Genomic DNA, 57,671 nt, shown 5'->3' on the forward strand with positions numbered 1-57,671 from the left:
CGGTCCTTCTCGCCACCGCCTTGCTGCTGGCGTTGGTGTTGTCCGACCTCCTGCTGGCCGCGTCCCCGGCCAAAATCGCCCTTCAACGCAAGGATCCCGGGAATGTCACCCTGCACGCGGACACGGAGTCCGTTCTGACGCTGGAAAACGGCAATCGGCGTAGATTCCGCGGAGTGGTGCGTGACGCGTGGCAACCCTCCGCGGGGACGGTCGCCCCGGTCCAGCGTGTTGAAATCCCTGCTGGTGAGCGGCGTCGGATGTCGGTGGCTCTGAAGCCAACACGGCGCGGGGACCTGTCGGCACCGCACGTAACGCTCCGTTCCTTCGGCCCGCTCGGCCTGGCTGCCAGGCAACGCACCGTGACCCTTCCCGGCCGTCTTCGCGTTCTGCCGCCGTTCCATTCCAAGCGGCATTTGCCGTCCAAGCTGCGAAAACTCCGGGAGCTCGACGGCAAAGCGGCCGTGCAGATCCGCGGGGCCGGCACGGAATTCGATTCCCTCCGCGATTACGTCCGGGGCGACGACGTGCGCTCCATCGACTGGCGGGCAACCGCCCGGCGCACCGCCGTCGTCGTCCGGACCTGGCGACCCGAACGGGACCGCCGCGTCGTCATCATGCTCGATACCTCGCGCACGGCAGCAGCCCGAATCGACGACGAGCCCCGCCTGGACACCGGGATGGAAGCGGCTCTCCTGCTTGCGGTGCTGGCAGAGCGGGGCGGAGACCGCGTGGACTTCTTCGCTTTCGACAGGCGCGTCCGCGGGCGCGTCGATTCAGCGGCCAAAGGCAATCTGCTCGGCTCCTTGGTCCAGGCCATGGCTCCGCTGGAGGCGGAACTGATCGAGATGGACTGGGCCCAGATCCCGGCGCAAGTACGGGCCATTTCGGCGCACCGTTCCCTTGTGGTCCTGTTGACCTCGCTCGACAGCGGCGCACCCGAAGAAGGACTCATTCCTTTGGTGGCGCAACTCGTACGGCAGCACGTCGTGCTGCTTGGATCGGTGCGGGACCCCTTGCTGGGCCGAATGAAGGAAGAACGCACGACGGCGAGCCAGGTCTTCCGAGCCTCCGCCGCCGAACGTGCCCTGCTGGACCGTGAGGCCGTCAGCGCCCAATTGCGCCAGCTTGGGGCGGAGGTAGTCGACGCCGAGCCGTTGGAACTGCCGCCGCTCCTGGCGGATGCCTACATTCGGCTGAAGGCCGCGGGACGCTTATAGCCTTGCCAGGCGCCCAGTCCAGATATCAACAACCCGGAATCCGAGGAAAGCACATGAGCACACCCATCTACGAGTTGGCGCTGGGCGCTAAGTTCCGGCAATTGCAGCCCGAACTCCAGGACTACTTTTCCCTGGCCCCGGGCTCCGGATCTTACGGAATCGGCGAGGGCGTGTTCGACGTGGTCGGTTGCAGGCAGAAGTGGCTCCGCCCACTCCTTGCCACGGTTGCCGGCGAAGAGGCCTTCTTCCCCGAGTACGGCGAGCGCATCCCGTTCCGCATCGAAAATCATGCGCACCTTGATCCCTTCGGACGGTCCAGCCTCACGGCCCGGCGTGAAATATTCTTTCCCGGGCACACCCGCTTGTTCCATGACACCACTGTCGCGGAGGCCGCCCACGACGGTGGCACCCGCTTGGTCGACTATTTGGGCCGATACCGCAGGCTGGCCACGGCGTTGGACCTGGATGTCACCGCGGAAGGGCGTCTTCGCGGTGTCTCGGGTGCATCACGCCTGTTCCTGGGTCCGCTGAGGCTCAGCTTGCCGGCTTCCCTCGACGCAAAAGCCTACGCAGAGCAGTGGTGGGATGCGGCAGAAGGAAAGCATCAAATCCAGGTGAAGGTGCTGCAGCCGCAGGTCGGACTGGTGCTGGTCTATGCCGGCTCCTTCGACTACCGTTTGGCGCCCTCGCTGCCCGCGAACGATGGTGCAGTTGCCAAGCGTTCCGCCACTGCCGCCGTCGGGCTCCCCCGTTACGCCGAGCCGGACCGTTGGGAACGGCGCGTCTAGAAGGGCCCGGACGGCAGGCTAACCGAGCGCGATCTGGTTGAGCCCATCCGCAATCTGGGTCAAGCGGTTAAGAACCTCTTTAGCCCCCGACGGCGAGAATCCGGCCAGACCGTCCGACGGCGTGACCCGCACGGCACCCAGGCTCGACGCCGGCAGACCGAGTTGACGCCAAGGTTGCCAGACGGTGTCCACGAGCTCGGCGGTGCGTGGCAGGGTTGCCCGTGGATTCCCTACGGGCAAGACGCCGGCCCACAGGCGTTTGCCCGCTTCCACCGCAGTGGCAATCTGTTCCCACTGACGCGTGGTGAGTGCCTTGAGTGGTAGCGCGACGCCGTCAGCTCCGGAGGAGAGGATCTGCTGGATCGGGGCTTCGATTTCCGGAACGGAAACCACGGTCTCGGCCACTCCTGCGGCCCGCAGCGCGTCGATCACCAACCGCCAGGCTCCCGTGACTTCCTCGCCCGGGATGGATCGCAGGGTGCGGTAGCCACTCGCCGTCGGGATGGTGCCGGCCAGCACGGAGGAGATGTCCGGTTCGTCGAGCTGGACCACGATCGCGGCGCCGGGCACGGCAGCGCGGACTTTGGATACGTGCTCGGCGACACCGGCGGCCAAGGACTCCGCAATGTCCCTGCGGGCGCCGTAGTCAAGAAGGGCACGCTCCCCGTTATGCAAGTAAAGGCCCGCGGCTAGGCTCAAGGGGCCGCGCAGCTGAATCTTGAGTTCGTCGGCGGAGGATTCTTCCGAGCCGGCAACGTCGGCCAGGATATTGATGTCGGTGGCAAGGGCGGACTTCGCACGCCGCAGGTCTTTCCCCGGGCGGTCAACCAGGCGCCAGCCGTGCGGCTGCACATCGATTGCCAGCTCGACCAGGAGCGATGCCGTCCGGCCGAGGGCATCCGAGCCCACGCCACGATCCGGAAGCTCGGCCAGGAACGGCAGGTGCGGGCTGCCTAGTTCGCCGCGGATGATCCGGGCTGCCTCAGCAGGATCCGTTCCGGGCCAAGGACCCAATGCCGTGGCGCTGACCTGGTTCTGCGCGGTTTCGGCTTTCTGCGCGGTCTCGGCGGCCACGTGTTCAGGCCTGCGCGATGGAAGCCTGGTGGCCTTCGGCGATTGCCTCGTGGTGCCGGATGACCTCACTGATGATGAAATTCAGGAACTTCTCCGCGAAGGCAGGATCGAGGTGCGCTTCTTCGGCGAGCCGGCGGAGCCGCGCGATCTGGGCGGACTCGCGTCCCGGGTCCCCGGCGGGAAGCTTGTGCGTCGCCTTCAGGACTCCCACTTTCTGGGTGGCTTTGAACCGCTCCGCGAGGAGGAAGACGAGGGTGGCATCGATGTTGTCGATGCTGGAGCGGATGGAGAGCAACTCGTCCATGACGGCCTGGTCCACGCGGCCGGCGAGGGAGCTGGCGGGAGGATCGAAGGAGTCGGCGTCGGGGAGGGCGTGGTTCTGCTCGGTCATTCCTCCAGTCTAGGGTGTGCGGGCCGGCCCTTGAGGGGCAGAATGGGCATGTCCGCGCCGATGATAAGGAGAGCACGCATGAAAATCGCAGTTCTTGGCACCGGAATGGTGGGGCATACCCTGGCCGACAAATTGGTGGCGGTAGGCCACGAGGTCATGATGGGTTCCCGGGAAGCCGGCAATCCCAAGGGGACGGAGTGGGCGGCGCAGGCGGGTCCGGGGGCAAGCTCCGGTTCCTTCGCGCAGGCGGCAGCCATGGCCGAGCTCGTGGTCAACGCAACCCCGGGCATGGTCTCGCTCGCGGCGTTGAGCGAAGCCGGGGCTGCGAACCTGGCGGGCAAGGTCCTGGTGGATGTGTCCAATCCGCTGGATTTTTCCGCCGGCTTCCCGCCGTCGCTCTCCGTCTGCAATACCGACAGCATTGCCGAAACCATCCAGCGCTCCTTCCCCGCGGCGCGTGTGGTCAAGGCCCTCAACACCTTGACTGCTCCCCTGATGGTTGATCCGCTCAGGCTCGCCGATGGTGCCCATGACGTCTTCGTGGCGGGGAACGACGACGACGCGAAAACCACCGTCGTCGCGCTCCTGCGGGAGTTCGGCTGGCTTCCGGAACACATCCACGACCTGGGCGGCCTCGACGTTGCCCGTGGCCTTGAAATGTGGATGCCGCTGTGGCTCCGGATCTTCGTGCGCCAACCGAAGGACAAGCTCTTCAACATCAGCATCGTGTCCGAATAGCCGCGCAGAACGGACATGCCCGCCCTTCGTGGAGAAGGGCGGGCATGTCCGTTCTTGCGGATCGCCGCTTGGATGGAGGGCTAGATGCCCAGCAGCGCGCGGTTCTCTTCCCGGCGTCGGGCCTGTTCGTCAGGATCCGGCACCGGCAGCGAGGCAATGAGCTTGCGGGTGTAGTCGTGCTGGGGATTGCCCATGATCTGGCTGCCGATCCCTTGCTCCACGAGCTTGCCCTTGTACAACACGCCCACCCAGTGGGAGAGAATATCCACCACGGCGAGATCGTGGCTGATGAACAGCGCAGCAAAACCGAACTCTTCCTGGATGTCCTTGAACAGTTCCAGGACCTTTGCCTGCACGGAAACGTCGAGGGCCGAGGTGGGCTCATCGGCGATCAGGAGGCGCGGGTTGAGCGCGAGCGAACGCGCCAGCGAAGCGCGCTGGCGCTGCCCGCCCGAGAGCTCATGCGGAAAGCGTTCAGCGTACGACGCCGGCAATTGGACCGATTCGAGCAACTGCGCCACGCGCAGGCGTGCTTGGGCCGGGCTCGGGTGGGTATGGATCAGCAGCGGTTCCGCGACGCACTCGCCGATGGTCAGGTGAGGGTTGAACGAGGCAGCCGGGTCCTGGAAGACGAAGCCGATGTCCTTGCGCAGCGGCTTGAACGTGTGCTCCTTGAATCCCAGCATTTCGTAGCCAAGGACCTTGAGGCTGCCGCCGGTTGCCCTGTTGAGGCCTGCTATGGCGCGACCGATGGTGGACTTGCCCGAACCGGACTCGCCGACCAGGCCGAAGACCTCGTTCTCGGAGACCGTGAAGCTGACGTTGTCCACGGCCTTGAACCCTGGCTTGCCGAGGCGGCCCGGATACTCGATGGTGAGGTTCTTGGCCTCGACCAGGATCTTCCCGGTCTGGTGCAACCGTTCGGTGGCCCCCTCGGACGCTGAGTTGCGGCCAAGGTGCGGCACAGCGGCCAGCAGCTTCTTGGTGTAGTCCTGCTTCGGCTCGGCGAAAAGGACCCTCGCGGTGGCCTCTTCGACGACGTCGCCTTGGTACATGACAACGACGCGGTCGGCCAGGTCGGCAACGACACCCATGTTGTGCGTAATGAGCACAATCGAGGTGCCGTACTTGTCCCGCAAGTCCCGGAGCAACTGAAGGATCTCGGCCTGGACAGTGACATCCAGCGCCGTCGTCGGTTCGTCCGCCACGATCAAACCGGGGTTCAAGGCAAGCGCGGCCGCGATGACGACGCGCTGCTTCTGGCCTCCGGAAAGCTGGTGCGGATAGTAGTTGACGCGGGTTTCGGGATCGGGGATGCCCACCTTCCGCAGGGCTTCGGTGGCCCGTTTCTTGGCCTCCTTGGCCGAGATGCGGTGTCCGTCCGAGGCGTGTGCCCGGATGCCTTCGGCGATTTGCCAGCCAACCGTGAACACCGGGTTCAGGGCCGTTGAGGGCTCCTGGAAGACCATGGCCACGTCGCGGCCACGGATCTTGCGCAGTTTGGACGCGCTCACGCTGATGACGTTGTTGCCGTTGATCAGCACAGCCCCGGAGCTGATGGCCGTTTCAGGGAGGAGGCCGAGAATGGTCTTGGCCGTGACGGTCTTGCCGGAACCTGACTCCCCTACGATCGCCAGCACTTCGCCGGCTTTGACCTCGAGGCTGACGTCCTTGACCGCGTAGACGTCGCCGCTGTCGGTGGCAAAGGTGACTTTGAGCCGTTCGATGTCCAGGACGGGCTGCCCGGATGTCAGAGGCTGGTCCGAAATGTTGCCGATGTTGGTGGTCATGCCTTACCTGCTTCTGGTTCAGGAGCGGTGGTGGCCCCTGTGTTCGTGCCGTCGGTTCCAACTGCGGCCTTGGAGCGGGAGGCCTTGCCCCCAGCACGCTTGCGGCCGCGTAGGCGGGGATCGTTGAGATCGTTGATGCTTTCGCCGACCAACGTCAGCCCCAGCACGGTCAGGACGATCGCGATACCGGGGAAGACGCCGGTCCACCAAATGCCGGAGGACGCGTCCGCCATGGCCTTGTTGAGGTCGAAGCCCCATTCGGCGGCCGAGGACGGTTCAATGCCGAAGCCCAGGAAGCCAAGGCCCGCAAGGGTCAGGATCGCTTCGGAGGCGTTCAGGGTGAACATCAATGGAAGCGTCCTGGTGGCGTTCTTGAAGATGTGCCGGGTGATGATCCGGAGGCTGGACGCGCCCAGGACCATGGCCGATTCCACGAATGGCTCGGCCTTGAGCCGGATGGTTTCGGCCCGGATCACGCGGAAATACTGCGGAACGAACACCACGGTGATCGAGAAGGAACAGGCGAGGATGCCGCCCCAGAAGCTCGACTGGCCACGGCTGATGACGATCGACATGACGATCGCCAGGAGCAGGGAAGGAAAGGCATAAATGGCATCGGCGATGACTACCAGCACCCGGTCCAGCCAGCCACCGAAGTAACCACTGAGGAGGCCCAGCGCCACGCCGAGGAAGATGGACATCACGACGGCGACGACGATCACGGTCACCGCGGTCTGTGAACCCCACAGGACGCGGGAGAGGACGTCATAGCCGCCGACTGTGGTGCCGAGCAGGTGCTTGCCGCCGGGAGCCTCCTGGGTGGGGAACGAGCCTGTTGCGTCACTCAGCTGGGAATAGCCGTACGGCGCGATGAACGGCGCGAGCACGGTCGAAAGAAGGAAGAGCCCGGTCAGCACAAGCCCGGTGATGAGCATGCCCCGCTGGAGGCCGACGCTCTTTTTGACGTGGGAGATGACAGGAAGTCCGGACAGGAAGGACCTCTTCCGTCCTGAAATTGTTGCGGTGCTCATGTCAGTACCTCACTCGCGGGTCGATCAGCGCGGCGACGACGTCCACGACGAAGTTGGTAAATGCGACGATGACGGCCAGCAGCACCACGATGCCCTGGACCGCTACGAAGTCCCTCGCGTTCAGGTATTGGACCAACTGGTAGCCAAGGCCCTTCCATTCGAAGGTGGTCTCGGTGAGTACGGCTCCGCCGAGCATCAGGGCGATCTGCAAGCCCATGACGGTGATGATGGGGATAAGCGCCGGCTTGTAGGCGTGCTTCGTCACGAGTCGGAACTCGCTGACGCCGCGGGAACGGCCGGCCTCGACGTAATCCTTGCCCAGGGTCCCGATGACGTTGGTCCGGACGAGTCGCAGGAAAACACCCGCGGTCAGGAGGCCCAACGCGATAGCGGGCAAAACGGCGTGGGACACGACGTCGCCGAGTGCCGTGAGATTGCCGCTGCGCAGGGCGTCGAGCCAGTAAATGCCGGTGGGAGCGGCAAGTTGGCCCATGGTCAGCTCAGTGCGGGTGGATACGCGACCGGCCACTGGGAGCCACCCGAGCCAAACGGAGAACGTCAGCTTCAGTAGGAGTCCGGAGAAGAAGACCGGAGTGGCGTAGCAGAGGATGGCAAAGCAGCGAAGGAAAGCGTCAGACGCCTTGTCGCGCCGTTGCGCGGCGATCATGCCTAGCGGGATGCCGACCGCGAGCGCCACGATGAGCGCGTTGATCGAGAGCTCAAGGGTGGCTGCACCGAAGGTCGACAGCATTTCGACGACGGGCCGCCGGTCCGTGATGGTGGTGCCGAAGTTACCGGTGATCAACTGGCCCAGGTATTCGAAGTACTGGATGATGATCGGCCGGTCGTAACCGGCGTCGTGGATTCGCTGCGACAGGACATCCGGGGGAAGCCGGCCGCCCTGGGCTGCGGTGATGGGGTCTCCGATGACCCGCATGAGGAAGAAGACCAGAGTGACGAGGATGAAGATCGTGGGAATGATCAGGAAGAACCTGACCACGATGTACCTGCCGAGACCCCCGCCCGCTGATTTACTCTTGGGAGCGACCGCGTCCGGTTCGACGTCGGGCACCTCTATAAGTGTTGTCATTGCTACCTAAAGTTCATTGCCCGCGGATCGCGCGGGGTTTTGCTCAAAATGTGAGGCAATCAGCAATAAGGGGAGGCAAAGCACCTGTTGGCACCCGCCTCCCCCTACCGGCTGCTTACTTTGAAATAGTTCCCAGTCGGAACTTGAAGGAAGCGTCAAGCGTCTTGTCGACGCCGTTCACGCCCTTCGCCGAGATGGCAACCTGGGCACCCTGGAGCAGCGGCAAAGTGGAAATGTCCTTTGCCAGAGCGTTCTGGGCGTCCTTGATGGTGGATTCGCGAGCCGACTTGTCCGTGGTGGTCAGCTGCTTGTTGATCAGGTCGGTCACGGCCTGGTCGTTGAAGTGGTTCTTCAGGAAGCCGCCGTTCGGGAAGAACGGGGTCAGGTAGTTGTCGGGGTCGCTGAAGTCGGGGAACCAACCGAACTGGAAGAGCGGGTACTCGTCGGCGCGGCTGGCCTTGCTGTAGGTCACCCATTCGGTGGACTGCAGGTTCACCTTGAAGAGGCCCGACTTCTCGAGCTGGTCCTTGATCATGGCGTACTCGTCGCCCGAGGACTTGCCGTAGTGGTCCGGGTTGTACTGGAGGTTCAGCGTGACGACGTCCTTGACCCCGGCATCGGAAAGAACCTTCTTGGCTTTGTCCAAGCTCGGCTTTCCGTTGTCGCCGTAGGCATCCTTGAACGACTCGTTGGCGCCCAGGAAACCGCTGGGGACGTTGGAGTACAGCGGCAGGTAGGTGCCCTTGTAGACCTGGTCGGCGATTGCCTGGCGGTCAACGAGGTTGGCGATCGCCTGGCGCACGGCAAGTGCCTTGGCCGGGTCTGCACCGGTTGCCTTGGCGCCGAACGGCATGGTGTTGAAGTTGAACGTGATGTAGCGGATCTCGCCGCCGGGACCAACGTTGACCTTGACCTTGGAGTCCTTCTTGAGGTCGTCGACGTCGGTGGCGCTGAGGCTTCGGTTCGCAACGTCGATGTTGCCCTGCTGGATGTCCAGCTTCATGTTGGTCGGCTCGGCGTAGTACTTGATCGTTGCGGCGTCGTTGGCCGGCTTGCCCAGGACACCCTGGTAGTCAGGGTAGGCCTTGAGGCTGATGAGCTCGTTCTTCTTGTAGCTGTCGATCGTGTACTGGCCGTAGAACGCCTTGGCCTTGATGATGTCGTCATCCGAAAGGAGCTTGTCGGCAGGGAAGACCTGGTGGTCCACGATCGGCGCGGCCGGGCTGCTGAGGATCTGCGGGAAGGTCTGGTCGTTGGCGAGCTTCAGCTTGAAAACGGCCGTGTTGGCGTCCGGGGTGGTGACGCTGTCCAGGTTTTCGAGCAGGCTTGCCGGACCAGCGGGGTCGTTGATCTTGAGCTGGCGGTCGAAGGAAAACTTGACGTCGGTGGAGTCCAGCGTGTGGCCGTTGGCCCACTTGAGTCCGGGCTTCAGCTTGACGGTGTACTCGGTGGGCGACGTGAACGACGCCGACGCTGCCAGGTCCGGAACGGGGTCGGCGCTTCCTGGCTTCGAGTTGAGGAGGAAGGAATAGACCTGGTTCATCACCATGAAGGAACCGTTGTCGTACGAGCCTGCGGGATCGAGTGCGGTCACCTTATCGGTGGTGCCATAAGCGATCGGACCGCTGGCAGCTGAGGAAGCTGAACCGCCGCCGCCCGCCGGGCCCGTGCAGGCCGTCAAAGCGAATACGGAGATGCCCGCGAACGCGATAGCGCTTCGCAAGGCTTTTTTGTTCAATGCCATCAGTGAACTTTCTGTTCGATGGATACGGCGAACCGCCGTCGGTAATTTCTTAGGAGCGCATACTCCTGACTCCACGATTCAATCAGAAGCTTTTCTGGTGAAACGTTTGATTTTGTGAGTTGAGACACAAAATTTACTTTTCTTTTGGCGCATACTCGGCTAGGGGAAAGCGGCAGGCCGCACTGGACGCTGATGAAACAGGCCCGTTAGCGCTAACAGTCTTGCGAGCGCGGATTCACCCGCTGCGGCGAGTGGCCGGGCTTAGAGTTCCGCGCGCTGAAGCGACCGGGCGACGTCGATAGTTGCCTGGCCGAGGACACGGGTGCCTTGGTAGAGCACGATGGTCTGACCGGGGGCCACTCCGCGGAGGGGATCGACGAGGGTCACCACGAGGCCCTCGCGCTCGATGCCGGCGTCGTCGACATGCCGCTCGACCGAGGCCTTCGCGGGAACCGGATCGCCGTGGGCGCGCACCTGCGCATAGCAATCGAACTCGGCGCCGGTAGCCACCTCGGCGATGGGCAGGCCCGCCCAGGACACCTTGATCCCGCGGATCTCGTCGATGGCCAACAGGGCTTCGGGCCCGACGACCACCTTGTTTTCCTTGGGCCGGATTTCCAGCACGAAGCGCGGCTTGCCGTCAGCGGCGGGGGTACCCAGCTTGAGGCCGCGGCGCTGGCCTACGGTGAAGGCGTTGGCTCCGGGGTGCTCCCCTACCTTGGTTCCGGCCTCGTCCACGATGTCGCCGGTGGTCATCTCGATCTTCTCGGCGAGCCAGCCGGCCGTATCGCCGTCCGGGATGAAGCAGATGTCGTGGCTGTCCGGCTTGTTCGCCACGGACAGGCCGCGGCGTTCGGCCTCTGCGCGGACCTCGGCCTTGGAGGGAGTCTCCGCCAGCGGGAACATGGAGTGCTTGAGCTGTTCGTGGGTGAGGACCCCCAGCACGTAGCTTTGGTCCTTGGCCCAGTCTGCGGCGCGGTGGAGTTCGGGGTTGCCGTCCGCGTCCTGGATGACCTTGGCGTAGTGGCCGGTGCAGACCGCGTCGAAGCCCAGGGCGATGGCCTTCTCCAGCAGGGCGGCGAACTTGATCCGCTCGTTGCAGCGCATGCAGGGATTGGGAGTGCGGCCGGCCGCGTATTCATCGATGAAGTCCTGGACTACGTCTTCCTTGAAGCGCTCCGAGAAGTCCCAGACATAGTAGGGAATCCCCAGCACGTCGCAGGCACGCCAGGCGTCGCGGGAGTCTTCGATGGTGCAGCACCCGCGGCTGCCCGTGCGCAACGTTCCGGGCATGCGGGACAGCGCCAAGTGGACGCCGACGACGTCGTGCCCGGCCTCGACGGCGCGGGCGGCGGCAACAGCGGAGTCGACTCCGCCGCTCATGGCTGCAAGAACTCGCATGCTGGCTTTCTGTTGATGGTGGGGGGAAGAATTGCGGCTGAAGAGAGTAAGCGCGCCCAACTATTCTAGCGCCCGCGGGAATCCGCCCCAAAAATGCCTTGACCAGCATCCCGGACGATTCTAAAGTCAAAACTAACAGTTTTAGATCGCGGCTGCGCGCGCGTTGACGCACACGCAGACCGCGCATGCGAACCGCCAACGCCCCGCGAATCGAGTCACCATGGACACCGAACACATCCTGATTGCAGGCGGCGGACTGGCCGGCGCCACGGCTGCCAAGACACTGCGCTCCGAAGGATTCCAGGGCCGGATCACCGTGGTCTGCGCCGAGAATGAACAGCCCTACTTGCGCCCTCCACTCTCGAAGGAGTTCCTCCTGGGCAAGGCCGGCGAGGATACCGTCCCGGTGCTGGCGGCCGGCTGGTACGGGGAGAACGACGTCGAACTCCTCCTTGGCGAGGCGGTCGCGGCTGCCGATCCTGCCGCCCACACGGTGCATCTGCGATCAGGATCCGAGCTTCCGTTCAGCAAGCTCCTGATCGCCACGGGGGCGCAGCCGCGCCGGATTCCGCTCCCCGGTTCGGATCTTGCCGGTGTCATGACGTTCCGCACCTTCAATGATTCCCGCAGGCTCAAGGAAGAACTGTCCGGAGGAGGCCGGAATGTGGTGATGATCGGCTCGGGTTGGATCGGCATGGAGCTTGCCGCGGCCGCGAGCAGCTACGGAAACGCCGTGACCTTGCTGGGACTGGAAGACGTCCCGCTCGGCGTCGCCATCGGACCCGAACTGGGAGGCTTCTTCCGCAGCCTGCACGAAAAGCACGGCGTCCAGTTCCGGCTCCCCGCGAGCGCCGCGGAAATCACCGGCGTCGGGGGCAAGGCGAGCGCCGTTGTCACGAACTCCGGCGAGGTCCTCCCTGCCGACCTCGTGGTGATGGCCGTCGGGGTCGTTCCGGATACGGCCCTGGCCGAAGCAGCCGGCTTGGAGATCCGCAACGGAATCGTGGTGGATGCTTCGCTCCGGACCAGCAGTCCGGACGTGTTCGCAGCCGGAGACGTTGCCAATGCATTGCATCCCTTCACGGGCGAGCACCACCGCAGCGAGCACTGGTCCAACGCCCTCAACGGCGGCAAGGTCGCCGCCAAAGCGATGCTGGGACAGGACGCGATGCTGGACGTGGTCCCGTATTTCTATACGGACCAGTTCGACGTCTCGATGGAGTACTGGGGATATCCCACGCTCACGGCAGGTTCCGTGCCCGTCATCCGCGGCGCGTTGGAGGAAAACACCTTCCTCGCGTTCTGGCTACGGGATGGCGCCGTCGTGGCAGGCATGAGCGTCAACCAGCAACGGGTACAAAAGCCCGTCAAGGCACTCATTTCGGGGCGTATCCCGGTGGATGTGGACCGCCTGGCTGATCCTGCCGTTCCGCTGGATCAGTTGTTGCCGGCGAGCTGATTGCCGGCCTGACCGGCGGAGCCGCTACCGTGGCCGCGGGCCGCTGTTCCTGCGGTCTGGATGCTGGACTCGTGGCCGGCCATTCCGGCGAGCTTTGCCCTGGCATACGCGTCAGGCAGGGCCTTGAGCAGGGCGTCGACGTCGGCGTCGTTCGAAGAGTGCCCTAGGCTGAACCGCTGTGCCCCGCGGGCGGTGTCCTCGTCCAACCCCATGGCAAGCAGGACGTGCGAGGGCCTGGGGACTCCTGCCGTGCAGGCGGATCCGGTGGATGATTCGATGCCCGCGAGGTCCAGGAGGAACAGCAGGGAATCGCCTTCACAGCCGGGGAACGTGAAGTGGGCGTTGCCGGGCAGCCGGGCGTCTCCGGGCGCGCCGCGCAGCACTGCTTCGGGAATCGCGGCCCGGACCCCGTCGATGATCCGGTCCCGCAAGGCGCTGATCCGCTCGCGCTCTGCCACGAGGTTTTGGGCCGCCCACTCCGCTGCGGCGGCGAATGCCGCGATCGACGCCGTGTCCAACGTTCCCGAGCGGACGTCGCGCTCCTGCCCTCCCCCGTGCTGGACAGGGGTGACCTTGGTGGACCGCCCCAGGAACAGGGCACCCACGCCCACGGGGCCGCCGATTTTGTGGCTTGAGACCGACATCGCGGCGAGCCCGGATTCGCGGAAGCCCAGCGGAATCGAGCCGAAAGCCTGGACTGCGTCCGAGTGCACGGGGATGCCGTGGGCGGCCGCGATTTCCGCGATCTCCTTGACAGGCTGGATGCTGCCCACCTCGTTATTCGCCCACATGACGGTGACCAGGGCTACCGATCCCGGATCGCGCTCGATCTCCGCCCGTACAGCGTCCAGCCGCACGACGCCCTGGGAATCGACAGGAAGCCACACTGCTTCGGCCCCTTCGTGCCGTTCCAGCCATTCGACGGTGTCCTGCACCGCGTGATGCTCGACGGCGGAGCAAAGGATCCGCTTGCGGCGGCCGTCTTCGTCGTGGCGGGACCAATACATCCCCTTGACGGCGAGATTGTCTGCCTCGGTGCCGCCGGACGTGAAGATGAGCTCGGAAGGATGCGCCCCGGCCGCAGCCGCAATAGCTTCCCGCGCCTCTTCGACGGATCGCCGGGCACGCCGTCCGGAAGCGTGCAACGATGACGGGTTGCCGGTCCGTGCCAGCTCGCGGGTCATGGCGGTGAGGGCGACGGCGGCAAGGGGCGTGGTGGCGGCATGGTCCAGGTAAACAGGCACTACCCAAGTCTATCGAGACAGGCGGATCCGGGCTTCGGCGGCGGAAGACGCCTTTACGGGCCGCTTCTCCGATCGGGACTAGTCCGCCGGACTGATCAGGATGCCGGACGGATTTTGGCGCAGCAATGGCCTTCGCGGTTGTCGTCGGCGATCCGCTCCTCGGCAATTCCGCAGACGGCCGCCGCTCCGCTGAGGAAGGCGCCGTTCATGGCGCAGACGACGCTCGTGTGGCTTTCGGCCAGCCGGTGGAACGGGCAATTGACCAGGGAGTACCCGCCGTCGTCGTCAGGTTCCGGCCTGTAACCGTAGCTTGCCAGGACATCTTCGAAATGCGGCTCCGCACTGCCGGCCTCGCGGCCGCGGGCGTAGGCGGTTTCGAGGAGCACTTCGCGGGGGGAACCACCCTTCGCCATCAGGTTCTGGATGGCAGAAGCCATCACTTCACCGGCGAGGTCATAGTGGCGCTCCGGAACCGAGGCGCCGATCTCTTCAACGACAGGTGAATACAGCTTCGCCGGGCGCCCGGAACCCGGACCGACCTTGCCGCCGAGCTTGCGGAACTCAACACTCAGGAGTCCGTCGCGGACCAGCCGGTCCAGATGGAAGGAGGCCGTGCTGCGGGGAAGCCCGAGGGCCATCGCGGCGTCGTCCCGGCTGACGGCGTCGCGTGCCCCGCAGACGTGCTCGTACAGGCGGCGGCGGTTGCCGTCGTCGAGGGATGCCAAAGCGGAGAGTCGACGCAGCCAGGGAAGTCCGGTCATGCATCAAGCTTAACTCTAAAATCAACACTCATTGCTTAATTCCCTTGGACTTTCTAAAATCAAAGTATCCAGTTTTAGAAAGAAGGCATCATGAACACTGCATCATCCCCGGCCCAGGCGAAAACCGGATCGCTCATGTCCATGGATCCCCAGCGGCAGGCATTCCTGCTCCTCCGGACCGTGTTCACCGTGGCGCCGATCATTTTCGGCCTGGACAAGTTCACCAACGTGCTCACCCACTGGACGATCTACCTGGCGCCCGTGGCCACCTCCGTCATTCCCGTCCCGGCCCAGACCTTCATGTACATCGTGGGAGTCGTGGAGATTGTGGCCGGCATTGCGGTGGCGGTCCGGCCACGCTTTGGCTCGCTCCTGGTGGCGGTCTGGCTTCTGGGCATCATCGTGAACCTGCTGGTGCTGGGCAACTTCTTCGACGTCGCCCTCCGCGACTTCGGCCTGCTTGTGGGCGCACTCGCGCTCAACCGCCTGGCCGTCGCCTCGCAAGCTGACGGCCAGGCTTAGGCCAATACCCGCAGGGCGCCCGGAACCACGTCGATGTCCAAGGGAAGATGGCCGATCCGCTCACCATCGGCGTAGGCCACCACATTCTCGGCGGCAAGCCGCACTGAACGCACCCGGCGGATTTCCACCGCCGGGTGCGAGGTATGCCGGCCGGAGAAGACCCTGGGGAAGACAGCGAGGAGGGCCAGCCGGGATAACGGCTTGACGATAAACAGATCCAACAAACCGTCGTCGGGCGCGGCATCCGGAACGATCCGCATGCCGCCGCCGATCGATGGGGCGTTGGCCACCGAAATCAGCATGGCGCCTTCCTTCGTTTCCGCGCCGTCGGCAGTCACGGTGTAGTTGATGGCCCGGAACGATCCAAGCTCCCGGAGCATCGCCAGGGTGTAGCGGAGTGCACCGCGGGGCCACCTCCAGGAGTTTGCCCGTTCATTGACGGCAGCGTCGAATCCCGCCGATACAGCTCCCGCAAACCACACGGTCCGTCCGCCGGTGGTGATGCGGCCGGCGTCGAGCACCCGGCCGCCGTCGGCGAGCGCCGAAATCACGCGGGCACAGGAGCCCTCGACATCCTGCAGAGGCAGCCCAAGCATCCGGGCTACGTCGTTTCCCGTACCCACGGGAACAATCCCGAGCGGCAACCCGGTCCCGCTCAGTGAGTTGACGCCCAGATGGACCATGCCGTCGCCGCCCACCACCACCAAGGCTTCGGCGCCTGTGCGAAGCGCTTCGTCCACCGCTTCCCGCAGGGCGTCCATGCTGTCGCGCCGAAGTACGACGACGTCGAGACCCGCCTCGTGGAGGCAGCGGGCGGCCTCGTCCCCGGCAAGGGCGTGCCGTCCAAACGCTGCGGTTGGATTGACCGCCAGCACGATCCTTCGGCGGAGAGATCCGTTCAGTCCGTGAGGGCCGGTACTTGGCAGGTGAATAGGATGATCGGGGCCGGCCGGGGAGTTCACAGCATGAATCATCCCACCGGTAGGGGCGTGATCCGGGGAACTAAAGCCCGGGCCGCCGTCGTTCTCATGGTGGGCTGGCTAGACTTGCCAAGATCGCCGCTCCGCACCGGGACGGCGGGAAACTTCAGAATCCCAGAGAAAGGCCCGTGGTTGGCTCAGGGCAGCAGTTCCCACTATCAGATCCTCCGGGTTCCCGTCACCGCGACGGACAAGGAGATCAAAGTGGCCTACAGGAAGGCCGCGAGGAACGCCCATCCGGACCATGGCGGGGATCCTGAGGTCTTTCGGCAGGTCACGCTCGCGTACGAGACCCTGATCGACCCCAAGCGACGCGCAGAGTACGACCGGCGGTACGCCAGCGGCACTTCCGGCAGGGCGAACCCTTTCCCGGCGCAAAGGCCGGATTACGCCGGGACCGGCGCTCCAGGGCCGGAAACCCGCACCGGCGTCCACAGGCCGAACACCCCGCGCAACACGGCCGGCGACGCCCCCGTCTATGTCCCGCCCTTCGATGATCCCCACGAGGTGCCCCTGCTCTCCAAGGGCGAGGCCGCCTTGCAGATCCACGGGATTCCCCGGAAGCGTGGAATCTTCGGGGCCGAAGCCCGCATTCAGCGCGAAATGCGGACAGTCCAGCTCATCAGCCGCCAGATCCTGCCTGCCATCCCGTCGGCCCGGCTCGTCAACGGGCTCCGCTCCCCCTCGGACGACAGCCACATCGACCACGCCCTCCTCGCCGGCTACCGCCTGGCGCTCATCGGTTCCATGCTGCTGCCCAAGGGCGCCTATGCCTGGGACGGGGTGGCGCTCAAGCACGGCGGACGTTCGGTGCCACCGCCCCAGCTCGAGCTGATCGTTCGCCACATGCAGGAGATCTTCCCCGAACTGAATGTAACGGGTTGGGTAGTCGTCCACAGCCCGGACGGCAACCCCCACGAGCCGGTCATCGACCACTACCGGCGCCAGGACGGGGACTTCGGTTCGGTGCAAATCGTCAACGCCTCCGGTTTGGCCCGCGGCCTCAAGCAGTTCCTGAGTTCGGGCCCCGTGCCCAACACCGTGGTTGTCCCGGTTCTTGCCCGGTTGCTCCGCGGCATGCACTGAGCCCGCAGGAGCCACCCCGTATTTTCGCTGGCTAGGATTGATACGTGTTCCGCATCCTCTTCCACACCCCTGAAATCCCGGGCAACACGGGAAACGCCATCCGGCTCGCCGCCATCACCGGCGCAGAGCTCCACCTCGTGGAGCCGTTGGGCTTCGACTTCTCCGACGCGAAGCTGCGCCGAGCAGGACTCGACTACCACGACCTGGCGGTGGTCACGGTGCACAAGGACATCGAGGCCGCATGGGCGGCTTTGCAGCCCGAGCGCGTCTTCGCGTTCACGTCCGACGGCGAATCCTCCTATACGGACATCGCTTACGAGGAGGGCGATGTCCTGATGTTCGGACCCGAGTCCGTCGGGCTTCCGGACTGGCTGAAGCAGGACCCGCACGTCACGGCCCGCGTCCGGCTCCCCATGCTGCCGTCCCTGCGCTCGCTGAACCTTGCCAACGCTGCCTCTATCGCGGTGTATGAAGCCTGGCGCCAACACGGTTTTGCGGGCGCGAAGCTCTAGCGGGCCTGCTCGTCCGCCCGGACATCCACTAGGTCACCTCCGCGGGTCACCCATCCAAAGCTCCCCCTGCGCCGAATACCCTATGCAGGCCAACAGCCTGGGCAGGCAGCTGGCCTGCGAAGCAGGGCCGGTGGGCGACGGCCGCGGAAGGGGCACAGGTGACTACTCTCAAGACCCGCAGTGCTTCTGGTACTGCCAGGGTCACGAGCAACCTATGCTGGACGGTGATGGATACACCGAATGTGGGAGGCCCCGAGGCCCCCGGCCTGATTGCCGGCTCGAATGCGCAGCTTGCGGAGTTGCTGGGGTTGATGGCCGACGGCGACCGGGTCGCCTTCAGCGAGTTCTACCGCCTCACTGCGCGGCGGGTCTTCGGCATGGCCAAGCGAGTGCTGGTGGATGCCGGCCTGAGCGAAGATACCACCCAGGAAGTGTTCATCCAGGTCTGGCAGAACGCGGCCAAGTTCGATCCCGAGGCCGGCAGCCCGCTCGCGTGGCTCATGACCATCACCCACCGGCGCGCTATCGACCGCGTCCGCTCGGCCCAGTCCGCCACGGACCGGGAAGCGAAATACGGCGCCGCGAGCCAACTCCTTGACCACGATTCAGTGGAAGAAGAAGCCAGCAGCCGGCTTGAAGCCGAGGCCGTCACCCGTTGCCTCGGCACCCTGACGGAAACGCAATTGGAATCCGTACAGCTCGCCTACTATGGCGGGCTCACCTACCGGGAGGTCGCCGAACAACTCGGTGCCGCGATTCCGACCATCAAGTCCCGCATCCGCGATGGACTTCTCCGACTCAAGACTTGCCTGGGGGTGAGCTGACATGACCGAACACGATGACAACAAACGGAACTTCGGGAAGGAAGGCCTCCGCAGGATGTTTGCCAACGATATAGCCACGGACCTTGCCGAAGGCCGCGCCTTGGAGCTTGCCGAGATCTATGCCCTCGACGCCTTGAGCGACGCCGAGCGTGCTGAAATCGACAATTACATTGCCACGGCGCCTGAACGCTCGGCGTTCCTCGAACGGGTCCGGCAGTCACGCGAAGCCCTCACCGCTTCCTTCGCCGACGAGGCCGAACCGCGGCCCGGGCTCTTGCAGGACATCCTGCGGCAACTCCCGGAACAACCACGAACTACACAAACCGGCACAGCGTCCGCGCCGTCGTCGGTTCCCGAAGTACCGACTGGACCCGCAACGCACGTTGCCCCCGACGTCGTGGACCTCGCCGCCGAACGGAACCGACGGGATCGCCGACGCTTCGGAGGCGTCCGTGGTTGGGTGGCAGCCGCTGCGGCTGCCGCGGTGATTGCGCTTGGCGGCGTGGGCGTCGGCGTCTACGTAGCCGGTCAGAACGATCCCGTGAACCAAGTGCTGCAGGCCGGCGATGTCCGTCAAGCCACCGTCGACGTCAACGGTGGCGGTACCGCCACCGTGTCCATCTCCAGCTCGAAGAACGCCGTGGTAGTCCGCATGAACGGAGTTCCCGCTCCCCCGGCCGGCAAGGTCTATCAGATGTGGCTCATTCCCAAGGACGGCTCCGACCCTGTATCCCAGGGCCTTATGGATGCCCAGGCATTGAGCCATCCGGCGGTTGTCTCCGGCATTTCCAGCGCGGCGTCCATCGGCATCACGGTTGAACCCGTGGGTGGCTCCAAGAAACCGACCCTCCCCACTGTCGCTGCAGCACCTCTCACCTAGAGCGAGAGGCCCTGCCCGCCGTTGGCTCTTGCGGCAGGGCTTGACCTTGACGTTACGTCAACTTCTACGCTGGATACATGAAGCAGGACAAGGCAGGTACCTGGACCATTTCCGAGCTGGCCAAGGCCAGCAAGGTCTCCTCGCGGACTTTGCGCCACTATGGCCACCTCGGGCTGTTGGAGCCTGCCCACACAGGATCCAACGGCTACCGGTATTACGGTCAGCCTGAGCTGCTGCGACTGCAGCGGATCCTTCTGCTTCGTGAACTTGGCCTTGGGCTCGAGACCATCGGCGAAGTTCTGGATGGCCAGGCCGACCCTGTGGAGGCACTTGCCGTGCACAGGGATTGGCTGCTGGCCGAGCGCGACCGACTGGACCGGATGTCCCGGACGGTCGACGCCACTATCGCAGCACTACGTCAAGGAGAAACCATGACCGCGGAGAACATCTTCAAGGATTTCGACAACAACCCCTACGAGGCCGAGGCTCGCGAGCGCTGGGGCGATCGTGCCGTCGACGAGAGCAACGCCCGGCACTCGGCGATGACCACAGCCCAAAAGCAGGCGTTCATGGAAGAGTACGCGGCGCTGAACCAGGATCTTGCCCACTGCTTCGACGCCGCCCTTCCGGCGGACCACCCGGACGTCCAGGCCGCCGTCGGCCGGCATTACAAGTGGATCTGCGCGAGTTGGACGCCAAACGCCGAATCCTACGTAGGCCTGGGACAGATGTACGTGGACGACCCCCGGTTCACTGCAAATTACGACAAGGTCCGGGTAGGCCTGGCGCCCTACCTGCTCGAAGGCATCAAGGTCTACGCAGCGCAAAAGCTCAGTTAAGGCACTCTTGCCGAAAAGCGCGACGGCGGCCCGTCCCCATTGGAAACACAGGGGACGGGCCGCCGTCGTACCGGCTGCTAAGCAGCCCCGCTAAATGATCAGCGAGAGCACCATGATGAAGCCGAAGCCGACCACCGAGATGAGTGTCTCCATCACCGACCAGGTCTTGAACGTCTGCCCGACCGTCAGGCCGAACAGTTCCTTCACGAGCCAGAACCCGGCGTCGTTGACGTGGGACAGGAAGAGCGAACCGGCACCGATGGCCAAGGCAAGGAGTGCCGCGTGGGTCGGGCTCAGGCTGCTTGCCAACGGAGCCACGATGCCCGCAGCCGTGACAGTGGCAACTGTCGCCGAGCCCGTGGCCAGGCGAAGCGCCACGGCCACCAGGAACCCCAGGACCAGCACGGACATGTTGGCGCCTTCGGCCCATTTCTTGACTGCGTCACCGACTCCGGCACCGATGAGGGTCTGCTTGAAACCGCCGCCCGCGCCCACGATCAGCAGGATCGCGGCGATCGGTCCGAGGCTGCTGCTGAGCTTGGAGGTGATCTTGCTACCGGTGAAACCGACCGCGTAGCCGAAGGTCACCATGGCGGCGAGCACGGCCAGGGTCATCGCAACGAGGGGCTGGCCAATGAAGTCCAGGACGGTGCGGATCATGGGTGCCGTCTTGGGATCGGCCCAGACGATGTCCGCGACGGCCTTCAACAGCATGAGCACCACCGGGAAAATGATGGTCAGCAGGGTGACCAGGAAGCTGGGCTGACGCTTCACTTCGCTGAGGTCGACGGCGTGCTTGGTGTCGACGCCGCCGGCCACCGCAGGAGCATCAACTGGGACCCAGCGCGCGGCCAAGCGGGAAAACAGCGGTCCACAAATGATCACGGTGGGAACGGCCACCAGGAGCCCAAGAGCCAGGGTGGTGCCCAGTTCAGCCTTCACCGCGCTGATGGCGATGAGTGGGCCCGGGTGCGGCGGGACCAGTCCGTGCAACACGGACAAACCCGCGAGGGCCGGAATGGCAATGCGCATGAGCTTCATCTGCGAGCGCTGGGTGACCAGGACGATCACCGGAAGCAGCAGGACGAGGCCGATCTCAAAGAACATCGGGAGGCCGATGATGACCGCAACCAAAGTGATCATCCAGACCACTTTGTTGCCGCTGGCTTTCTCCAACAAGGTGTCCACCACGCGGTTTGCGCCGCCGGAGTCCGCCAGGAGCTTGCCGAGCATGGCGCCGAGGGCAATCAGGAGGCCGACCTCTTTAAGGACGCCGCCCACGCCGTCTTCGAAGTTGCTGACCACTTTATCGAGGCCGACTCCCGATGCCAGGCCGACGAAGGCCGAACCTAGCACGAGGGACAAGAACGGATGGACCTTGAATTTCGCGATCAGCAGGACGATCAGCGCGATGCCGATAGCCGCGACCAACAGGAGTTGGGTATCGTGCCCGGTCCAGTTCACGCTGCATCTCCGGTTGTGTGTGCCGGCTGTGCCTCAAGGCCGAGCCGTTCGATGATTTCGTCTGCCTCTTCGGCAGGAGAAGCGGAGACGCACAGCGAGATGTGGTTCTCGTCCTCGGTGGGCGCTTCCAGCGCATCGAATTGGGATTCCAGCAGCGAAGCAGGCATGAAGTGCCCGTGGCGCGAAGCCAGCCTGTCGGAAATCTTGTCCTTGCTCCCCTGGAGGAAGACGAACACAACGCCCTCGCCGCGCAAGACGTCCCGGTAGCGCTTCTTCAAGGCCGAGCACGTGATGATGCCCGGCTTTCCAGCTGCCGTACGCTCCTTGATCCAATCGGCAATGATGTCCAGCCACGGCCAACGGTCCTCATCACTGAGTGCGTGCCCCGCCTGCATCTTTGCCACGTTCGCTTCCGGGTGCAGGTCGTCGCCTTCGGCGAGGTCCCAGCCCAGACGTCCGGCCAATACGCCGGCCACTGTCGATTTACCGGAACCGGAGACGCCCATGATCACCAATACCGGTTGTTGTGCAGTCTTCGCCATCAAAGTCTGCCTCTCTCAATTAAATATGATTTAAACGAGACTAAGCATATGACACAGGTTACACATCAGCAATTTCAGAAACCGGCGATGGTTTGGGACCCGTTGACTTCCACCACATGGAACGCTTCGGCGCTGCGCCCGCCGGGCATTCCGGCGCGCGAGGCATTGTGCCGGAGCATGCCCCGCACGGCCCGTTCCATGCCTTCCAGATCGGGGTGCTGGCTCGCGTGGATCCGGATGGCAGCCAGTTTCGCGTCCACGTGGTCGGTGACGTCCACGAAATAGTTCTCACGGGTTTCGGGACCGGCGAAGAGCCACAGCCATGGCAATTTGAAGGCCTCGAGGCCCGCTTCGGCCAGTTCCGGGTACGCGAAGGGATTCTCAAGCGCGGGGTACACGGCCCGCGTCACGATCTCCCCCACTGCGAGGTGGTCGGGGTGGCTCTTCTGGATCCGGTCCCAATTGCGTTCCGGGTGCATGGCAAGAACGATGTCCGGGCGGATCTCGCGGATGAGTTTCACCACTTGCTTGATGACCCCATGCGTCGGTTCCAGGTAACCATCGCGCTCATGGAGGTAGTGCACGTCCGTCACGCCGACGAGGGCAGCGGCCTGTCGCTGCTCCTCTGCGCGCATGGAGATGATCTCTTCGCGGTGTGCAGGATCAAAACCTCCGGCATCGCCGTCTGTCATGACGCAATAGCTGACCTCGACGCCGGCAGCGGTCCAGGCAGCGATGGTTCCGGCCGCGCCAAAGTCGACGTCGTCCGGGTGGGCGGTAAAACAAAGCACCCGCTCAACGCGCTCTGTGGAGGCGTTGAACGGGCTCTTTGCTGACGTAGCGTCAGAAGACAAAGGGATCAGCCTTTCCGCTTTTTGATCTCTTCGGTGGCCTGTGGAACAACCTTGAAGAGGTCACCGATGATGCCGAAGTCCGCGATCTCGAAGATCGGCGACTCAGCATCCTTATTGATCGCGACGATGACCTTGGAGGTCTGCATCCCGGCCTTTTGCTGGATCGCCCCGGAGATGCCCGCCGAGATGTAGAGCTGCGGAGACACCGTCTTGCCCGTCTGGCCAACCTGGTAGTCATGACCGATCCAGCCCGCATCCGTGGCGGCACGGGAAGCCCCGAGCGCGCCGCCCAGTGCGTCGGCCAGTTCTTCCAAGGGACCGAAGTCGCCGTCGACGCCGCGTCCACCGGCAACCACGATCCGGGCTTCGGTGAGCTCGGGACGGCCGCTGGCAGGCTTTTCCGCACGCCCGGTGACCCGTGCGGCATTCGCGGTGGCATCAGCCGGGACGTCGATGGTGACAGCCTCGGGCGTGCCTGACGCGGCCGGGGCCTCGACGTCGACGCTGTTCGGCTTGACGGTGAGCACGGCGACGGCGGTGCGCGCCTTGGCCGTGGTGGTGTACGAGCCGGCGAGGACCGATTTGTGGGCCGTGCCGTCGGCGTCGACCCCCACAACATCGGTGATGACGCCGGCGTTGAGCTTCACGCCAAGACGGGCTGCGATTTCCTTGCCGTCGGCGGTGTTCTCCAGCAGGACGGTCCCGGCTCCGGAGGCCTCTACGGCCGCGGCCAGATAGGCGGCTTTCGGCCCAACCAGGTAGTCGTCCAGGTCCGTTGCGGATGGGCGGTAAAGAACCGAGGCTCCGTGCGCACCCAAGGCGGCTGCGACGTCGTCGTGCAGTTCGCCGTTGACGGCGACCACAGCTTCCCCGAGCGAACGCGCGATCGTCAGGAGTTCCAGGCTGCTCTTCTTGAGCGCTGTGCCCGGGTTGTCAATGAATACAAGTGCTTTTGCCATGTGTCGGAATCCTCTTAGAGCAGCTTCTGGGCGGCCAGGAACTCAACCAGCTTGATGCCGGCGTCGCCTTCGTCGGTGATGATGGTGCCGGCAGTGCGCGGCGGCCGCGCCTCCGCGGTCTCGACGGCGGTCAGGGAACCCGCGGCGCCCACCTGCGCGGCATCGACGCCGATATCGGCCAGGGTGAGTGCCGTGATCTTCTTCTTCTTGGCTGCAAGGATGCCTTTGAAGTTGGGGTATCGCGGTTCGTTGATCTGGTCCGTCACGGAGACCAGCGCGGGCAAGGTTGCCTCCACGGTGTCCGCGTGGGCGTCACCGTCACGGCGCGCTACGATGCGTTCGCCGTTGACCTCCAGGGACGAAGCAAAAGTGACTTGCGGGAGTCCGAGCCGCTCGGCGAGCTGTGCCGGAACCAAGGACGTTTCGCCGTCGGTCGACGCCATGCCCGTCAGGACGAGGTCAACGGGCGAGTCTGCACCGAGATACCGGATCGCCGCGGCAAGGGCCAGCGAAGTGGCTGCGGCATCGGAGCCGGCCAAGGCGTCGTCGCTCAAATGCGCTCCCGAGGAGGCACCGATCTGCAGGGACTTCTTGACCGCGTTCACGGCACCGGCTGGACCCATGCTCAAGGCGATGACCTCGTTGCCGGCCTTGGCACCGCCGCGGGCTTCGCTGAGCTGCAGCGCGGCTTCGAGTGCATACTCGTCCAGTTCGGACAGGATGCTCTCGTCGCGGTCCGTGGTGTTGCCTGGGCCGGTGAGGTGTCGGTCGAACTGCGCGTCCGGGACGTGCTTGACCAGAACAACAATCTTCAATGTATCTCCCACTGTGTTCGAGGCAGCCTTCCATACTCGGGGATGGCCAGCAACTAGGCGCATGGCCAAGAGTGCCCGGCATACGGGCTCGTCCTAGCTAAGCATATTGCGGGACAAGTCGGACAACGGCGCCGCGTTAACTCCTGTTTCGTGGATCGCCACCGCCACGGCGGCAAGAGCACACGACGACGGCGGGCCGCACCGGTGGTGCCGCCCGCCGTCGTCGACGTGCTAGTCAGTTCGCGTGCTGGAATCCGCTGCTACGGCGTAGCTGTTACGGAGCAGCGTCCAAGGTCACGTCGAGCTCCTGCGACTGGCCGCTACGCTGGACGGTCACCTTGACCGTTGCGCCTGCCGGCTGCTCCCGGACAGCCGCAGTGAGCTGCTCCGGGTCGGTGATGTCTATACCGGCGAACTTGGTCACGACGTCGCCCACCTTGAGCCCGGCCTTCTCAGCTGCGGAGCCCTTGGTCACGGCCGCGACCTGCGCGCCGATCGAGAACCCGGAGCTGCTGCCTGTTGCCGACTTAGGCTGAACGCTGACGCCGAACTGCCCGTGGGTTGCCTTGCCGTTCTTGATGAGTTCCTGCGCAATACGCTTCGCGTTGTTGATCGGGATGCTGAAGCCAACACCAATGTTGCCGCTGGACGAAGACGAAGAACTGCTGCTGCCGGCAGAAGCGATTGCCACGTTGACGCCGATGATCTCGCCCTTGGTGTTGACGAGCGCTCCACCGGAGTTACCCGGGTTGATCGGCGCGTCGGTCTGGATCACGTTGAGCGAAACGGTGCCCTGGCCCGCACTGCTCTGGCTCTGGCCACCGCCTGGAGGGGCGAATTGGAATCCGCCCTGGCCGCCGTTTTGCGAATTGTCCGAGCCGCCGTTGGGAACAGCCGACGACGCCACGCTGATGGTGCGGTTGAGCGTGGACACGATGCCGTCGGTGACCGTGCCGGGCAAGCCGAGCGGAGCACCGATGGCGATTGCGTTGTCTCCGACGTTGATCTTGCTGGAATCACCCAGGGTGGCCGGCACGAGGCCGGAAGCGTTGTCCACCTTGATGATGGCGAGATCCGACAGCGGGTCCGTACCCACTACCGTCGCCTTCAGCACGCGTCCGTCGCTCAACCGCACTTCAATGGCGGCGTTCGCGCTGGCACCGTCAAGGGTCACCACGTGGGTGTTCGTCAGGATGTGGCCTTGGTCGTCGAGGATGATGCCCGAACCGGTGCCGCCCTGGCTCCCGCTTGAAGCCATGATGGTCACGACGCTCGGAGTAGCCTTGGCCGCGGCTGCTGTGATGGCGTTGACGTTGTCCGTGTTGTTGACAATCACGGTTCCCGCCTGGCCGCTGCCGGCCGCCACCGGGGTCCGGCTGTTCAACAATTGATCGCTGGCGGCCACCACGCCTCCACCCACGAGACCGGCTGCCAGGATGCAGGCCACCAAGGTCCCGACGCCGAAGACCGGCTTGCGCTTCGGACTAGCCGCCGGACCTCCCGGGTGGGCGGGGAACTGCTGAGTGGGATAGTGCTGCGCAGGGTTCGGTCCGCCATAGAAAGGCTGGTGCTGCGGGTAGGCGTGCTGCTGTCCCGCGCTGTGCTGGGAAGCTCCGTGTTGGGGCGCTCCGTTCTGGGGAGCGCTGTGCTGAGCGTGGATCTGCTCGGTGGCGTTTTCGGCCGGGCCTTGGGCCCATGGTGCCGGGGCTACCGGGGTCTGTGCTGTATGCGCCGGCTGCGCTGAGTAATCGGGCTGCGCCGGGTAATCGGGCTTCGCAGTGAAATCCTGACCCGGCTGGTATGCCGGCAGCGGGGCCGTAGGCTGGGAATTGGCTTGCTTGTCCGCTTCCGCCTTGCCGGTGCTCTCAGGACCATGGATCTCGGGGCCATTGTTCTCAGGCTCGGCGCCCTGTGCTGGGTTCTCCGTCATGGGACTTCCTTTCTTCCTCGTCCCCTTAACTATCGTCGCTCTTGCTGGATCAAGAGTCGACGTTCGCTGGGAGCTTGCTGAACGCCGTCATCGGATTGGCCCTATGCCGTCGAATGGCGCCGACTAGCCCCTCAACGTTGGAGAAGGAAGGATTTCTCCCCGTTTCGCTGGCGGCATATTTACCGCTGTGGACGCTCCAAAAGGTGCACCATAGTATCAAGTGGAATTGCCACAGCGACCTGCCGCTTGACAACCATGCGTGGGGGCGCTGATGCATTCTGTTTCGATTGCTCCGGCCCGGACCAGTCGCAGACGTGCTGAAGGGTTGCACATGCGGTCAATGTTGAAACGTGTACTCGCCGTCATCGGCCTGGCCGGACTGCTGGTCCTCCCGGCCACCGCAGCCTGGGCCGAGGGTCCGGTGACCATCCCCTCCGGCCAGAACATCGTGGACAACGCGAATGTCCTGGGCAACCGCAAGGGCGAGGTCCAGGATGCCATCCAGAAGCTCCTGAAGGACCACAAATACAACTTGTATGTGGTCACGGTGAATTCCTTCGACAACCCCTCATCGCCCGCAGACTGGGCCACGGCAGTGGCCACCAAGAAGGGTATGGGCAAGGCTGACGTCATTCTGGCCATCTCCACGGCCGGTCAGTATTATTTCGCACCCAATTCGGCCAGTGCGATCTATTCCAAGAGGTCAACCATTTCGTCCAATGCCATCGCGGCCAACCTGGGCGCAGGCAAGCGTGACTTTGCCCAGGCAGCCATCGACACTGCGGCCGCCGTCGGCGACGCCGCCGGCGGGGGCAGCGGCACGGTTCCTAGCGGCAACTCGGGTGCGGTCGTTTTGATCGGTGCCGGCGTTGTCGCGGCCGGCGGTGTGGGCACGTACTTGTACTTCCGTAACCGCCGCAAGAAGGGCCAGGCATCCGCAACGAGCTACGGCCCGCAGGGCGAACAGCTCGATCCCCTCGCCTCCTTGAGCATCCCGGACTTGCGGCGCAAGGCCGGGTCCCTGCTTATCGAAGCGGACGACACCATCAAATCCAGCGAGCAGGAACTCGGCTTCGCCCAAGCGCAATACGGCGATGCCGCCGTCGGGAACTTCACCAAGGCCTTGCTGGAAGCAAAGAACCATATGACCGAGTCGTTCAAGCTCCAGCAACAGCTCGATGACCACATCCCGGATACCGAAGTGCAGCAGCGCAGTTGGCTTGGCGAAATCATCCGGCGCTCGGACGCGGCCCTCGAGTCGCTGCGGGAGCAGAAGGCCGATTTCGACTCCCTGCGCGAGCTGGAGAAGAACGCGCCGCAGGCTTTGGCCACTGTTGCCGCCGGCGCGAACGAAGCCGAGGCAAAGATCAGCAGCGCGGAGCAATCGCTCAATGGGCTGCGCGAGAAGTACGCAGACAGCGCACTTGGCCACGTGAGCGACAACATCACCCAGGCCAAGGACCGGCTTGCCTTCGTTCACAACGCAACAACGACGGCGCAGGAAAAGCTCGCCGCAGGTGAGAGCAGCCTCGCCGCTGTGGCCGTCCGCGCCGCGGAAGAAGGCCTGCACCAGACCAACGTCCTGATCGACGCGATCTCCAAGGTGGCGGGCAACCTCGACGAAGCCCGGAATTCGCTGGAGGGCGCCGTGGTGGAGACCAGCCAGGACCTGGCCCAGGCCAAAGCGATGATCCAGTCCGGCGAACACCCGGAGCTGGCCGGTCCGGTGGCGGGCGTCGAAGCCGCACTGGCGCAGGTCAAGGCCGAAATCCAGGGCGGAAAGATCGATCCCATTGCCACCCTGGACCGGGTGGAGAAGGCACACCAAGCCTTGGACCAGTCCCTCTCGGGAATCCGTGACCAGCAGGAACAGGCAAGGCGCGCGCAAGCCGCGCTCCAGCAGACCATCATGGCTGCCCAGTCCCAGATCAGCGCTACCTCGGACTACATCGCGGCGCGACGCGGCGGCGTTGGCCCCGAGGCCCGTACTCGTTTGGCCGAAGCCCAACGGAATCTCGACTACGCCCTGTCCATTTCCCGCAATGACCCCGTCACCGCACTGACGTACGCCCAGCAGGCCCAGTCGCTCGCTGCACAAGCCGCGCAACTGGCCCAGTCCGACGTCGATCAGTTCGGCGGCTTCGCCAACCAAGGCTACGGCCGCGGCGGCATGTTCGGTGGTGGAGGCAGTGGTGGCGGCCTCGGCGGAGCGATCCTCGGCGGCATCCTCATCAACTCCATCCTCCACGGCGGAGGGGGCGGCTGGGGCGGTGGAAACAACGACGGCGGAGGCGGAGGCTTCTTCGGTGGCGACGGCGGTGGGGGCGGAGGCTTCTTCGGCGGCGACGGTGGAGGTGGAGGCGACTTCGGCGGCGGCGACTCCGGTAGTTTCTAACTCCCAAAGACTAGGTGGGGGCCTGTTCCCCACGTAGAGCGGTACAAAAAACTGATCACTGGATTCAGTGGGCACCACTGAGCAGGACGAAAGGCAACACCATGGTTAAGCAGTCCATTTTCGGGCGGATCGCGCAGCTCGCCAAGGCGAACATCAATGCCTTGCTCGACCAGGCTGAGGACCCGCAGAAGATGCTGGACCAGATGGTCCGCGACTACTCGAACAACATCGCCGAAGCCGAGTCCGCCGTCGCGCAGACCATCGGGAACCTCCGCATGCTGCAGGCCGACTACAACGAGGACGTCAAAAACGCCCAGGACTGGGGCAACAAGGCCCTCGCAGCCTCCCGCAAGGCGGACGAGTACCGTGCGTCCGGCAACGCGGCCGACGCCGTCAAGTTCGACAACCTTGCCAAGGTGGCCATCCAGCGCCAGATGTCGGCCGAAAACGAGGCCAAGGCCGCCGAGCCGAACATCGCGTCCCAGTCGGAGGTCGTGGACAAGCTCAAGAGCGGCCTCGACCAGATGAAGGGCAAGCTCAACGAACTCACCAGCAAGCGCAATGAGCTGGTTGCCCGCTCCAAGACGGTTGCTGCCCAAACCCAGGTGCACGACGCCCTCAAGAGCATCGACATCATGGACCCCACCAGCGAGGTAGGCCGCTTCGAAGAGAAGATCCGCCGCGAAGAGGCGAAGGTCCTCGGCCAGCAGGAACTGGCAGCCTCCAGCCTGGACGCCCAGTTCAACCAGCTTGAGGACCTCGGAGAGCAGACTGAGATCGAGGCCCGCCTGGCGGCCCTGAAGTCGGGCGGTTCGAAGGCCGCTATCGGCGCCGGCGCCACCGCTCCGGCAGACGATACCGTGGACGAAGCCGACTTCGACAAGCTCTAGTTCAGCCAAGCGAATGGCCGGGCCTCCAATGAGGCCCGGCCATTCGCTTTCTGAGTGCTTTATGCCCCTACGGCGAGCCGTCCAACGATGAGCCTCATGATTTCGTTGCTGCCTTCCAGGATCTGGTGGACGCGCAGGTCCCTGGCAATCTTCTCGAGGCCGTATTCCGACAAGTAGCCGTAGCCGCCGTGCAACTGGATGGCTTTGTTCGCCACGTTGAAACCGGCGTCCGTGGCGACGCGCTTCGCCATGGCGCACAACCTCACGGTGTCCGGGGCGCCACGGTCCAAAGCGTCCGCGGCCCGGAGGATCAGGGTCCTGGCAGTTTCCAGTTCCGTATCCATGTCGGCAATATCAAACAGCAGGGACTGCTGGTTGATGAGCGGGCCGCCAAAAGCCGAGCGTGACTTGAGATAGGCGATGGACTTCTCCAGTGCCGCCTGGCCACCTCCCAGCGAACAAGCGCCCATGTTGACCCGGCCCCCGTTGAGGCCCTTCATCGCGATGCCGAATCCGCTGCCTTCTTCGCCAAGCCGGTTCGCCACGGGGACGCGTACGTCCTCGAAGATGACCTGCCGGGTGGGTTGGGCATTCCATCCCATCTTCTTTTCATTCGGGCCGAAGGACAGCCCAGGCGCGTCCGCGGGCACAACGATTGCGGTGATGCCCTGACTGCCCGTGTCCGCGGTCCGCGCCATGACCACATAGACGCTGGAAACTCCGGCACCCGAAATGAACTGCTTGGTGCCGTTAAGAACGTAACTATCGCCGTCGAGCACTGCTTTGGTGCTCAGCGCGGCGGCATCCGAGCCGGCTCCCGGCTCCGTAAGGCAATAGCTGCCCAGCGCTTCCATGGACGCGAGCTGCGGCACCCACTGGGCCCGCTGCTCATCGTTGCCGAAAGCGTCGATCATCCACACCACCATGTTGTGGATCGAGATGTAGGCCGCGATGGTGGGGTCTGCCTTGGACAGCTCCTCGAAGATCAGCGCCGCATCCGTGCGGGAAAGGCCCGAGCCGCCGAATTCTTCCCGGACGTAGATGCCTCCCATGCCGAGGGTGCCCGCTTCACGCAGGACATCCACAGGGAAATGCTTGGTCTCGTCCCATTCTGCGGCGTGCGGCGCAATGGCCGTCGTGGCGAAATCGCGCACCATCTCCACCACCGCTTGCTGGTCCTCCGTGAGCTCAAACATTGGCACTCCTTTGCAGTTCTTCCCAGTTCTCCGGGTTGTCCGGTTTTACTGGCCTTTTTCTAGCTATCCGCTGGGGTTTACTTGCTGACTTTGCCCATCAGGGAAGCGACAGGGCGAAGGAACAGCGGCCTCGCGAGGAACCACGCGCCCACAATCACCAGGAGGGACACGGCGAAAATGCCGAAACCAACCCAGTTGATATCGTCGCTGCCGCCATACATGTGGTTCAGGTTGCGCAGCGCCCCGGTAGCGAGGACCAGGGTGACGTGCACGATCGTGAAGAGCACGAAGTACACCATCACAGGGAAATGCACCGCCCGGGCGAGTTCGATGGGATAGACCTTGTTCACCGTGCCGGCCTTCTTGGGCCAGGCAGAGGAGGTGCGCAAACCGGTGATGATGGCGAGCGGGGCGGCGATGAAGACCGTGACGAAGTACGTCAGCAACTGCAGGGCGTTGTAGTTCACCCAACCGTCCTCAGTGGGCCAGTTCAACGATGCGTACTGGAGGGCGGCGGAAATGGCGTTCGGGAAGACATCCCAGCTGGTGGGAATGATCCGCATCCATTGCCCGGTGGAAAAGATCACGATGATGAAGACAATGCCGTTCAGCACCCACAGGGCGTCGAGGGTCAGGTGGAACCACAGGTCCAGGCTGATCTTGGTTGGCGCATTCTTGGTCCGGATGAATCCTTTGTTGTTGCGGGTCCATTGGGCCGGCGGCCGCTTGGCCGTGCGGACCTGCCAACCGGAACGAACGATGAGCACCATGAAGAAGACGTTCAGGAAGTGCTGCCAACCGAGCCATGCCGGGAAACCTACGGGAGCGTTCTCCGGGAGGCTGGATGCGCCTGGGAACTCGTGCAAGAACGACTGCACACCCGACAGGCCCGTCAACCATTTGGCAAACAAGACGATGAGCAAAAGGACGAGCAGGACGCCTGGAACCACCCAGAGGGGTTGGGACCATTTGCTCTTGGCTGCTGTCGACTTTTTGGCGGGGGTGGACATCTTCTCAGACACCTCTCGGAAGAACTTTGCAATCAGGGACGCATCAAGCTAACAGGCTTTGGACCGAAGCGGCCAAAGCCTGTTACGCCGTCAGTTGGAACGGGCTTTCACGGCCTCGATGAGTTTCGGAACCACTGTGAAGATATCGCCCACGATTCCGAAGTCGGCCACCTCGAAAATGGGCGCGTCCTCGTCTTTGTTGATGGCCACAATGGTCTTGGCAGTCTGCATGCCTGCGCGGTGCTGGATGGCTCCGGATATTCCCAATGCGATGTACAGCTGCGGGGACACGCTCACGCCGGTCTGGCCTACCTGGGCCGTCTGCGCAATATACCCGGCGTCGACGGCGGCGCGAGACGCACCGATCGCCGCGCCCAGGGTGTCGGCGAGCTGTTCAACCAGCACAAAGTTCTCGGACGAGCCCAACCCCCGTCCGCCGGAAACCACCGTCGCTGCGGTCCGAAGCTCGGGCCGGCCCGAGACGGCGGCATCGTCGTTGAACTGGTCAATGACTGCTGCACCCTCTGCCCTGGCTTCCAGCGACACCATGTCCACGTCTGCCTTGCGTGCCGGAGCCTGGCCTTCGATCGCCCCCTGCCGGATGGTGAGGATGGGCAGCCCGCCTTCCACCACGGACTCGACGGTATAGGCCCCGCCAAACACCGAATGCTGGGCAACAACGGTTCCGTTGTCGCTGCGCACCTGCACGACGTCGGCGAGCACGCTCCCGCTTGCCCGCACGGCAAGCCGGGCGGCAGCTTCGCGGCCGTCCACCGAATTCGCCGTGAGGACGGCAGTCGGCCCGTAGGCGTGGACGGCACCACTCAGGGCATCCACGGCGGGTGACACCAAAACGGTGCCGGCGGCAGCTGTCAGAGCCGAGTAGATCCGAACCGCGCCCAGCTCACCGAGGCGCGCGACGTCGTCGTCCGCCAGCGGTGCCGAGGACACGACGACGGCGACCGGCGAACCCAGCGTGGCTGCGGCAGCCAGCAGCCCGCGGGCCGAAGCGGCAATCCCGCCGCGGTGGGAAATTTCAATGAGCACCAAGACGTTCGACATTTCTTTTCCTCCGTCAGACCAGGCGGTTCGCAACGAGGAACTCGGCCAGCTCGTCGGCCGCGGTCCCGTCATCTATGAGTTTTCGTCCGGCCGCGCGCGGCGGCCACTCAACGGTGGAGACCACTACGGTGTGGCTGGCGCCCGTCGGGACGCCAAGCTCGGCGGCGGACAACGTGGTGACGGGTTTGCGCTTGGCCGTCAGGATGCCCTTGAAGTTGGGAAACCGGGCCTCCGGGAAACGCTCGGTCACAGTGATGATGGCGGGCAGTCCGGCACGGACATTGAGGGTTCCACCCTCACCCTGGCGAACGCCGCTCACGCCGTCGTCGGCGATTTCCGCGGAGATCAATGAACCCAACAGTGGCAGTTGGAGATGTTCGGCAATCATGGCGGGCACGACGCCGGCGCGGCCATCCGTCGATTCGTTGCCGGCCATCACCACGTCGAACCCAGTAGACCTCAGTGCAGCCGCCAGCGTTGCGGCCGTTCGACCGGTGTCGGCGCCGGCCAGAGAATCATCCACAATGTGAACCGCTGAATCGGCTCCCATGGAGAGGGCCTTGCGCAAGGACTGCGTGGCGTCGTCAGGACCCATGGTCATTGCCACAACCTCGGTGCCTTTGTTGGCATCCTTGATGCGCAGCGCGGCTTCGAGGGCGCGCTCGTTGATTTCATCGACCACGGAGTCGGCAGCCTCACGGTCGAGCCGGCCCGTTGCCAGGTCGAGCTTCCGTTCCTCGGCCGTATCCGGCACTTGTTTGACGAGCACGACGATCTTCATTCAACAGCTCCCTCGATGCAAATGGCTGACGCTTGGAATCGAGAATACTAGGAACTCCTAGTATTTACCATGGAGCGAAGGACGGAATGCTAGGAACTCCTATTGATTCTGCCGGGATTCTCCGCGCCGGGCATGGGGATTCGGGCCGGCAGCAGGTTGCAGGCCTTCTTTCGAAGCGATCGATCTAGCCCTGGCGAATGCCGAGGGTGTTCCCGTCGGGATCACGGAACCATGCGCCACGGGCGGGGCCGAGCTGAGCGATGTGCCCTGTTGTGGCAAGGGGACCCTCCGTGTAGTCGAGGAACTCCACGCCCTTGGCGGCCAAGTCGTCGACCACGGCCTCAATGTCGTCCACTTCGAAGTGGGCAAGGGTGTGCTCTGTAGCGGTAGGCGGACGCTTGAAGACTGAGATCTCGCTGACGGATCCGCAACGGTACCGCACGCCGACCGGAGTCTCCCAGAGGAAGGACAACCCCAGGATGCCGCCATAGAATTCTTTCGCCCGCTCCAGATCCGTGACCGGAATCGTCGCCACTGCCATCGTCGCACTGATCATCTCGGGCCTCCTCAGGGCGGCCCATTCCGTCAGGATGAACGGGCCATTCGGCCCAAGTGTCTTCCTCCTGGAGCTGGACTGTCAACGAGGATCGGGAGATTCAGCGGTGCTGCGTCGCACGGCCATCACCACGCTGACAAGTACCGACAACGCTATGACCACGACCATTCCGGCGAAGTTCGGCTGGAATTCCAAGGCCAGCGCCCCGTTTTCGGCTCCCCGAGTCGCGGTGAAAAGTCCCGGCAGGGTCGCCCGGGAACCCGTCGAAATGGCGATCACGCTCACTGCCACGCACAGAATGAACGCCAGGGCCAATCCGCCGGCCACGCCGTTCAGCGCTGCGCCAACTATTTTCGACACCGTTTTCATTGGGGTCCCTCCTCGAGCCGGCCAACGCGGAGCGCCGCCTGTATTCCAGTGATGAAGCTTTGTCCCCGCCCAAGAAACTACTCCGACATTCTGCCTCTCGGGGGTCGAAGTGGTTAAGATCCGTACAGATTTGCCAAAAATCAGTGTGTTTTCCGGCAATCTCAGTGTGGATCTCGGCGCTTCTGCGTGTGAAAAAACGTTTCACCCGGATCGGCCCGCATGGCCGTCTAAGACCGCGTCCAAGACCTCCTTGGGGAAATTAGGAGCGGATGTCTCCACTGCGCGCCCACATCAGGGTCGGGAGGGCGGCGAAATGGGGTTAAACGAAAAAGTCCGCCCAGTCGGGCGGACTCTTTCGTTTATTTGGTTGCGGGGACAGGATTTGAACCTGTGACCTCTGGGTTATGAGCCCAGCGAGCTACCGAACTGCTCCACCCCGCGTCGCAGAATCAACTCTACCTCACATTCGAGGGCGCCCCTGACCATTCAGGTGTGCGCTGCAGCACGATGGGATCTGGAGGTCCTTCGGGCAGGAGCAACAGCCCTTGAGGGTGGTTATCCTCCCGTGGACTTGGCGCCATCCTGACCTTCTTTGATTTCGGAAAGCGCTTACGACACTGCGAGTCGCGTCATTCTGGCGCCCAGAAGGCTCAAAGAAGGTCAGGACGGAGCTGGCACAGCCGTACCCGGCACATGCCCTACCGATCCCGCACTCCCCCACCCGCGAATCGACGGAAAACAAAAAAATCCGGCACAGTGTTTCCACTGTGCCGGATCTTTTCTCCAGTTGCGGGGACAGGATTTGAACCTGTGACCTCTGGGTTATGAGCCCAGCGAGCTACCGAACTGCTCCACCCCGCGTCGCAAGAACTACTTTACCTGCAGGTGAATGTCAGGCCAAATCGAAACGACGTGACCTCCGTCTCCCCCGCCGGGCGGCCACCATGCACGGGCCTCCATATCAAAAGGAAGACCGGGCCAGCCCTGGTGTGAGGGCTGGCCCGGTCTTGCAAAAACCTCCAGCTAAGCCGACATCAGCCAGCTGGAGAGTTGCCTACTTACTCGGCGAAGGCGAAGGCGACGACGAGGCCGACGGGCTCGCCGAGGGGCTGGCACTTGCCGACGGACCCGGGGTGGCACCAAGCCGGGACTCGGCGTCGAGCGCTTTCTGTATCGCCGCGGACAGGAGGCTCTGCTGGGCACCGTACCCGGCGAAGTCGCCCTTGGCCAGCGCAGCCTGGCCATCCTGGATGGCCTTGTTGGCCTGATCCAGCGCAGCCTTTAGCTGGGCCTGTGCATCCGCTGTCGCAGGTGGCGTAGTAGTCCCCGGCGGAGTTGTGGTCTGGCCGTTGTTGGCCGAGTCTCCCGCCGAGGCCCCTGAATCGCCCCCGAAGAGGATCTTCAGCGCACCGTCAAGCGTGGGGGCAAAGCCGACCTTGTCGCCAAAGGCCACGAGCACACGTTGAAGCGTCGGATAGGACGTCTCACCAGTGGACTTCAGATACACCGGTTGGACATAGAGCAGGCCTCCGCCCACCGGCAATGTCAAAAGGTTGCCGTTGAGCACATCGGATGCTCCCTGCCTGAGCAGGTTGAGTTCCCGCGACACCTCAGGATCGGAGTTGAACTTGTTCTGGGCCTGTCCGGGGCCCGGAACCTGGGTATCCGTTGGCAATTGGAGTAATCGCAACTGGCCGTAGGTGTCTGCCTTCACCCCCTTCTGGCTACCGGCGTCGGAATCGGCTGCGAGGAAGCCGTACAGGATGTTCCGGGCGGCGCCGTTGACCACCTGTGGAATGAAGGAAGACGTCAGCTGGAAGGCCGGCTTGGTCTGGTCGGGCATCTGCAGGGACATGTAGAACGGAGGCTGCCGGACGGGATCCGTGACCGTGGGGTCGTTCGGAACGCTCCACGCGTCGTTGTTCTGGTAGAAGCTGTCCGCGTTGGTCACGTGGTAGCGCCCAAGCAGCTCACGCTGGACCTTGAACAGATCCTCCGGATAGCGGACGTGGCTCATCAGCTGTCCGGACATCTCCGAGTACGGCTTGACGGTGGTCGGGAAAATCTTCTCCCACGCTTTGAGGATGGGGTCCTGGTCATCCCAGGCGTACAGCGTGACCGAGCCGTCATAGGCGTCAACCGTGGCCTTGACCGAGTTCCTGATGTAGTTGACCGCGCTGTTCGGCAGGGCCGCCGTGCGCCCGGAGGTCGTCTGCGAATCGGCCGTTGCGTTTCCCAGTTGCTGCTGCTGGGAGTAGGGGAAGTACTGGCTGGTGGTGTAACCGTCCACGATCCACTTCACCCGGCCGTCGACAACTGCCGGATAGGCGCTTCCGTCAACCGTCAGGTAGGGCGCAACCTTTTGCACGCGCTCACGCGGAGTGCGGTCGTAAAGGATCTGGGACTTCTCGTTGACGCCGTCAGACAGCAACAGGTCCGAGGACTGGAACTTGATCGAGTAGAGAAGGCGGTTGAACCAGTTGCCAACGTTGGGGCCACCGTTGCCGGTAAAGGTGTACTGAGTTTCAGTAGAGGTGTCCTTGCCGGCCGGTCGGTCCTGTTCGCGGTGCGGAGCACCATCGGGGGCGCCGACCACCGAGTAGTCCGGCGAATCTTCACCGAAGTAGATGCGTGGTTGGTAGCTCGCATCGCTGCCAAGGGTACCCATGGACGGAATTCCGGACAGCAGGAAGTCCGGCTTTCCGTCAACCGTGAAGGTGTTGCCCTTGGCCGCCACGACGCCGTAACCGTGGGTGTAGACGATATGCCGGTTGACCCAGGTCTGCTGGCTGGCGTTCAGCCCGTCCTGGTTCAATTCCCGGACAGCGATTACGGTGTCCTGGGTCTTGCCGTTCACGGTGTAGCGGTCGACGTTCAGGGCCTTGGGGAACTGGTAATACGGACGGTACTGCTCCAGTTGGGAGAACGCCGAGGAAACCAGGTTCGGGTCCAACAGCCGGATGTTGGCGGCTGTCTGGGCATCCTTGGCAAGCGCCCCGGTCTTGGCGTCCGTGGTGGCGTTGTAGGGAGAAACCTTGATCTTGTCCAAACCGTAGGCGGACCGGGTCATGGCTATGTTGCGGTCAATGTACTTGTTTTCGAGCGTCTGCTCCGAGGGGCGGACTTGGAACTGCTGGATGACCCAGGGATAGACACCACCGGCGAGGATGGATGTGATGATCAGCATGGCCGTGCCGATCACGGGCAAGCGCCAACGGCCAATCACGGCGGCCACAATGAAGAGGACGGCCACCAGGCCCGCGGCAACGGCCAGGATGGTCTTGGTCGGAATCACGGCGTTGACGTCCGTGTAGAGGGCACCTGCCCAGTGGCCACCGTTGTTCTGGACGGTGCTGTAGACGTCAAGCCAGAAGTTGGCTCCGAGAAGCAGCAGGAAAACGGCCCCGGTCACGGCCAAGTGGATTTGGGCGGCACGGCTGGTGAAGATGCCGCGTTCCATGAGCCGGATGCTCCCATAAAGGTAGTGGGTGAGGATTCCCGCGATTCCGGCAATCACCACAACGCTCATGAGGAAACCGGTGACAAAGCCAAGGAACGGCAAAGTCATGAGGTAGAAGCTGATGTCCAGGCCAAACTGGGGATCGGCCTGGCCGAAGGGTACCTGGTTGAAGAACAAGAGCACCGATTGCCATTGGCTCGCGGCCGCGCTGCCTGCAAAGAGGCCGAACAGCACGGGGATGCCGATCATGACCACGCGTCGCACGGGCTCCAGTTGGGCCTGGTACCGATTCAGGTTGTCCCTGACCTCGGAATCCGGAGCGTAGACCGGCCGTGCATGGTAGGCAACGCGGATGGCGTAGAAGACCGGCACGAACATCAGGACGAATCCCGCCAGGAAGATCAGGATCCGGGCAAGGTTCTCCTTGAAATAGACTTCGAAGAAGCCCAACTGCTGATACCAGAGGACGTCTGTCCACACATTGGCGAAGAAAATGAATCCAACCACGGCGACGGCGACGATGATCAAAGTTGGAGTGAGTGCACCCCGTCTCCGCTGCGGTCTTCCGGGCGGGCTGGTGCTGGCTGGACGGGACAAACTCGATACCTCATCGCTGGTCGTCAGTTAACGGTCATCAGTGCGTGTGTTCGTCGGCCCCGGTGCCGGGTAGTAATGGCGGAGGCCGTCATTAGTGCCACGAGTGGCGGTGGAGCTAAGTTCCATCATCAGTCTAGTTGTTGGAGCATGTGGGGAGGCGGGACATATCCTGGCCCGAGGCGAGTCGCTCCACAGCGGATTTCGCGTCCGCGAGGGTGTCCACTTTGACTACCTGCAGCCCGTCCGGAACGTGGCCCACGACCTCGTCGCAATTGGCGGCAGGCGCGAGGAAAAGCGTGGCGCCGCCGCTGCGGGCTCCGCGCATTTTCTGGGCGATTCCGCCAATGGGTCCCACGGTGCCGTCCGGCGAAATGGTGCCGGTGCCGGCCACATGCTTGCCCCCTGTGAGGTCCCCGGGGGTGATGCTGTCGATGATCCCCAGCGCGAACATCATGCCGGCGCTCGGTCCGCCCACCTGGTCCAGGGAGATCTTGACGTCAAACGGGAACGTGAACTTGTACTGAAGCAGTACGCCCAGGATGTACTTGCCGTTTGAGCCCTTGCCCGGAGTAATGCTCACCGTCACCGGTTTGCCGTTACGATCGACGACGACGGCGGCAGGCGCGCCCGCGCCTTCGGCCAATGCGGTTTGGACGACGTTCAGGGACGTGACGGCCTTGCCGTTGATCGACGTGAAGACGTCCCCGGCCTGGAGTTTGCCCGCCGAGGCCGAGCCATCGGACAATCCTGCGACCGCAAGCTTCTGCCCGTACGGGATGTTCTCTTCCTGAAGGGCCGAAGCTATTGCGTTCTCCTGGGACGTGGTCATGGCAAGCGCGCTTTCCTGTTCGGATTGCTGCTTGGTGGTGCCCTTGGGATAGAGAAGTTCTTCGGGGTACACGGCCTTGGAACCGTCCAACCAGGCTTGGAAGGCCTCGAAGATGTTGACTGGTCCGTTGGGGCCGCCGTTGATATAGACGGTAGTCAGGTCCAGATTTCCCTTGGCGGGATACGACGCGTGTCCGGTGATGCTAATGACAGGCTTGTTGTGGTCCATGCCCAAGGTGTTGAACGTCGGTCCGGGAGATTCCACGACGTAGGGAACAGGAAGGACAGCCGCGGCGATTCCCAACACAATGGTCAGGGCCCCGGCGACCAACATCGCGACGTACCGGCCGTCGCGGCGCCGTGCCGGTGGGGGCGCGTCGGGCGCTTCCTGTACCGGCTCCTGCGATGGTGCGGTGTCCCGCTCCGGGGAATGGCCGTCCGATGTCGGGACGTCCTGGGAGTTGGAGCGGCCGAGAGGCTTTCCGGGTTCCCCGGCAGCTCCGGGGCTCGGCAAACTAGTCAATGAAGGACCTCTCCGCGCCGGGAACCGTGTGTCCGACGCTACCGTTTCGACCCCCTCAGCGCGGAGGCCGGTAAACATACCAACGATCCACCCTACTTGCTGTGCCTGCCAGTCGTGCTTTGCCTAGAGCGAACGACGCGTTCTTGAGGCAGACAGCCCCCGGGCATCGCGGTACCTTGAAAGTGATCACCAGTCACACCGACGATCGGCGGCACCATGACCTCCAACCCCAATACCCCCTCCAATGGAGACGATTCACCCGTGGATCCCTTGGCAGAAATGCTGAAGAACCTGATGGGCGGGCAAGGCATGGGCAACATCGACCCCGCCGAATTGGCAAAAGCCGCAGGGCTGCCGAACGACCCGAATATGCTGCAGCAAATGTTCGCCCAAGTGCAGGCCATGATGAGCTCCACTTCCGAGGGCCCCGTCAATTGGCAGCTTGCCCACGAGAACGCCCGCCGTGTTGCCGCCGCCGGCACGGATCCGTCGGTGAATGCCCTGCAGGCCCGCGAAGTCGACGAAGCGCTCCGCCTCGCGGAACTTTGGTTGGATCCCGTCACCGATCTTCAGGCAACGGGCCTCATTGGCCGCGCCTGGTCGCGCGCTGAATGGGTGGAAGCCACCCTCGCCACGTGGAAACGGCTCACTGAGCCGGTGGCCAACAGCATCGCCAATGCACTGTCCGACGCCCTCACCCAGCAGATGCCGGAAGAAATGAAGGCCATGATGGGGGGCACCTCGTCCATGTTGCAGAACATGGGCGGAGCCATCTTCGGCATGCAACTGGGCCAGGCCATCGGGGCCCTGTCCGCCGAAGTGGTCAGCTCTACCGACATCGGCGTTCCGCTCGCTGATCTCGAGATGGCATTGCTGCCGGCCAATGTGGCGAAGTTCGGCGAAGGCCTGAGCGTCCCGGAGAGTGACGTGCGGTTGTTCCTTGCGGTCCGCGAAGCCGCGCATGCCCGGCTCTTCGTACAGGTTCCATGGCTGCGCGGACATCTCCTCGGGGCCATCGAAGCCTACGCCCGAGGCATCCACATCGACTTGTCCCGCGTCGAGGACCTCGCCCGGGACCTCGATCCCGGCAACCCCGAGGGGATTCAAGAAGCCCTGTCCCAAGGTGTGTTCACGCCCGAGCGCACTCCCGAACAATCGGCTGCCCTGGAGAAACTCGAAACTGCCCTGGCGCTGGTTGAGGGCTGGGTGGACGAGCTCACGGCTGCTGCCACCGAGAATATGCTGCCATCCGCCGTCGCACTCCGCGAGACTGTGCGGAGGCGCCGCGCCACGGGAGGACCCGCCGAACACGCGTTCTCCTCGCTGGTGGGACTCGAGCTGCGACCGCGGCGCCTGCGCGAAGCCGCCGCGTTGTGGGCCGCGCTGAAGGACGAACGTGGAATCGCCGGCCGCGATGCCATCTGGCAGCACCCCGATTTGCTCCCCACGGCACATGACCTCGACGACCCGGCGGGCTTCACCGAACGGCGCCGCCTGGCTGAAGCCAGCGAGACCGAAGTGGACGACGCGCTGCAGAAGCTCCTCGAAGGTGGCTACGACGCTCCGAAGGATGAGGAGAACACAGAGGACAGTCCGGAGGCTCCGAAGCCTGAAGACGGAGATTCCCCTGACGACACGGAGCCCGGAGGGCCCAAAGCCTAGCCGCTCCTGAATCGCCTAATCGGCGTCGGCGTCCCAGCCCGCGGCTGGGGCACCGGCGCCTTCTTCATCCGGGCCAAGCCCCCGCGACGTCGCAAAGGCGACGCCCTCCAGGAAGGCCTTTGCCCGTTGTGTTTCGGGGTACGCCTCCAGCAAACGCCAGAACGCGGCGTTGTGCCCGGCCACCAGCAGATGGGCGAGTTCGTGGAGCAGCACATAGTCGATGACCCACTGCGGCATGGGCTGGAGCCTGTCCGAAAGCCGGATGGTCCCGTCCGCCGGAGTTGCCGACCCCCACCGTGACTTCTGGTTGCTCACCCAGCGGACCGACGTCGGGATGGACCGTCCGCCCAGATACTTTGACGATAGTTCCGCGGCATGGGCGGCAAGCGCTGTGTCGCTTGCGGGTCTCCTCCTGCCGGCACCGTGGGCGCCCCGCTCCCCCTGGCGCTTGAGCTTGTCCAGCATCCGCCGGACCCATTCGCTCTCTTGTGCTTTCGTGAAATGGGCGGGAATCGCGACGACGGCGTTCCCGTCCTCCCAGAATGCCGCCACGGTACGGCGGCGGCGGGCTGAGCGACGAACGACGACGGGCGCCCCGTCGTCGGTGGTCAGCGGCAAAGCGGGCTGGCCCGCGGCCCGCGGCACTAGGCGGATCCGTTCTCGACGAGAACTGCCAGCACGGCTTCGCCGTATTTTTCCAGTTTGGAGGGCCCGACACCGGCGAGTTTCGCCAGGTCCTCAAGGGACTCCGGCCGGGCCTCGGCGATGGCAGTCAACGTCGCGTCCGTGAAGACCACATAGGCCGGAACCTCGTTGCTCAGGGCCTCTTCCTTCCGCCATTGACGCAAAGCCTCAAAGGTCTGTTCCTCGTAGGTGGGCGGGCACTGGCTGCAGCGACCCACTTTGCGTTCGGCGCCGGTGGCGAGCATCGTGCCGCAGACCCTGCACGACGCCGGTGCCGCCGCCTTGCGCCGTGGCGTGGCGCGGCTGCGCGCGCTGGCTCCGAGCACCGAATCCGGGCGAAGCCCGTCGAGGAAGCGCGAGGGCTTGCGGTTGGCACGGCCACCGGGCGTGCGGGCCGTGGACCAGGACAGGTTCAGGTGCTCGCGTGCCCGCGTGATCCCGACGTAGAGCAAGCGGCGTTCCTCGTCCACGCTCTCGGGAGTGTCCGCGAAGGAAATGGGCATAAGGCCCTCGCTCAAGCCCACCAGGAACACGGCATCCCATTCCAGGCCCTTCGCGGCGTGCAGCGATGCGAGCGTCACGCCCTGGACCGTTGGTGCGTGCTGCGCAACCGAACGTTCCTGGAGTTCGTTGACGAATTCCATCAACGTGAATTCCGGCCCGCGGCTGGCGGCGAGTTCGTCCGCAAGCGCCACGAGCGCTGCGAGCGATTCCCAGCGTTCGCGGAGGGCACCGCCGCTGTGCGGAGCGGCATCCGTGTAGCCGAGCGAAGCCACGATGTCGCGGACCAGTTGGCCGAGCGGCTCCTTCGCGGAATCCTCGGCTACGGCACGCGTGGCGGCGCGCAACTGCAGGATGGCGTCCCGGACCTCCTTGCGCGCGAAGAAGCGCTCACCGCCCCGTAGCTGGTAGCCGATGCCCGCCGAGGCAAGAGCTTGCTCGTACGCCTCCGATTGGCCGTTGGTGCGGAACAGCACGGCAATCTCGCTTGCCTTGGTGCCGGCGTCGATCAATTCCCGGATCCGGCCCGCGACCACCGCCGCCTCGGCCTCGTCATCGGGGCACTCCATGAACCGCGGCTCCGGTCCGGCCGGACGCTGGGCAAGCAACTGAAGGGGTTTGGCCCAAGCGGCGTCGGCAACCGTTCCACCACTGCGGCGGGACCCCAGGAGATCGTTGGCCAGCTTCACCACTTGGGGCGTGGAACGGTAGTCACGAACGAGTTTGACGACCGTCGCCGAGGGGTACTGGCCCTTGAATCCCAGGAGATGCTTGGGAGAGGCTCCCGTGAAGGAGTAGATGGTCTGGCTGGCGTCGCCCACGACGCAGAGTTCGTCGCGGCCGCCAAGCCACAGTTCCAGCAGCCGCTGTTGCAGCGGGGAAACGTCCTGGTACTCGTCCACCACGAAGTGCCGGTACTGCTCGCGGACCGTAGCGGCCACTTTCGGGTCTTCCTGGAGGATGCCCACCGTGATCAACAGGACGTCCTCGAAATCGATCACGTTGCGGTCCGTCTTCACGTCCTCGTAGGACTGGAAAACCCGGGCGACGGCTGTGAGGTCGAAACCCCCGGGAGTGCCGCGGCCATGCGCGTTCTCGAGGTAGTTTGCCGGCGTTAGCATGGAAACCTTCGCCCACTCGATCTCCGCCGCGAGGTCACGGATGGAAGCACGATCGGTACTCAGCCGAAGCCGTCGCGCGGCTTCGGCGATCATGTTCGCCTTGTGGTCCAGCAGGTTCGGCAGGACACCGCCGACCGCCTGCGGCCAGAAGAATTGCAGTTGCCTGAGCGCTGCGGCGTGAAAGGTGCGTGCTTGGACGTTTCCGACGCCTAGATCCCGCAGGCGGCTGCGCATCTCGGCGGCGGCCCGGGAGGTGAACGTGACGGCCAGGAGGCGCTGCGGGCTGTAGACACCGGAGTGCACACCATAGGCAATGCGGTGCGTAATCGCCCGGGTTTTTCCCGTCCCCGCTCCGGCGAGGACGCACATGGGCCCGTTGAGGTTGCTGGCGACTTCCCGTTGCTCGGCATCAAGGCCGCCGAGAATCCGGTCCTCGAGTGAAACGGTGTCGCTGAAAATGCCGTCTGTCACTGCTGGAGGTCCTCGATGACGCCGCCGTACCAGTGCTCGATCAAGGAACGCGCAATCGAAAGCCTCGTGGAGATCGTGATCTCGCCGCTGAGCACGGCTGCCTGGAGTTCCGCGCGGCTGAACCAGCGCGCCCGGGTGACCTCGACGCCGTCGGGCCGGGCCTCGACGTCGTCAGTTGTTGCGGTGAACCCGAGCATAAGCGAAGCCGGGAACGGCCACGACTGCGAGCCAAGGTACTGGCAAGCGGTGACCCGTACACCCACCTCTTCCCCGATTTCGCGAACCACGGCCTGCTCGAGCGATTCCCCTGGCTCAACGAAGCCGGCCAGTGTGGAGTAGTTCTTGGCGTCAAGCGGCCCACCTCCACCGAGGAGAAGCCTGCCGTCGGAACCGACCACTGTGACGATGATGGCCGGATCGGTCCTCGGATAGTGCTCCGATTTGTCCCGCGGGCACCGCCGGACCCAGCCGCCGGCTTCGATTTCCGTGGGAGTTCCACACTGCGGGCAGTGGGTATGGGTGGCATGCCAGTTGGAAATCGCGCTGGCCTCGACAAACAAGGCTGTGTCCAGCGCACCTAGGCGGGCGGCTACCTCCCGGAATCCCGCCCAGGAGCCGTCGGCCGGAAGGCCCGCGGCTCCAGGCGAAACCGGCTCAGCAGGCACAAAGAGGACGATTGGTGTTTGCTTCGGGACGGAGGAAGCTGCAAGGGTCCGGCCGAGATAAATGGCAGTGAGCGGTCCGCCGGCGGCCTGGAGGGATTCGAAGAGCGGCGCGGCGTCGCCCAGCCACAGCTTGTCGCCCAGTACGAGCGCTTGGCGCTGCGACACCACCATGGCCTTGGCCGAACCCGAGGAGATCACTTCGTCAAGCATGCCCGGTTTCAGGCGTTCGGCAGATCCGCGGTCAACCATGGCAGGGCGCACCGGAAGAACAGTGTCAATAAGGTGGTTTGCCGGCGCCTGGAACTCGGTGAAACTCATGTACCTACCGTACTGACTCGCACCGACAATTGACATTTGGATCTTTCAGCGACGCATGCCCCTGGATCCGGTTTTCCAGCGGATCTGAAGACTCGCCGCACTGCATCGCTGCCAGAGGCGCTTGTCAATCTACCGTGGAAGACGTGAGAAGAACACCGTTCGAACTGGCCGCTGTAGCTACTGCGGCGGTGCCCGGCCTGACGCCGATGGCTGCCGCCTCTGCCCCGGATGATGCTGCCGATTTCGATTCGGCGCTCCTGCTGGACTCCGAGGGCAAACGGTGGCGTGTCCGTTCGCCGCGCCATCCGGAAGCCAGCGCCCGGCTGGAAACCGAATTCATGATCCTGCGGGCTTTCGCGCCGGCGATCCGGGCCGAGCTGCCCTTTTTGATGCCCACTGTGGCCGGAACGGTGCGCCAAGGCGCGCTGAGCACCTTTGTTTACGCCCACTTGGCTGGGGCCACGCGCAGCATCGAAGAGTTGTCCACCTGCAGCGATGCCTTGGCCAAGGAGATCGGTGCGGCGTTGGCCGCCGTGCACGACCTCCCCCAATCCCTCGTCAATAACGCCGATCTTCCCAGCTACACGGCCAACGAATTCCGCCAGCGCAAGTTGAACGAGCTGGACCAGGCCGCCACAACGGGCAAGATTCCGTCCTCGCTGCTCCGTCGCTGGGAGCATGCGCTGGAGGACGTGGCGCTCTGGCGCTTCAACCCGTGCGTGGTCCACGGGGACCTCCATGAAGACAACCTGCTGGTCGACGGCGATAGCGTGACGGCCGTGACGGGGTGGACCGATCTGCGCATCGGCGATCCTGCCGATGACTTCGCCTGGCTCGTGGCGTCAAACGAACAGAAGTTTGTTGAGTCCGTCCTCCGGCACTACACGGAAGCCAGACGGGATACACCTGACAGCCACCTGCTGCGACGCTCGGCACTTCTTGCCGAATTCGCCTTGGCCCAGTATCTCGTCAAGGCCTTGGCGGCCGGTCACAGTGAGATGACGGCTGAAGCCGAGGCGATGCTTAAATCCCTCGCCGACGACATCGAGGAGCAAAACGCGTTGGCGGCCGAGGAGGCCGAAGCCGCCGCTGCGGAGCGTGCCGCTGCGGACGGGCTGGCGGCACCGGCAGTTGTCATTGCTTCCGAAGCCAAGGCCCCGGCGGGCGGCCCGGCGAAGCCCACGGTAAGTATCACAGCCATCCCGGAGCCTGCTCACGACGACGTTCCCGACGTTCGCCCGGAGACGGCCGCGGCAACGCCGTCGGTCACGGTTGAACCGTTGGAGGCCGCCGCCTCAGACGAAGCCGCCGCTGAGCCTGCGGGAGAATCAGCGAACGGGACCGCCTCGACGACGGAGACGGCGTCCGAATCCGACGACACGTCGACGACGGCCCTCCAGGTAGTGGAGCCCGCGCCACTCCAGGACGCCAAGGACCGTTAGTCCATCCCGGTCTAGCTGCCGTGGTTTCGGCTTCCTATTTGTTTCGCTTGCCTAGCGCGGAAGCGACGATGTTCTCCAGTTCCTCCGCGGTGCCCAGGTCGTGGGGCCTCACGACAGAGTCGTCGGCAACGTAGTAAAACGCTGCACTGACCTGCTCCAACGGCACACCCTTGAGGCGCGCCCATGCCAGGCGGTAGACGGCCAGTTGCACGGCGCGGGTCTTGAGTTGCCTGCCGGCCGGGCGCTTGCCCGTCTTCCAGTCCACCAGTTCCCATGTGCCGTCCGCCCCGCGGAACACTGCGTCAATCCGCCCGCGCACCACGACGTCACCGATCCTTGTTTCCACGGGAACCTCGACGAAGGCCGGGGACCGGTGTGCCCATTCTGAATTGCTGAACGTCGCCACCATGTCATCGAGTCCATACGCTTCGTCGATGTGGGAATCGGAGCCGGGTGCTTCGTCGAGATCCAGCATGCCGGTGGTTCCGTAGTATTCCTCCACCCAGGAATGGAAGGCGGTGCCTTTGCGCGCCGAGATCCCGGGTTGCCGGGGCACCGGACGCCGGAGCTGGGCCAGGACCGCAGCAGGATCGTCTCCGAGATCGACGAACATGGACGCCGAGATGTGTCCGGGCAAATGGACGTCTTGGACGGGTTTCCGCCGTAACTGCCTTTCCAGCAACAGTTCCGCTTCGGCAGCCCAGCCGGCTGCCGTCCCGCGGAGGGACGTCAGCGAGGCATCCATGACAAGCGGCGAATCCGCCCGTAATCCTTCGACTGCGTCCCTGACGCGGATTGCCGCCGCCTCCATGGCAGCCCGCCGGCCCGGGACCAAGCGGAGCCGTTCCCCCGTGCGGGGGTCACTCGGGCCCTCGAGCGGATCGTAGGGGAAGACCGCCACCTCCGTTCCGACTGTCAAAGGGCTCTCCGTGGGCAGCGCGTCTTCGCTCAGGGACTGGGGATGAATGGCAGCGGCCGTTGCCCGGCCGGTCTCGCCTCCTGCCCCACCGGCAAGGCCGGCCAGCTCGGCAAGGAAAGGTGACGTCTCCGCAATGCCTGCCCGGGAACCATTCCACGCGGCGCTCGATGCCCACAGGACGAACTTTGCACGGGTATAGGCAACGTAGGCGAGTCGCCGCTCTTCGGCCTCACCGTGGTGCTGGACTTCCGATTTGAAGTCCTTTTCGGCGTCCAGCCAGCCCTTTTGGTCCGGCTGGTCCAGATCCCATTGAGGGAGGTCCGCCCGGTCGCCACGCAGGGGCCATGGCAAGGCAGCGGTACCGCTGCTCCACCGGGAGTCCCTGTTGCTCGGGAAGGCCCCGGCGTTGAGGCCGGGGACAAAGACAACGTCCCATTCCAAGCCTTTGGACGCGTGGACTGTCAGCAACTGCACTGCCTCGTGGTTCACCTCTGCGTCGGCCATGTCCAATCCACCTTCTTCTGACGCGGCCGCTTCAAGCCACCCCAGGAAGGCCAGGAGATCAACCCGCTGCGAAGTCTGCAGGAAACCCGCCGCGGCATCATGGAATGCGTCCAGGTTCCGGCGGGCCTGGTGGATGCTCGTCCCGGGCTTGGCAGCGACCTCAATGTCCAGCAGCATGGCACGTTCCACCTCGCCGATCAGCGTGCTCAGATCGTCTCCGATGAACCCCCGCAGGTTCCGAAGCTCCGCAGACAGCCGGCCAAGACGGTCCAAGGCCGCCGGGCTGAGGGAGCGTCCGTGACCGGAGGTCCACCCTGGGCGGGGCAGGAAGTCCAGCGCCTCCACAAGGCTGGCCGCATCAGTAATGTCGCTCTCCACGACTGTCTCCATCGGGCTTTCGTCCGCGTTGGAGGCATCGTCTGCAGTGCCGCCGTCTCCCGAGCCGCCGTGTGATCGCCGCCTGGCAAGGAACTGGGACCAGTCGCGGAAGGCCATCAGATCAGCAGTTCCGATCCGCCACCGGGCGCCTGCCAGCAAACGCATCAGGGCATCGGAACGGCCGGGATCTGCGAGGACCCGGAGCGCAGCTACGAGATCGACTACTTCAGGGGTGTCGAGGAGCCCTCCGAGGCCGACTATTTCGTACGGGATACCCTGGACCTCGAATTCACGCCGCAAGCACTCCATCTGTGCCCGACGGCGGCAAAGCACTGCCATGGTGGGGGAAACCGGCGTACCGTCTGCCGCGGTTTCAAAGACTGTGCGGCGGTAGCGGCGGACGTCCCGGGCAATCGCTGCGGCTTCGTCTTCGTCGGTGGCAAATCGTCCGAGAACAACGCTGCCGTCCGCCGCTGCCGGGCTCGGCTGCAGTGGAGGTACCGCCACAGTACTCTCTTCGGCCCTCGAGCCGGGGGCTCCCTCACTCGCGGCCGCCTTGTTAAGAGGCGCGGCAATGACGTTGGCGGCGGCCAGGATGTTGCGCCCGTTCCGCCAGGCAGTGGTCAGATACGAGGTGGGTGCCGTGGCAAGGGATGCCGGTCCCAAGCCGTCTTCCACCCGGACGGGAAATTCCTGGACAAAGTGGAACAGCTGGCCGGCCGAAGCACCCCTGAAGCCATAGATGGATTGGTTGGGATCCCCTACCGCCGTCACGGCATGCCCTCCCCCGAACAGGCGGGAGAACAAGACAAGTTGCGCGTGTGAGGTGTCCTGGAATTCATCCAACAACACAACCTTGTAGCGGGCCCGCTCGGTGGCGGCCGCCAGGGGTATGTCCTGGGCAATCTTCGCAGCGAGCGCAACGAGGTCTCCGAAATCGAGGACGCCGCGGTTCCTCTTGGCCTCTTGGTAACGCCCCACCATGTCCGCGACGCTGGCCCTGGTCCGCAACATGGCGCCTAGATCGCCGGCAGCTTGGGTTGGGTTCTTTTTCGCGGCGGACATATAGGGCAATTGGGCGAATTCGGACACCCGGTCCATTAACCAGCCCTGAACTTCGGCGGGTTCGCGCAAGTGTTCGGCGCACTCGCCGGCCAACTGCATCACGGCGTTGACCAACGTGGACTTGGCAGCGGTGAAGTGCTCATAGTCGCCGTCGTACGCTTCGACCACTTCGCTCGCAAGCTGCCACGCCTGGGCGCCGCCAAGCAGGACCACATCGCGCTCGATACCCAAGCGCAGGCCGTAGTCGGACACGATACCGCTGGCGTAGGAGTGGTAGGTAGACACTTTGGGTTCAAGTTCGTCGGAGCCTGCAACCCCCTCCGGGAAGCCGTACTCCCCGTTGTCCGAGGATGCGATGCGCTGCAGGGTGGCCAATTTCGCGCGGATGCGGCTGGCCAGCTCCCCTGCGGCTTTACGGGTGAAGGTGACGCCAAGGACCTCTTCGGGGCGAACCCACCCGTTCGCGACGAGCCACACGACACGGTCCGCCATGGTGGCGGTCTTGCCGGATCCAGCGCCGGCGATGACCAGCCGGGGGGTCAACGGTGACGCAATAATGGCGGATTGCTCTTCCGTGGGACGGTTCCGCTCGTCGAGGATATCGGCCAATTCGCCGGGCGAGAATCGAGGTTCCGGCAGTACGGCGGCTTCTTCGGAGGCCTCTCCGGCTTCGATTCCGGCGAGTGTCTGGACGGTCATTCGGTGACCTGCTTTCCCCTGGCGCACAATGGGCAAATATCGGGCAGTCGGCAGCCGTGGCCTCCGTGGCTGCCTTTTGAGGGATCGTGGCGTGCTTCGAAGCTTGCTCCGGCCATGAGCACGGCGGCCTCACTGACGAGGTCCTGCGCCCAGTTATCTCCCGGATCCAGGGGCTCTTGCGCTTGGACCACGGGCGTCTTCGTCTTGGTTCCCAACTGTGCCAGGACGGCACCGCCCGGAAGCCCCGGAACAGGGAGGTCCTGGAACGCCCCGTGCAACACGGCCGCCTGATACGCACCGAGCTGGGGGTGCGTGGCGAGTTCGGCTTTGCCAGGCTGGCGTTTGCCGGTCTTGAGGTCGACAATCACCAGCCTGCCCTCCGTATCTATTTCCAAACGATCCACTTGTCCCCGAAGCACAGCGTTCCGGCCAGCATCGGGATCCTCGGCACCGTAGCCCAGGCGCACTTCCGGCAGCGGAACCTCGAAGTCCGCTTCGATCGCCGCCAGGCTGCGGCCCTCGCTCCGCATGACAAGGACGTATTGGGCGAGTTTCCGGACCATCTGCTCTGCCCGTTGGAAGTCCAGCCTGCCTTCCCAGTTGTCCTTCATGCCCAGGGTGGGCCAGCGACGCACGAGCTCCGCGACATACTCGGCGCCGGAAGCTTCGGGCAGTTCCTGGGCAATCGCATGGACCAAGGTGCCCAGGCTACGGGCAAAGTCGGTAGCGGCTTCGCCACCTGCCGCTTGGACAAACCAGTCCAAAGGCGATTTGTGCACAGTTTCGACCTTCGAAGGAGAAACGTACACGGTGCCTTCCGCCGGCACTACCGGCGCGTCGCTGCTGAGCGGTGCCAATCCCCACCAGGAATCCGGATGCGCCCCCGGCACTGCAGGCGACGCGGTGGCGAGGTGTGCCAGCACGCGCGCGGCTTCGGCGGCGTCCTCGGCCACGCCCGGTCGGGCAAGCGCGGCGTCGTCCGGCTGAACCCGCTGCCTCAACTCGGCCACCAAGGCACGCAGGGTCATGGGCCGGCCAACCGGCGTGTACTCACGTTGGTACTGCCCCGGCTCCAAAGGCGCCACATAGTCGAGAAAGGCAGACTGCTGCTCGTCTTCCGAAGAAACCGCGGTGCAGATGAGGACTTCCCGGGCACGCGAAACGGCTGTGGAGAAGCTCCGCAGTTCGTCGTAGCGGATATCCCTCAGCCTGCTGAGGGGCCCGCGCTGCAAGGCGTGTTCAACTCCATGCTCCACGGCATCGGCAAACAAAGTACTGCCGAGGAGCTCACCCCGGAGCCTCGTATTGGGCCAGACTCCCTCCTGCAGCCCCGCCACGATGACCACGGCCCACTCCCGCCCGGCCGCGCTGGCAGGCGTCATGAGCTCCACCGCCTCCTCCAACTGGGCCCTGGCGGCAAGGGTGTCCATGGGGAGTTCCTGGCTGAGCAGATACTCCAGGAACTGTTCGGGACCGGAGCCGGGAAGCTGGTCGACATAGCGCTCGGCGGTGTGGAACAAGGCCATCATGGCGTCGAGGTCCCGGTCCGCGCGGGCGCCGGCAGCGCCGCCGTCGAGCGCCATTTCCGTCCAGCGTGAAGCCAGCCCCGTGGCTTGCCACAACGCCCACAAAACCGTCTCCGCGTTGGCTCCGGGTTCGGCGGCTGCCGAACGTCCTGCCGCGATCATGCGGGCCAAACGCCGGGCCGAACTACCCTCGATACCCAAAGACCCCAGCGCCCCCGGCTCCAGCAACGCTTCAACCAGCAACGCATCGCTGGACCGTCCACCACCGCCCAAGAGCTCCTCCCGGCGCAAGGATTGGCGCAGGCGGCGCAACTCGATAGCGGTAGCTCCGCCGATCCTCGACGTGAGAAGCGAGACGGCAGACTCAGGCGTCAGATTGGCGGCGTCCAAAACCACCCCGTACACCTCGAGCAGGGGACGGACAGCCACTTCGTCGCGGACAGCGGAATCCGCAACGGGGACACGGACGGGGATTCCCTGACCGCTCAGGTACCGCTGCAGTTGCGCCAATTGCCCGCCGTTGCGCACGATCACTGCGATGTCGCCGAACTCGTAGTTCCCGCGCAGCTGTGCTTCGAGGATGCGTTGTGCCACGTAGCGCAATTCATGGACTGTGGAGGGCAGGACATGTGCTTCGACCCGGCCCGCGGCTTGATTGGCTCCGGAACGTGCCACCTCCGCCGATGCGGGAAGTGGGTCCAGGCGCCGGGCCAGCTGCCCTCCCGCGCGCTGCGAAATACGCGCAGCCACGCCCGTCCACGCTTTTGCGACACCGGGCAGGTGCCTGTGGGTGTGCCATAGAGGAAGCTCCCGAACGACACCTTCAAGGCCGCCGAGAAGACGCGGGAGTTCGGCGACGAGGTCCGGACGGGCACCGCGGAATCCCTGGACCACGGTGTCCGGGGAGGACGCCACCAAAACGTCCTTTCCTTCGGCGATGTCCGCGAGCAGTTCAAACACTGCGGGATTTGCCTCTTGGACGTCGTCCACGAGTATCAACTGCAGCCGCTCGCGCTCAGCCGCCAGGAATCCGGGCGAGTCCTGGAAGATCTGGCGCGCGGCGGTGATGATTCCGGCCGGGTCGAAAGCTTCCGGCATGCGCAGGTCCAGGACGTCGCGGTACTCCGAATAGAGGTCTGCGGCGGCTATCCAGTCCGGCCTGCCGCATTCGTAGGCGAGCGACGTAAGATCGTCCGCCGTGCGGCCGGATTCGATGATCCGGTCGAAGAGCTGCCGGATCTCCTGCCGGAAGCCACGCGTGGGCAGCGCGGCGGACAAGTCCTGCGGCCAAGGAAGTTCAAAACCCGGCCGGGCGTGCCCCTCCAGCAGTTCCTTGATGATGAGGTCCTGTTCCGGCCCCGAGAGCAACTTGGGCGGCCGCTGCAGCGGCAGCACGCCCTCGGCTTTGGCTCGCCGGATCAGGTCGAAAGCGTATGACGCCCAAGTGCGCGCCGGCGTCGTACTCAAGCTGCGGTCCAAGCGCCCCGTAAAGGTGTCCCGCAACGCCGACGCCGCATGCCGGCCGGGTGCGAGAATCAGGATCCGTTCCGGATCCACGCCGTCACGCTGAACCCGCCGGACGGCGGTTTCCACCAGCACAGTGGACTTCCCGGTGCCGGGCGCCCCTGGTATCAGGACCGGCCCGGATCCGTGCGGGAGCCCGACGACGGCGGCCTGGTCGGCGGACAACTCCGGCGCTGCGTAGTGGACCTCGCGCGGCGGAAGCAGGCGCAAGCGGGCAGGCGCTTGCCGCGATGGTGCTTGTCGCGATTGTGCCTGCCGTGGCGCCGGCGTTGCTTCCTGCGTTGTTGCTTGAGGTGTCGGTGTTGGACTCACACGGTCATTTCATCATCGGGTACCGACAATTTATGGAGCTGACGCTCGAGTTGCTCAGAGATCGCATCGATACTGTCGAAGTCACGATCCGTCGGGGCCCACCGGGCGAGGGTCAGGTCAACGCGCCAGCGGCCTTCGCCGATCCGCAGATACTCCGCGTAGGCGCCGTGCAGCGGCGTTCCCTCGTCCAAGTAGTGGTGCAGCGCTTCCGACTCAAGGCCTGGGGGCGCCTCGCCGCTGGCACGCAGTACGCGCCACCAAGCCACGGTGCTTCCGTGGTGGCTCATGACCGATCCGATCTGCCGGGGACCGCCCGAGCCCAGAAGCTCGGCAACATCCCCATAGGACACGGCAACGCCGGGCGGCATGAGATCCACGACGGCCAGCACCGCCGTCACAAACTCCATCCGCATGCCCCCAGCCTATCGGCATGGGCCGCCGGATCGGCGCAGAAGGAGTGTCGCTCCGGTTCTTGTCGGAGGGCGCCGGTAGCGTTGAAGCATGAGCTCCTGGAATACCCTCCCCCGCGCCGCGTTCGACCTTGAGACCACGGGACGGAACTCCCGTTCCGCGAGGATCGTCACCGCTTCGATCACCGTAGTGGACGACGAAGGCGGCGTCATCAAGGAACTCGAATGGTTGGCGGATCCTGGTATCGAGATTCCCTTGGAGGCCAGCGAGATCCACGGCATCACCACGGAAAAGGCGAGGGCCGAGGGCCGACCGGCAGCAGAAGTGACGCGCGAAGTTGCCGCCGCACTCCAGGAACTGTTCGACGACGGCGTGCCGGTCATTGCGTTCAACGCGAGCTATGACTTCACGGTCTTGGCCGCCGAATCCGCCCGCTACGGCGTGCCGCAACTGAGCCGTTTCCCCGTGCTTGACCCCTACGTCATGAACAAGCAGGTCGACCGGTACCGCAAGGGCAAGCGGACCCTGACCGCTTTGTGCGAGGAATACGGGGTGAACCTCGATAACGCCCATACCTCCGCTGCGGACGCCCTCGCCACCTTGCGCGTCCTTGATGCCATGGCCGGCAAGTTCCCGAAGCTGCAAATGCCCGCCTCCAAGCTGCATCACCTCCAGGTTGATTGGGCAGCCGCACAGGCCGCCGATTTCCAGAGCTACCTGCGCAAGACCAAACCAACGGCAGTCATCGAAGGCAATTGGCCGGTTCTTCCCCCGGAAGATGCCAGCCGCGGAGACTTCTAAGGCTTCCGGACTTTCAAAACGCCCGTCCACGTACCGGACGCTTTTCCGGCGTCCGCATGATGGGACGCACGTCACATCGCTGTTGCTGCCTGGAAGCCAGCTGGACGTCAGTCACGAATTCCCCACGATACCCGAGTGACGCGGCACCTCAAGGGCACTTTCCACACTTCGCTGAATTTAATTCGGAGTTTCCGGGAATCGCACGCCTTATCGTCGTCAATTTATAGCTGAATGAGTGGATGACATAATTAAGTTTGGCGGGTCGAGTTCTGATATTGCGGCCCAAACCTGCTTTGGCTGCGTTCCCCGCCCGTCTCGATACGAACGCGTGTTCCCCGATGAAAGTGATTTGCTTGATGAAAATCAAAGCCCTGAAGTGGTTCTCTGCTGTCCCTGTGGCTGCAGTTCTCGCCGTCTCCCTGGCCGCCTGCGGTGGCGGAGCGGGCAGCACCAGCAGCGCCTCGCCGACCGACGCCCTCCAAGGCAGCGACCAGAAGACGCTGGACAAGTACACCACCAAGGACGTCACTCCGGTGGACAAGATCGACAAGTCCAAGCTGGGCCTGATCACCGACGGCACCCTGCGCGTCGGCACGCTCTCGGACGCCCCGCCGAACATCTTCATCGATCCCTCAGGCAAGTTCACCGGCTATGACAACGAACTCCTGCGCGCCGTCGGCGCCAAGCTGGGCCTCAAGGTCGAGTTCGCCTCCACTGACTTCTCGGCGCTGCTCTCCCAGGTCAAGAACAAGCAGTTCGACGTCGGATCCTCCTCGATCTCCACCACGGACAAGCGCCGCGAGACCGTCGGCTTCACCAATGGTTACGACTTCGGCTACATGGCCGTCGTGACCAAGACCGACTCCAAGGTCAAGGGCTTCGCGGACCTCAAGTCCGACGTGCGCATCGGCGTCGTCCAGGGCACCGTCCAGGACGACTACGTCACCAACACGCTCAAGCTTGAGCCCGTCCGTTTCCCGGACTACAACACGGTTTACGCCAACGTAAAGAGCGGCCAGGTTGACGCTTGGGTCGCCCCGTCGCAGCAGGCAACCGGCCAGGTCAAGGACGGCGACAACACGAAGATCGCCGAAAAGGTCGTCAACACCCAGAACTTCACTGCCTGGGCCGTGAACAAGGACAACCAGCCCCTGATCGACGCCCTCAACTCCGGCCTTGACGCCGTGATCGCAGACGGTACCTGGACCAAGCTGACGGCCGAGTGGTACAAGGACCGCCCGACCCAGGCGGAGCAGACCCCTCAGGGCTGGAAGCCGGGCAGCAAGGCCGTCCAGATCCCGGCCAAGTAACCCAGGCGTTCCATGGATCTCCAGGAAATCCTCAAGCAACTCGGTGAGACCTTCCTCGATTGGAAGGCGATAGGCGAAGTCATCCCCAAGATGTTCGCCGTCGGCTTGCCGAATACCATTGTCTTGGCCGTCACCTCGGGCGTGATCGGAACTGTGCTCGGCATGGCGCTCGCCTTGATGGGGATCTCCCGGAACCCCGTGGCCCGGTGGATAGCCCGCATATACACCGACGTCCTTCGTGGGCTGCCGCCCGTCCTCACCATCCTCGTGATCGGCCTCGGCTTCGGCCCCATCATCCGTCAGCTGAGCGGCTCCACGAGTCCGTATCCGTTGGCCGTCGCGGCGCTGTCCCTGATGTCGGCGGCGTACATCGGCGAGATCTTCCGTTCCGGTATCCAGAGTGTTGACAAGGGTCAGCTAGAGGCAACGCGTGCCCTGGGGTTCGGCTACGGCCCTGCCATGCGGCTTGTGGTGGTTCCCCAGGGCGTTCGGCGGGTCCTGCCGGCGCTGGTCAACCAATTCATTGCGTTGATCAAGGAGTCGTCGTTGGTCTTCCTCCTTGGCTTGCTCGCCTCAGAGCGCGAGATCTTCCAGATTGGCAAGGATGCGGCCTCCACGAGCGGAAATCTGTCGCCCTATGTAGCGGCAGCAATCTTCTACCTGGCGCTGACCATTCCATTGACGCACTTCGTGAACTGGATTGACCGCCGTCTCAGGACAGGCCGGCCGGAAAAGAAGGAACCGGACGAGGCAGCC

Annotated in this window: 47 protein-coding genes and 2 tRNA genes (2 of these 49 cut by a window edge); 17 read left to right on the forward strand and 32 right to left on the reverse strand. The window is 64.3% G+C overall.

All coding sequences use genetic code 11. The features are described 5' to 3' along the window. Together VLA65_RS04970 and VLA65_RS04975 are read left to right on the forward strand one after the other, a co-directional pair. A protein-coding gene (locus tag VLA65_RS04970) for a DUF58 domain-containing protein (RefSeq protein ID WP_284991551.1) crosses the window boundary here: on the forward strand, window positions 1-1,217 show its 3' portion. The gene continues 76 nt to the left of window position 1, outside the view; 1,217 of the gene's 1,293 nt are visible here — the last part of the coding sequence; the start codon falls outside the window, past its left edge; it ends in the stop codon at window positions 1,215-1,217. Between the two features lie 53 nt (window positions 1,218-1,270). Continuing rightward, the gene (locus tag VLA65_RS04975) at window positions 1,271-2,005 is read left to right on the forward strand and encodes a DUF4166 domain-containing protein (RefSeq protein ID WP_059387537.1); all 735 of its coding nucleotides are present in this window, start codon (window positions 1,271-1,273) and stop codon (window positions 2,003-2,005) included. Between the two features lie 18 nt (window positions 2,006-2,023). Here VLA65_RS04975 and VLA65_RS04980 read toward each other — a convergent pair whose 3' ends face one another. After that, entirely contained in the window at window positions 2,024-3,079 is a 1,056-nt protein-coding gene (locus tag VLA65_RS04980; protein ID WP_332601932.1) for a hypothetical protein, read from the reverse strand. A 4-nt stretch (window positions 3,080-3,083) separates the two neighbouring features. Continuing rightward, the gene (locus tag VLA65_RS04985) at window positions 3,084-3,470 is read right to left on the reverse strand and encodes a chorismate mutase (protein ID WP_332601933.1); all 387 of its coding nucleotides are present in this window, start codon (window positions 3,468-3,470) and stop codon (window positions 3,084-3,086) included. A gap of 78 nt (window positions 3,471-3,548) precedes the next feature. Between VLA65_RS04985 and VLA65_RS04990 the strand changes: the two genes are divergently transcribed. Then, a complete protein-coding gene (locus VLA65_RS04990) occupies window positions 3,549-4,208 on the forward strand; it encodes an NADPH-dependent F420 reductase (RefSeq protein WP_332601934.1) in 660 nt (219 codons plus the stop codon). Window positions 4,209-4,288: 80 nt separating this feature from the next. Here VLA65_RS04990 and VLA65_RS04995 read toward each other — a convergent pair whose 3' ends face one another. From VLA65_RS04995 to mnmA, 5 genes are all read right to left on the reverse strand, one after another. After that, the gene (locus VLA65_RS04995; RefSeq protein ID WP_332601935.1) at window positions 4,289-5,998 is read right to left on the reverse strand and encodes an ABC transporter ATP-binding protein; all 1,710 of its coding nucleotides are present in this window, start codon (window positions 5,996-5,998) and stop codon (window positions 4,289-4,291) included. Next, on the reverse strand, window positions 5,995-7,029 hold the full coding sequence (locus VLA65_RS05000) for an ABC transporter permease (RefSeq protein ID WP_332601936.1): 1,035 nt from the start codon (window positions 7,027-7,029) through the stop codon (window positions 5,995-5,997). Before VLA65_RS05000 ends, VLA65_RS04995 begins: the two co-directional genes overlap by 4 nt. Before the next feature lies 1 nt (window position 7,030). Continuing rightward, complete coding sequence (locus VLA65_RS05005; protein ID WP_332601937.1) at window positions 7,031-8,119, reverse strand: ABC transporter permease; 1,089 nt, start codon at window positions 8,117-8,119, stop codon at window positions 7,031-7,033. Between the two features lie 115 nt (window positions 8,120-8,234). Then, entirely contained in the window at window positions 8,235-9,863 is a 1,629-nt protein-coding gene (locus VLA65_RS05010) for an ABC transporter substrate-binding protein (RefSeq protein ID WP_059387532.1), read from the reverse strand. Between the two features lie 261 nt (window positions 9,864-10,124). After that, window positions 10,125-11,246 (reverse strand): tRNA 2-thiouridine(34) synthase MnmA, encoded by a 1,122-nt coding sequence (mnmA, locus tag VLA65_RS05015; RefSeq protein ID WP_370872699.1) that lies wholly within the window; start codon window positions 11,244-11,246, stop codon window positions 10,125-10,127. A gap of 238 nt (window positions 11,247-11,484) precedes the next feature. Here mnmA and VLA65_RS05020 point away from each other — a divergent pair, with 238 nt between their 5' ends. After that, the gene (locus tag VLA65_RS05020) at window positions 11,485-12,723 is read left to right on the forward strand and encodes an NAD(P)/FAD-dependent oxidoreductase (RefSeq protein ID WP_332601938.1); all 1,239 of its coding nucleotides are present in this window, start codon (window positions 11,485-11,487) and stop codon (window positions 12,721-12,723) included. On the opposite strand, the gene VLA65_RS05025 is transcribed toward VLA65_RS05020, so the two are convergent. Both VLA65_RS05025 and VLA65_RS05030 read right to left on the reverse strand, forming a co-directional pair. Beyond that, on the reverse strand, window positions 12,702-13,967 hold the full coding sequence (locus VLA65_RS05025; protein WP_306961073.1) for a cysteine desulfurase family protein: 1,266 nt from the start codon (window positions 13,965-13,967) through the stop codon (window positions 12,702-12,704). The two genes, VLA65_RS05020 and VLA65_RS05025, sit on opposite strands and share 22 nt — an antisense overlap. A gap of 95 nt (window positions 13,968-14,062) precedes the next feature. Further along, the gene (locus VLA65_RS05030; RefSeq protein WP_332601939.1) at window positions 14,063-14,728 is read right to left on the reverse strand and encodes a helix-turn-helix transcriptional regulator; all 666 of its coding nucleotides are present in this window, start codon (window positions 14,726-14,728) and stop codon (window positions 14,063-14,065) included. A 90-nt stretch (window positions 14,729-14,818) separates the two neighbouring features. Here VLA65_RS05030 and VLA65_RS05035 point away from each other — a divergent pair, with 90 nt between their 5' ends. Then, complete coding sequence (locus tag VLA65_RS05035; RefSeq protein WP_332601940.1) at window positions 14,819-15,250, forward strand: hypothetical protein; 432 nt, start codon at window positions 14,819-14,821, stop codon at window positions 15,248-15,250. Here the strand turns inward: VLA65_RS05035 and VLA65_RS05040 are convergent. Next, entirely contained in the window at window positions 15,247-16,125 is an 879-nt protein-coding gene (locus VLA65_RS05040) for a diacylglycerol/lipid kinase family protein (RefSeq protein WP_332601941.1), read from the reverse strand. The genes VLA65_RS05035 and VLA65_RS05040 overlap by 4 nt on opposite strands. A 237-nt stretch (window positions 16,126-16,362) precedes the next feature. Here VLA65_RS05040 and VLA65_RS05045 point away from each other — a divergent pair, with 237 nt between their 5' ends. The 5 genes from VLA65_RS05045 to VLA65_RS05065 all read left to right on the forward strand — a co-directional run bounded on the left by VLA65_RS05045 (window position 16,363) and on the right by VLA65_RS05065 (window position 20,371). After that, window positions 16,363-17,316, forward strand: coding sequence for a J domain-containing protein (locus VLA65_RS05045; protein WP_284991540.1), 954 nt, complete (start codon window positions 16,363-16,365; stop codon window positions 17,314-17,316). A 44-nt stretch (window positions 17,317-17,360) separates the two neighbouring features. Next, window positions 17,361-17,828 carry a tRNA (cytidine(34)-2'-O)-methyltransferase gene (locus VLA65_RS05050; RefSeq protein ID WP_059387528.1) on the forward strand — a complete coding sequence of 156 codons (468 nt, stop codon included), beginning with the start codon at window positions 17,361-17,363 and terminating at the stop codon, window positions 17,826-17,828. A gap of 227 nt (window positions 17,829-18,055) precedes the next feature. Further along, window positions 18,056-18,652 (forward strand): ECF RNA polymerase sigma factor SigK, encoded by a 597-nt coding sequence (gene sigK / locus VLA65_RS05055; protein WP_332601942.1) that lies wholly within the window; start codon window positions 18,056-18,058, stop codon window positions 18,650-18,652. Window position 18,653: 1 nt separating this feature from the next. Next, complete coding sequence (locus VLA65_RS05060) at window positions 18,654-19,532, forward strand: anti-sigma factor (RefSeq protein ID WP_332601943.1); 879 nt, start codon at window positions 18,654-18,656, stop codon at window positions 19,530-19,532. Window positions 19,533-19,609: 77 nt separating this feature from the next. Beyond that, window positions 19,610-20,371: a MerR family transcriptional regulator gene (locus VLA65_RS05065; protein WP_306961083.1), complete on the forward strand. Its 762-nt coding sequence runs from the start codon at window positions 19,610-19,612 to the stop codon at window positions 20,369-20,371. Window positions 20,372-20,461: 90 nt separating this feature from the next. On the opposite strand, the gene VLA65_RS05070 is transcribed toward VLA65_RS05065, so the two are convergent. The 6 genes from VLA65_RS05070 to VLA65_RS05095 form a co-directional block, all read right to left on the reverse strand. After that, window positions 20,462-21,835, reverse strand: a complete 1,374-nt coding sequence (locus VLA65_RS05070; protein WP_332601944.1) for a GntT/GntP/DsdX family permease — start codon at window positions 21,833-21,835, stop codon at window positions 20,462-20,464. Further along, window positions 21,832-22,377, reverse strand: coding sequence for a gluconokinase (locus VLA65_RS05075; protein WP_059387524.1), 546 nt, complete (start codon window positions 22,375-22,377; stop codon window positions 21,832-21,834). Before VLA65_RS05075 ends, VLA65_RS05070 begins: the two co-directional genes overlap by 4 nt. A 74-nt stretch (window positions 22,378-22,451) precedes the next feature. Further along, window positions 22,452-23,231: a PIG-L deacetylase family protein gene (locus tag VLA65_RS05080; RefSeq protein ID WP_284991534.1), complete on the reverse strand. Its 780-nt coding sequence runs from the start codon at window positions 23,229-23,231 to the stop codon at window positions 22,452-22,454. A gap of 5 nt (window positions 23,232-23,236) precedes the next feature. Next, window positions 23,237-24,190: an electron transfer flavoprotein subunit alpha/FixB family protein gene (locus tag VLA65_RS05085; protein WP_284991532.1), complete on the reverse strand. Its 954-nt coding sequence runs from the start codon at window positions 24,188-24,190 to the stop codon at window positions 23,237-23,239. A gap of 14 nt (window positions 24,191-24,204) precedes the next feature. Next, entirely contained in the window at window positions 24,205-25,005 is an 801-nt protein-coding gene (locus VLA65_RS05090; RefSeq protein WP_284991530.1) for an electron transfer flavoprotein subunit beta/FixA family protein, read from the reverse strand. Window positions 25,006-25,279: 274 nt separating this feature from the next. After that, window positions 25,280-26,935, reverse strand: a complete 1,656-nt coding sequence (locus VLA65_RS05095; protein WP_332601945.1) for a S1C family serine protease — start codon at window positions 26,933-26,935, stop codon at window positions 25,280-25,282. A gap of 331 nt (window positions 26,936-27,266) precedes the next feature. Between VLA65_RS05095 and VLA65_RS05100 the strand changes: the two genes are divergently transcribed. Beyond that, window positions 27,267-29,330 carry a TPM domain-containing protein gene (locus VLA65_RS05100; protein ID WP_332601946.1) on the forward strand — a complete coding sequence of 688 codons (2,064 nt, stop codon included), beginning with the start codon at window positions 27,267-27,269 and terminating at the stop codon, window positions 29,328-29,330. A gap of 101 nt (window positions 29,331-29,431) precedes the next feature. Beyond that, complete coding sequence (locus VLA65_RS05105) at window positions 29,432-30,220, forward strand: PspA/IM30 family protein (RefSeq protein WP_306961095.1); 789 nt, start codon at window positions 29,432-29,434, stop codon at window positions 30,218-30,220. Window positions 30,221-30,279: 59 nt separating this feature from the next. Here the strand turns inward: VLA65_RS05105 and VLA65_RS05110 are convergent, their stop codons facing one another. The 10 genes from VLA65_RS05110 to VLA65_RS05155 form a co-directional block, all read right to left on the reverse strand. Continuing rightward, window positions 30,280-31,416 carry an acyl-CoA dehydrogenase family protein gene (locus tag VLA65_RS05110; RefSeq protein ID WP_284983762.1) on the reverse strand — a complete coding sequence of 379 codons (1,137 nt, stop codon included), beginning with the start codon at window positions 31,414-31,416 and terminating at the stop codon, window positions 30,280-30,282. A gap of 77 nt (window positions 31,417-31,493) precedes the next feature. Then, a complete protein-coding gene (locus tag VLA65_RS05115; protein WP_306961098.1) occupies window positions 31,494-32,426 on the reverse strand; it encodes a cytochrome b/b6 domain-containing protein in 933 nt (310 codons plus the stop codon). 90 nt (window positions 32,427-32,516) lie between these two features. After that, a complete protein-coding gene (locus VLA65_RS05120) occupies window positions 32,517-33,488 on the reverse strand; it encodes an electron transfer flavoprotein subunit alpha/FixB family protein (RefSeq protein ID WP_284991520.1) in 972 nt (323 codons plus the stop codon). Window positions 33,489-33,501: 13 nt separating this feature from the next. Next, window positions 33,502-34,269 carry an electron transfer flavoprotein subunit beta/FixA family protein gene (locus tag VLA65_RS05125; RefSeq protein ID WP_332601947.1) on the reverse strand — a complete coding sequence of 256 codons (768 nt, stop codon included), beginning with the start codon at window positions 34,267-34,269 and terminating at the stop codon, window positions 33,502-33,504. Window positions 34,270-34,453: 184 nt separating this feature from the next. Then, complete coding sequence (locus VLA65_RS05130; RefSeq protein WP_332601948.1) at window positions 34,454-34,825, reverse strand: VOC family protein; 372 nt, start codon at window positions 34,823-34,825, stop codon at window positions 34,454-34,456. 81 nt (window positions 34,826-34,906) lie between these two features. Beyond that, window positions 34,907-35,194: a hypothetical protein gene (locus VLA65_RS05135; protein WP_332601949.1), complete on the reverse strand. Its 288-nt coding sequence runs from the start codon at window positions 35,192-35,194 to the stop codon at window positions 34,907-34,909. A gap of 364 nt (window positions 35,195-35,558) precedes the next feature. Further along, window positions 35,559-35,635, reverse strand: a tRNA-Met gene (locus tag VLA65_RS05140). A gap of 346 nt (window positions 35,636-35,981) precedes the next feature. After that, window positions 35,982-36,055: transfer RNA gene (locus VLA65_RS05145), tRNA-Met, on the reverse strand. A gap of 193 nt (window positions 36,056-36,248) precedes the next feature. Next, window positions 36,249-39,251: a UPF0182 family membrane protein gene (locus tag VLA65_RS05150; protein WP_332601950.1), complete on the reverse strand. Its 3,003-nt coding sequence runs from the start codon at window positions 39,249-39,251 to the stop codon at window positions 36,249-36,251. Between the two features lie 133 nt (window positions 39,252-39,384). After that, window positions 39,385-40,593 carry a YlbL family protein gene (locus VLA65_RS05155; RefSeq protein WP_442880218.1) on the reverse strand — a complete coding sequence of 403 codons (1,209 nt, stop codon included), beginning with the start codon at window positions 40,591-40,593 and terminating at the stop codon, window positions 39,385-39,387. 225 nt (window positions 40,594-40,818) lie between these two features. On the opposite strand from VLA65_RS05155, the gene VLA65_RS05160 reads away from it, so the two are divergent. Beyond that, the gene (locus tag VLA65_RS05160; protein WP_332601951.1) at window positions 40,819-42,264 is read left to right on the forward strand and encodes a zinc-dependent metalloprotease; all 1,446 of its coding nucleotides are present in this window, start codon (window positions 40,819-40,821) and stop codon (window positions 42,262-42,264) included. Window positions 42,265-42,279: 15 nt separating this feature from the next. Here VLA65_RS05160 and VLA65_RS05165 read toward each other — a convergent pair whose 3' ends face one another. Genes VLA65_RS05165 through nudC form a run of 3 tightly spaced genes read right to left on the reverse strand, consistent with a single transcriptional unit; the run spans window position 42,280 to window position 46,024 of the window. Further along, on the reverse strand, window positions 42,280-42,909 hold the full coding sequence (locus VLA65_RS05165) for a M48 metallopeptidase family protein (RefSeq protein WP_332601952.1): 630 nt from the start codon (window positions 42,907-42,909) through the stop codon (window positions 42,280-42,282). Beyond that, entirely contained in the window at window positions 42,909-45,041 is a 2,133-nt protein-coding gene (locus tag VLA65_RS05170) for an ATP-dependent DNA helicase UvrD2 (protein ID WP_306964323.1), read from the reverse strand. Before VLA65_RS05170 ends, VLA65_RS05165 begins: the two co-directional genes overlap by 1 nt. Then, a complete protein-coding gene (nudC, locus tag VLA65_RS05175) occupies window positions 45,038-46,024 on the reverse strand; it encodes an NAD(+) diphosphatase (protein WP_332601953.1) in 987 nt (328 codons plus the stop codon). Before nudC ends, VLA65_RS05170 begins: the two co-directional genes overlap by 4 nt. A gap of 143 nt (window positions 46,025-46,167) precedes the next feature. On the opposite strand from nudC, the gene VLA65_RS05180 reads away from it, so the two are divergent. Continuing rightward, on the forward strand, window positions 46,168-47,466 hold the full coding sequence (locus tag VLA65_RS05180) for a macrolide 2'-phosphotransferase (protein WP_332601954.1): 1,299 nt from the start codon (window positions 46,168-46,170) through the stop codon (window positions 47,464-47,466). Between the two features lie 34 nt (window positions 47,467-47,500). Here VLA65_RS05180 and VLA65_RS05185 read toward each other — a convergent pair whose 3' ends face one another. The 3 genes from VLA65_RS05185 to VLA65_RS05195 all read right to left on the reverse strand — a co-directional run bounded on the left by VLA65_RS05185 (window position 47,501) and on the right by VLA65_RS05195 (window position 54,806). After that, the gene (locus tag VLA65_RS05185; protein WP_332601955.1) at window positions 47,501-51,031 is read right to left on the reverse strand and encodes an ATP-dependent helicase; all 3,531 of its coding nucleotides are present in this window, start codon (window positions 51,029-51,031) and stop codon (window positions 47,501-47,503) included. Continuing rightward, window positions 51,028-54,291, reverse strand: coding sequence for an ATP-dependent helicase (locus VLA65_RS05190; RefSeq protein WP_332601956.1), 3,264 nt, complete (start codon window positions 54,289-54,291; stop codon window positions 51,028-51,030). The genes VLA65_RS05185 and VLA65_RS05190 overlap by 4 nt, the downstream gene beginning before the upstream one ends. A 98-nt stretch (window positions 54,292-54,389) precedes the next feature. Further along, window positions 54,390-54,806, reverse strand: coding sequence for an MGMT family protein (locus VLA65_RS05195; protein WP_306964314.1), 417 nt, complete (start codon window positions 54,804-54,806; stop codon window positions 54,390-54,392). Between the two features lie 88 nt (window positions 54,807-54,894). Between VLA65_RS05195 and VLA65_RS05200 the strand changes: the two genes are divergently transcribed. The 3 genes from VLA65_RS05200 to VLA65_RS05210 all read left to right on the forward strand — a co-directional run. Continuing rightward, complete coding sequence (locus VLA65_RS05200) at window positions 54,895-55,605, forward strand: 3'-5' exonuclease (protein WP_306964312.1); 711 nt, start codon at window positions 54,895-54,897, stop codon at window positions 55,603-55,605. Window positions 55,606-55,961: 356 nt separating this feature from the next. Then, a complete protein-coding gene (locus VLA65_RS05205; protein ID WP_284751584.1) occupies window positions 55,962-56,915 on the forward strand; it encodes an ABC transporter substrate-binding protein in 954 nt (317 codons plus the stop codon). Window positions 56,916-56,927: 12 nt separating this feature from the next. Continuing rightward, a protein-coding gene (locus tag VLA65_RS05210; protein ID WP_059387509.1) for an amino acid ABC transporter permease crosses the window boundary here: on the forward strand, window positions 56,928-57,671 show its 5' portion. 30 nt of this gene lie beyond the right edge of the window; 744 of the gene's 774 nt are visible here — the first part of the coding sequence; it begins with the start codon at window positions 56,928-56,930; its stop codon lies off the right edge, out of view.

This window comes from Arthrobacter sp. S2(2024) (genome assembly GCF_036662515.1).
Lineage (GTDB): Bacteria > Actinomycetota > Actinomycetes > Actinomycetales > Micrococcaceae > Arthrobacter.

Bases quoted from the DNA above. Each gene is read 5' to 3' on its own strand.
- VLA65_RS04975 (WP_059387537.1), top strand. From the start codon at position 1,271: ATGAGCACACCCATCTACGAGTTGGCGCTGGGCGCTAAGTTCCGGCAA.
- VLA65_RS04985 (WP_332601933.1), bottom strand. From the start codon at position 3,470: ATGACCGAGCAGAACCACGCCCTCCCCGACGCCGACTCCTTCGATCCT.
- VLA65_RS04990 (WP_332601934.1), top strand. From the start codon at position 3,549: ATGAAAATCGCAGTTCTTGGCACCGGAATGGTGGGGCATACCCTGGCC.
- VLA65_RS04995 (WP_332601935.1), bottom strand. From the start codon at position 5,998: ATGACCACCAACATCGGCAACATTTCGGACCAGCCTCTGACATCCGGG.
- VLA65_RS05000 (WP_332601936.1), bottom strand. From the start codon at position 7,029: ATGAGCACCGCAACAATTTCAGGACGGAAGAGGTCCTTCCTGTCCGGA.
- VLA65_RS05005 (WP_332601937.1), bottom strand. From the start codon at position 8,119: ATGACAACACTTATAGAGGTGCCCGACGTCGAACCGGACGCGGTCGCT.
- VLA65_RS05010 (WP_059387532.1), bottom strand. From the start codon at position 9,863: ATGGCATTGAACAAAAAAGCCTTGCGAAGCGCTATCGCGTTCGCGGGC.
- mnmA (WP_370872699.1), bottom strand. From the start codon at position 11,246: ATGAGCGGCGGAGTCGACTCCGCTGTTGCCGCCGCCCGCGCCGTCGAG.
- VLA65_RS05020 (WP_332601938.1), top strand. From the start codon at position 11,485: ATGGACACCGAACACATCCTGATTGCAGGCGGCGGACTGGCCGGCGCC.
- VLA65_RS05030 (WP_332601939.1), bottom strand. From the start codon at position 14,728: ATGACCGGACTTCCCTGGCTGCGTCGACTCTCCGCTTTGGCATCCCTC.
- VLA65_RS05035 (WP_332601940.1), top strand. From the start codon at position 14,819: ATGAACACTGCATCATCCCCGGCCCAGGCGAAAACCGGATCGCTCATG.
- sigK (WP_332601942.1), top strand. From the start codon at position 18,056: ATGGATACACCGAATGTGGGAGGCCCCGAGGCCCCCGGCCTGATTGCC.
- VLA65_RS05060 (WP_332601943.1), top strand. From the start codon at position 18,654: ATGACCGAACACGATGACAACAAACGGAACTTCGGGAAGGAAGGCCTC.
- VLA65_RS05065 (WP_306961083.1), top strand. From the start codon at position 19,610: ATGAAGCAGGACAAGGCAGGTACCTGGACCATTTCCGAGCTGGCCAAG.
- VLA65_RS05075 (WP_059387524.1), bottom strand. From the start codon at position 22,377: ATGGCGAAGACTGCACAACAACCGGTATTGGTGATCATGGGCGTCTCC.
- VLA65_RS05085 (WP_284991532.1), bottom strand. From the start codon at position 24,190: ATGGCAAAAGCACTTGTATTCATTGACAACCCGGGCACAGCGCTCAAG.
- VLA65_RS05095 (WP_332601945.1), bottom strand. From the start codon at position 26,935: ATGACGGAGAACCCAGCACAGGGCGCCGAGCCTGAGAACAATGGCCCC.
- VLA65_RS05100 (WP_332601946.1), top strand. From the start codon at position 27,267: ATGCGGTCAATGTTGAAACGTGTACTCGCCGTCATCGGCCTGGCCGGA.
- VLA65_RS05105 (WP_306961095.1), top strand. From the start codon at position 29,432: ATGGTTAAGCAGTCCATTTTCGGGCGGATCGCGCAGCTCGCCAAGGCG.
- VLA65_RS05110 (WP_284983762.1), bottom strand. From the start codon at position 31,416: ATGTTTGAGCTCACGGAGGACCAGCAAGCGGTGGTGGAGATGGTGCGC.
- VLA65_RS05115 (WP_306961098.1), bottom strand. From the start codon at position 32,426: ATGTCCACCCCCGCCAAAAAGTCGACAGCAGCCAAGAGCAAATGGTCC.
- VLA65_RS05120 (WP_284991520.1), bottom strand. From the start codon at position 33,488: ATGTCGAACGTCTTGGTGCTCATTGAAATTTCCCACCGCGGCGGGATT.
- VLA65_RS05125 (WP_332601947.1), bottom strand. From the start codon at position 34,269: ATGAAGATCGTCGTGCTCGTCAAACAAGTGCCGGATACGGCCGAGGAA.
- VLA65_RS05130 (WP_332601948.1), bottom strand. From the start codon at position 34,825: ATGATCAGTGCGACGATGGCAGTGGCGACGATTCCGGTCACGGATCTG.
- VLA65_RS05135 (WP_332601949.1), bottom strand. From the start codon at position 35,194: ATGAAAACGGTGTCGAAAATAGTTGGCGCAGCGCTGAACGGCGTGGCC.
- VLA65_RS05160 (WP_332601951.1), top strand. From the start codon at position 40,819: ATGACCTCCAACCCCAATACCCCCTCCAATGGAGACGATTCACCCGTG.
- nudC (WP_332601953.1), bottom strand. From the start codon at position 46,024: ATGAGTTTCACCGAGTTCCAGGCGCCGGCAAACCACCTTATTGACACT.
- VLA65_RS05185 (WP_332601955.1), bottom strand. From the start codon at position 51,031: ATGACCGTCCAGACACTCGCCGGAATCGAAGCCGGAGAGGCCTCCGAA.
- VLA65_RS05195 (WP_306964314.1), bottom strand. From the start codon at position 54,806: ATGCGGATGGAGTTTGTGACGGCGGTGCTGGCCGTCGTGGATCTCATG.
- VLA65_RS05200 (WP_306964312.1), top strand. From the start codon at position 54,895: ATGAGCTCCTGGAATACCCTCCCCCGCGCCGCGTTCGACCTTGAGACC.
- VLA65_RS05205 (WP_284751584.1), top strand. From the start codon at position 55,962: ATGAAAATCAAAGCCCTGAAGTGGTTCTCTGCTGTCCCTGTGGCTGCA.